The 57,671-nt window shown below is 72.5% G+C and carries 44 protein-coding genes and 2 pseudogenes (2 of these 46 cut by a window edge); 13 read left to right on the top strand and 33 right to left on the bottom strand.

The annotated features are described in order from the left end of the window. The 5 genes from LNW72_RS34770 to LNW72_RS34750 form a co-directional block, all read right to left on the bottom strand. Nucleotides 1-1,256, bottom strand: partial view of an ATP-binding cassette domain-containing protein gene (locus LNW72_RS34770; RefSeq protein WP_250979014.1) — the 5' portion only. Its footprint begins 1,036 nt before the window's first position; 1,256 of the gene's 2,292 nt are visible here — the first part of the coding sequence; the start codon lies at nt 1,254-1,256; the stop codon falls past the left edge of the window. After that, nucleotides 1,253-3,595, bottom strand: coding sequence for an ATP-binding cassette domain-containing protein (locus LNW72_RS34765; protein WP_250979013.1), 2,343 nt, complete (start codon nt 3,593-3,595; stop codon nt 1,253-1,255). Before LNW72_RS34765 ends, LNW72_RS34770 begins: the two co-directional genes overlap by 4 nt. Further along, nucleotides 3,592-4,452 (bottom strand): HlyD family efflux transporter periplasmic adaptor subunit, encoded by an 861-nt coding sequence (locus LNW72_RS34760; RefSeq protein ID WP_250979012.1) that lies wholly within the window; start codon nt 4,450-4,452, stop codon nt 3,592-3,594. Before LNW72_RS34760 ends, LNW72_RS34765 begins: the two co-directional genes overlap by 4 nt. Nucleotides 4,453-4,457: 5 nt before the next feature. Next, entirely contained in the window at nt 4,458-5,693 is a 1,236-nt protein-coding gene (locus tag LNW72_RS34755) for a cytochrome P450 (RefSeq protein WP_250979011.1), read from the bottom strand. 242 nt (nt 5,694-5,935) lie between these two features. Next, nucleotides 5,936-6,097, bottom strand: a complete 162-nt coding sequence (locus LNW72_RS34750) for a hypothetical protein (RefSeq protein ID WP_164292920.1) — start codon at nt 6,095-6,097, stop codon at nt 5,936-5,938. A 281-nt stretch (nt 6,098-6,378) separates the two neighbouring features. On the opposite strand from LNW72_RS34750, the gene LNW72_RS34745 reads away from it, so the two are divergent. Then, nucleotides 6,379-7,350, top strand: a complete 972-nt coding sequence (locus tag LNW72_RS34745; RefSeq protein ID WP_250979010.1) for an ABC transporter ATP-binding protein — start codon at nt 6,379-6,381, stop codon at nt 7,348-7,350. Then, complete coding sequence (locus LNW72_RS34740; protein ID WP_250979009.1) at nt 7,347-8,156, top strand: ABC transporter permease; 810 nt, start codon at nt 7,347-7,349, stop codon at nt 8,154-8,156. The genes LNW72_RS34745 and LNW72_RS34740 overlap by 4 nt, the downstream gene beginning before the upstream one ends. A 31-nt stretch (nt 8,157-8,187) precedes the next feature. Here the strand turns inward: LNW72_RS34740 and LNW72_RS34735 are convergent, their stop codons facing one another. From LNW72_RS34735 to LNW72_RS34720, 4 genes are all read right to left on the bottom strand, one after another. Then, nucleotides 8,188-9,201 (bottom strand): alpha/beta hydrolase family protein, encoded by a 1,014-nt coding sequence (locus LNW72_RS34735; protein ID WP_250979008.1) that lies wholly within the window; start codon nt 9,199-9,201, stop codon nt 8,188-8,190. Continuing rightward, nucleotides 9,201-13,643: a type I polyketide synthase gene (locus tag LNW72_RS41795; RefSeq protein ID WP_250979007.1), complete on the bottom strand. Its 4,443-nt coding sequence runs from the start codon at nt 13,641-13,643 to the stop codon at nt 9,201-9,203. Before LNW72_RS41795 ends, LNW72_RS34735 begins: the two co-directional genes overlap by 1 nt. Then, nucleotides 13,636-15,411, bottom strand: coding sequence for a fatty acyl-AMP ligase (locus LNW72_RS34725; protein WP_250979006.1), 1,776 nt, complete (start codon nt 15,409-15,411; stop codon nt 13,636-13,638). The genes LNW72_RS41795 and LNW72_RS34725 overlap by 8 nt, the downstream gene beginning before the upstream one ends. 98 nt (nt 15,412-15,509) lie before the next feature. After that, nucleotides 15,510-17,057: an acyl-CoA carboxylase subunit beta gene (locus LNW72_RS34720; protein WP_250979005.1), complete on the bottom strand. Its 1,548-nt coding sequence runs from the start codon at nt 17,055-17,057 to the stop codon at nt 15,510-15,512. A 228-nt stretch (nt 17,058-17,285) separates the two neighbouring features. Here LNW72_RS34720 and LNW72_RS34715 point away from each other — a divergent pair, with 228 nt between their 5' ends. From LNW72_RS34715 to LNW72_RS34705, 3 genes are all read left to right on the top strand, one after another. Continuing rightward, nucleotides 17,286-18,722, top strand: a complete 1,437-nt coding sequence (locus LNW72_RS34715; RefSeq protein WP_250979004.1) for an MFS transporter — start codon at nt 17,286-17,288, stop codon at nt 18,720-18,722. A gap of 106 nt (nt 18,723-18,828) precedes the next feature. Next, a complete protein-coding gene (locus LNW72_RS34710; RefSeq protein WP_250979003.1) occupies nt 18,829-20,019 on the top strand; it encodes a helix-turn-helix domain-containing protein in 1,191 nt (396 codons plus the stop codon). 178 nt (nt 20,020-20,197) lie between these two features. Beyond that, a complete protein-coding gene (locus LNW72_RS34705) occupies nt 20,198-20,947 on the top strand; it encodes a DUF4232 domain-containing protein (protein ID WP_250979002.1) in 750 nt (249 codons plus the stop codon). 48 nt (nt 20,948-20,995) lie between these two features. Here LNW72_RS34705 and LNW72_RS34700 read toward each other — a convergent pair whose 3' ends face one another. The 19 genes and pseudogenes from LNW72_RS34700 to LNW72_RS34610 form a co-directional block, all read right to left on the bottom strand. Beyond that, nucleotides 20,996-21,856 (bottom strand): ABC transporter permease, encoded by an 861-nt coding sequence (locus LNW72_RS34700; protein ID WP_250979001.1) that lies wholly within the window; start codon nt 21,854-21,856, stop codon nt 20,996-20,998. Further along, entirely contained in the window at nt 21,816-22,709 is an 894-nt protein-coding gene (locus LNW72_RS34695; RefSeq protein ID WP_250980428.1) for an ATP-binding cassette domain-containing protein, read from the bottom strand. Before LNW72_RS34695 ends, LNW72_RS34700 begins: the two co-directional genes overlap by 41 nt. 32 nt (nt 22,710-22,741) lie before the next feature. Continuing rightward, entirely contained in the window at nt 22,742-23,197 is a 456-nt protein-coding gene (locus tag LNW72_RS34690) for a MarR family transcriptional regulator (RefSeq protein WP_250979000.1), read from the bottom strand. Nucleotides 23,198-23,243: 46 nt separating this feature from the next. Further along, nucleotides 23,244-23,906, bottom strand: coding sequence for a class F sortase (locus tag LNW72_RS34685; RefSeq protein ID WP_250978999.1), 663 nt, complete (start codon nt 23,904-23,906; stop codon nt 23,244-23,246). Nucleotides 23,907-23,912: 6 nt separating this feature from the next. Then, a complete protein-coding gene (locus LNW72_RS34680; RefSeq protein ID WP_250978998.1) occupies nt 23,913-24,788 on the bottom strand; it encodes a DUF4397 domain-containing protein in 876 nt (291 codons plus the stop codon). Nucleotides 24,789-24,896: 108 nt separating this feature from the next. Then, complete coding sequence (locus LNW72_RS34675) at nt 24,897-25,772, bottom strand: hypothetical protein (RefSeq protein ID WP_250978997.1); 876 nt, start codon at nt 25,770-25,772, stop codon at nt 24,897-24,899. Nucleotides 25,773-26,458: 686 nt separating this feature from the next. After that, the gene (locus tag LNW72_RS34670; RefSeq protein ID WP_250978996.1) at nt 26,459-28,003 is read right to left on the bottom strand and encodes an ABC transporter substrate-binding protein; all 1,545 of its coding nucleotides are present in this window, start codon (nt 28,001-28,003) and stop codon (nt 26,459-26,461) included. Then, nucleotides 27,985-29,046: an ABC transporter ATP-binding protein gene (locus tag LNW72_RS34665; protein ID WP_250978995.1), complete on the bottom strand. Its 1,062-nt coding sequence runs from the start codon at nt 29,044-29,046 to the stop codon at nt 27,985-27,987. Before LNW72_RS34665 ends, LNW72_RS34670 begins: the two co-directional genes overlap by 19 nt. Further along, nucleotides 29,043-30,968: a dipeptide/oligopeptide/nickel ABC transporter permease/ATP-binding protein gene (locus tag LNW72_RS34660; protein ID WP_250978994.1), complete on the bottom strand. Its 1,926-nt coding sequence runs from the start codon at nt 30,966-30,968 to the stop codon at nt 29,043-29,045. The genes LNW72_RS34665 and LNW72_RS34660 overlap by 4 nt, the downstream gene beginning before the upstream one ends. Further along, nucleotides 30,965-31,912, bottom strand: a complete 948-nt coding sequence (locus tag LNW72_RS34655; protein WP_250978993.1) for an ABC transporter permease — start codon at nt 31,910-31,912, stop codon at nt 30,965-30,967. Before LNW72_RS34655 ends, LNW72_RS34660 begins: the two co-directional genes overlap by 4 nt. Nucleotides 31,913-32,259: 347 nt before the next feature. After that, nucleotides 32,260-33,087, bottom strand: coding sequence for a PaaX family transcriptional regulator C-terminal domain-containing protein (locus LNW72_RS34650; protein WP_250978992.1), 828 nt, complete (start codon nt 33,085-33,087; stop codon nt 32,260-32,262). A 131-nt stretch (nt 33,088-33,218) separates the two neighbouring features. Next, nucleotides 33,219-33,959, bottom strand: a complete 741-nt coding sequence (locus LNW72_RS34645; RefSeq protein WP_250980427.1) for an Asp/Glu racemase — start codon at nt 33,957-33,959, stop codon at nt 33,219-33,221. 98 nt (nt 33,960-34,057) lie between these two features. Next, the gene (locus tag LNW72_RS34640; protein WP_250978991.1) at nt 34,058-34,963 is read right to left on the bottom strand and encodes a fumarylacetoacetate hydrolase family protein; all 906 of its coding nucleotides are present in this window, start codon (nt 34,961-34,963) and stop codon (nt 34,058-34,060) included. Between the two features lie 239 nt (nt 34,964-35,202). After that, nucleotides 35,203-36,315 carry a cupin domain-containing protein gene (locus LNW72_RS34635; RefSeq protein ID WP_250978990.1) on the bottom strand — a complete coding sequence of 371 codons (1,113 nt, stop codon included), beginning with the start codon at nt 36,313-36,315 and terminating at the stop codon, nt 35,203-35,205. After that, nucleotides 36,312-37,355, bottom strand: coding sequence for a carbon-nitrogen hydrolase family protein (locus LNW72_RS34630; RefSeq protein ID WP_250978989.1), 1,044 nt, complete (start codon nt 37,353-37,355; stop codon nt 36,312-36,314). Before LNW72_RS34630 ends, LNW72_RS34635 begins: the two co-directional genes overlap by 4 nt. Nucleotides 37,356-37,419: 64 nt before the next feature. Continuing rightward, complete coding sequence (locus tag LNW72_RS34625; RefSeq protein ID WP_250978988.1) at nt 37,420-39,840, bottom strand: bifunctional salicylyl-CoA 5-hydroxylase/oxidoreductase; 2,421 nt, start codon at nt 39,838-39,840, stop codon at nt 37,420-37,422. Between the two features lie 121 nt (nt 39,841-39,961). Continuing rightward, a pseudogene (locus tag LNW72_RS34620) lies at nt 39,962-40,330 on the bottom strand (acyl-CoA thioesterase); the annotation flags it as partial. 78 nt (nt 40,331-40,408) lie between these two features. Continuing rightward, nucleotides 40,409-42,034: pseudogene (locus LNW72_RS34615) on the bottom strand (AMP-binding protein); the annotation flags it as partial. A gap of 178 nt (nt 42,035-42,212) precedes the next feature. Next, nucleotides 42,213-42,812, bottom strand: coding sequence for an ATP-binding protein (locus LNW72_RS34610; protein ID WP_250978987.1), 600 nt, complete (start codon nt 42,810-42,812; stop codon nt 42,213-42,215). 418 nt (nt 42,813-43,230) lie between these two features. Here LNW72_RS34610 and LNW72_RS34605 point away from each other — a divergent pair, with 418 nt between their 5' ends. Next, nucleotides 43,231-44,181: an alpha/beta hydrolase gene (locus tag LNW72_RS34605; RefSeq protein ID WP_250978986.1), complete on the top strand. Its 951-nt coding sequence runs from the start codon at nt 43,231-43,233 to the stop codon at nt 44,179-44,181. 178 nt (nt 44,182-44,359) lie between these two features. Further along, nucleotides 44,360-45,058 (top strand): phosphatase PAP2 family protein, encoded by a 699-nt coding sequence (locus tag LNW72_RS34600; RefSeq protein ID WP_250978985.1) that lies wholly within the window; start codon nt 44,360-44,362, stop codon nt 45,056-45,058. A gap of 13 nt (nt 45,059-45,071) precedes the next feature. On the opposite strand, the gene LNW72_RS34595 is transcribed toward LNW72_RS34600, so the two are convergent. From LNW72_RS34595 to LNW72_RS34575, 5 genes are all read right to left on the bottom strand, one after another. Further along, nucleotides 45,072-46,085, bottom strand: coding sequence for a LacI family DNA-binding transcriptional regulator (locus LNW72_RS34595; RefSeq protein WP_250978984.1), 1,014 nt, complete (start codon nt 46,083-46,085; stop codon nt 45,072-45,074). Between the two features lie 87 nt (nt 46,086-46,172). After that, nucleotides 46,173-47,705, bottom strand: coding sequence for a carboxylesterase/lipase family protein (locus LNW72_RS34590; RefSeq protein ID WP_250978983.1), 1,533 nt, complete (start codon nt 47,703-47,705; stop codon nt 46,173-46,175). Between the two features lie 201 nt (nt 47,706-47,906). Further along, nucleotides 47,907-48,926, bottom strand: a complete 1,020-nt coding sequence (locus tag LNW72_RS34585; RefSeq protein ID WP_250978982.1) for a TolB-like translocation protein — start codon at nt 48,924-48,926, stop codon at nt 47,907-47,909. Nucleotides 48,927-49,014: 88 nt separating this feature from the next. After that, on the bottom strand, nt 49,015-50,322 hold the full coding sequence (locus tag LNW72_RS34580; protein ID WP_250978981.1) for an MFS transporter: 1,308 nt from the start codon (nt 50,320-50,322) through the stop codon (nt 49,015-49,017). Between the two features lie 164 nt (nt 50,323-50,486). Then, nucleotides 50,487-51,404 carry a glycosyltransferase family 2 protein gene (locus LNW72_RS34575; RefSeq protein WP_250978980.1) on the bottom strand — a complete coding sequence of 306 codons (918 nt, stop codon included), beginning with the start codon at nt 51,402-51,404 and terminating at the stop codon, nt 50,487-50,489. A gap of 804 nt (nt 51,405-52,208) precedes the next feature. Between LNW72_RS34575 and LNW72_RS34570 the strand changes: the two genes are divergently transcribed. The 6 genes from LNW72_RS34570 to LNW72_RS34545 form a co-directional block, all read left to right on the top strand. Continuing rightward, entirely contained in the window at nt 52,209-53,309 is a 1,101-nt protein-coding gene (locus tag LNW72_RS34570) for a Gfo/Idh/MocA family protein (RefSeq protein WP_250978979.1), read from the top strand. Between the two features lie 52 nt (nt 53,310-53,361). After that, nucleotides 53,362-54,378 carry an NAD-dependent epimerase/dehydratase family protein gene (locus LNW72_RS34565; RefSeq protein WP_250978978.1) on the top strand — a complete coding sequence of 339 codons (1,017 nt, stop codon included), beginning with the start codon at nt 53,362-53,364 and terminating at the stop codon, nt 54,376-54,378. Continuing rightward, nucleotides 54,375-55,562: a DegT/DnrJ/EryC1/StrS family aminotransferase gene (locus LNW72_RS34560; RefSeq protein WP_250978977.1), complete on the top strand. Its 1,188-nt coding sequence runs from the start codon at nt 54,375-54,377 to the stop codon at nt 55,560-55,562. The genes LNW72_RS34565 and LNW72_RS34560 overlap by 4 nt, the downstream gene beginning before the upstream one ends. Continuing rightward, nucleotides 55,559-56,182 (top strand): acetyltransferase, encoded by a 624-nt coding sequence (locus tag LNW72_RS34555; RefSeq protein WP_250978976.1) that lies wholly within the window; start codon nt 55,559-55,561, stop codon nt 56,180-56,182. The genes LNW72_RS34560 and LNW72_RS34555 overlap by 4 nt, the downstream gene beginning before the upstream one ends. A gap of 175 nt (nt 56,183-56,357) precedes the next feature. Then, entirely contained in the window at nt 56,358-57,473 is a 1,116-nt protein-coding gene (locus LNW72_RS34550; protein WP_250978975.1) for a DegT/DnrJ/EryC1/StrS family aminotransferase, read from the top strand. Nucleotides 57,474-57,658: 185 nt separating this feature from the next. Continuing rightward, nucleotides 57,659-57,671: the 5' end (the start) of a DUF4082 domain-containing protein gene (locus LNW72_RS34545; protein WP_250978974.1), read on the top strand. It continues 3,281 nt past the right edge of the window; the window shows 13 of its 3,294 coding nt (coding positions 1-13); it begins with the start codon at nt 57,659-57,661; its stop codon lies off the right edge, out of view.

Genomic DNA, 57,671 nt, shown 5'->3' with positions numbered 1-57,671 from the left:
GCGAAGGGGCCGGCCCAGCGGGCGAAGGCCTGGATCTCGCGCCCCGCCGTCTGCAGCTTGTCGATGCCCAGCAGCAGCCCGTACAGCACTCCGTGCAGCCGGCCGTGCAGCGCGTACACCTCGGACTCGTACCGCTGCCTGCGCCGTCCCAGCAGGAGCAGGACGGTGACGGCGGCGACCGCAGCGAGCAGCAGCACACCGCCGAGCCGCAGATCCACGGTGAGCAGCAGCAGGAGTCCCGACAGCGAGAAGAACGCTCCCAGGACCGCGGAGACCAGCACTTCCGACAGCGCCTGCCGGGCCTCGGCGACCGCGTTGGCCCGGTGCACGAGGTCGCCGGTGGAGAAGTCCCGGAAGAACCGGGCGTCATGGGTGAGCAGCCGGTCCCACACGGCCGGTTCGAGCGCCGCCTGGATGCGTCCGGTCAGCCGGACGGCGGCGGTGTTGCGGACCAGCAGGAGCAGCAGTCCCGCCGCCGAGGCCGCGCCGAGCAGCAGCGCCAGCCAGCGCAGCGGGTGCCGGTCGGCGGCCAGCAGCCGCGGCATGAGCAGCCCGGCGCTCAGGGGTACGAGCAGCGTCAGGACGGCGGTGAGCAGCCCGGCGCCCGCGAGGACCACCAGGTCGCGACGGGTACCGGGGGCGCCGAGCGCGAAGCGCAGCAGCGAACCGGGGGTCGGAGTGCCGGGCGGCAGCGGCCGGTAGAGCAGCAGCGCCTGGCGCGAGCAGGCGGGTCCCGCCGGCCGGCGCCGCGCACGCCCGGCGTCCGGGGCCGCCGGGTCGCACACCAGATGGCCCCGGCCGCGCGGCACGAGGGCGAGCGGGCGGCCGTCGTCGGAGGCGAACGCGATCATCGCACCGGCGGTGCCGCCGGGATCACCATGAACGTGGTCGCCGTCCGAACTCTTCGCGCCCTTGGGCGCCTTGGCGGCAGGGAGGGTGACCTGCCGCCAGCGCACGCCCAGCCGCCGCAGCAGTGCGATCAGCGGGTCGCGGGCGGTGCGCACCGCGGCGGGCAGTTCGGCGGGCACCTCGATCCCCAGGGCTGGGCCGAGGGCCGCGAGCACGGCGAGCGCGTGGGCGGCCGGGTCCGGCGGCGGGACGGCCACCGCGCGGGCCTCCCTACTCGGGCGGCGGGCCGCCGGGCCGAGCCCGTCGAGGGCGGCCGCGAGGGTCGCGCGGTTGGCCGCCGCCGTCGCGTTCAGTGCGGCCGTCGCGTCGGCGGTCCGGGTGCGCTCCGCCTGCTGAGTGGGCGTCATGACTGCTCCTGAACAGGACGGTTCGGGGTCGGTGCGACGGGGGCGGTGGCGTCCGTGGAGTCCTGGCCACCGGCCTCGGACAGCAGCGTCCGGTATCGGCCGGGCACCGCGGCCAGTTCCGCCGGGGTGCCCTGCTGGACGATCCGGCCGCCCTCCAGGACGACCACCCGGTCGGCGGAGCGGACGGTGCTCAGCCGGTGGGCGAGCACCAGGCAGCCGGTACCGCGCCGCCGCAGGTGCGTGTTGACCAGGGCCTCGGTGCGGGCGTCCAGCGCGGAGGTCGCCTCGTCCAGGACCAGCAACGGAGGGTCGAGGGCCAGCGCTCGGGCCAGCTCCAGCCGCTGCCGCTCTCCGCCGGAGAGGTTCCGGGCGTCCTCCTCGATCCGGCCGGCGTCCAGGCCGCCGCGGCCGCGGACCAGATCGGCGGCCTCCGCGTCGGCGAGCGCCCGGTGCAGGGCCGTCTCGTCGGCCGCCGGGTTCCACAGCGTGAGGTTGTCGCGGATGGTCCCCTCGAAGAGCCGCAACCGCTGCTCCACATAGGCGACCTGGCTGGTCACGACGGCACGCGGCAGTGATTCGCGCGGCACACCGTCCAGCAGCACGTCGCCGGTCCAGGGCCGGAGCACTCCGGCGGCGAGCCGCGCCAGCGTGGACTTGCCGCTGCCGCTCGATCCGACGACCGCGACCCACTCCCCCGGCCGCACCGTCAGCGAGATGCCGTCCAGCGTGGCCGGCCGGTTGGGGTCGTACCCGAAGGACACGTCCCGCAGCTCCAGCAGGCCGCTGAGCGCGACGGGTCCGGCCGAGCCGTCCACCGGGTCCAGGACGGCCGTCAGATAGGGGTCGGGCTCGGAGAGCTCGACGTCGTCGAGGAGCGCGGACTGGGCTCGTGCCATCGTCAGCTCGGATCCCGTGCCGACGAGTTGGGTGACCGGCAGCAGGAACCCGTTGAGCAGCAGCAGGAAGGCGAGCAGGGTTCCGACGGTCACGCTGCCGCCGATCAGCAGCGCGGTCCCGGCCACCACGACGGCCGCGGTGCCCGCGGTGGTGAGCGCGGTCGGCAGCGAGAGCGGTACGAGGACGGCGGTGGCGACGTTCTGCGCGGTGTCCATGGCCCGCGCCTGCCAGCCCGACCAGGAGCGGAAGAACGAGTCCTCGGCCCCCTCCGCCTTCAGCGTCTCGATGGCGGAGATGCCGGCGAAGGCCACCCCGTCGCGCTTGTGCTGCTCGGAGTGGAGCTGGTGCAGCATGCCGCCGCGCCGCCGGTCGGCGAGTTTCAGGGCCGCGACATCGATGACCGCCACCACCACCGGCACGAGTGCCAGCCGGGGCTGGAGCCAGATCAGGGCGGCGAGGTGCGCGGCGGCGGTGGCGGCCGAGGCGGCGGCGCCGGCGGCGCGGTAGGAGAGCAGCGCCGAGAGCCCGTCGTTGATCTGGACCCTGGTCACCAGACCGCCGAGCTGCCTGCGGTGGAAGAACGAACCGGGCAGCCGCAGCATGCGCCACAGGAATCCGGTCGAGGTGCGGGCCGCCATCGAGGCCAGCACCCGGTTGACGACGCTCTGCTGCAGCCAGGTGCCGAGCAGCACCGCGGCGGCCGAACCGCCGGTGGCCAGGACGAGCGGGAGTGCCCAGGCGCCGGTTCCGCCGAGCGTCACCGAGGTGAGGTAGGCCCGCAGCAGGAACGCCGCGGCCATCGCGGGAACGGTGAGCAGCACCGCGACCAGCACGGCGACCAGCAGGGCGAACCCGTACGGCCGGACCCTCGCCAACAGCCCCCGCAGGAAAGGGAACCGGGCGCCGCCGCGTTCGAAGTCGGGCCCTGGTTCGAAGCCGACCGCGATGCCCGCGAAGGAGTCCCAGAATTCCGCCGGAGTCGCCGAATGGCTGCCCAGCGAGGGATCGTTGACGCGGACGCGGCCCCGCTTGATGCCTTCGAAGACCGCGAAGTGCGGTCCGGTGACGAGCACCATCGACGGCACCGGCACGGCGTCCAGGCCCAGCAGCCGGTCGTCGCCGCGCACCACCCGGCGGCCCCGCGCCACCAGGCCGTAGCGGCCGGCGGCGCGGGCCACCGCGGCGGCGCTCACCCCGTCGCGGGACACTCCGCAGGAACGGGACGCCTCGTGCAGGGTCGTCCGGCGGCCGAACGCGCCGAGGACGATCGCGAGACAGGCGGCGCCGCAGTCCTGTTCCTCCATCTGCGGGACGACGGGCGTCCGCAGATAGCGGCGCCGGCGGCCCGTGCGAACGGGGCTGCTCTTGGGTGGCGCCCCCGGGGCGGTAGCCGCCGGCTCCTGGTTCTTCCGCTCCTCGGCGGTCCGGGTGTCGAGGCTCATCGCCCGGCCCCCGTACCCAGGATGACCTGGTAGGGGCGGCGCGAGCCGAGATCGACGGAGACGTCCACGGAGACCGGGCCGTACGTCGCGGGCAGCGCGCCGGACGCGGCGTCCGGTACGGCGGTGATCGTCCAGACCGGGTCGGCGCCCGTTCCCAGGTCGCTCCCGCCGAGCGGCAGTACGCCGTCGAGCGAGTCGGCGCGGGCGGGATACGGGTCCACGGCCGTGATGCGGGCGCGCACCGCACCGGACGGCAGCGGCAGCAGTACGGACTGGCCGGGTCGCAGGCGTGCCAGGTCCCGGGCGGAACCGGTGTAGAGCCGCAACGTGGCCGGTTCGCCGGCCGGGTCGAGCGCGAGCAGCGCGGCCCCGGCCGTCAGGGTGCCACCGGGTGCTGTCAGCACCCCGGCGACCGTGCCGTCCGCGGGAGAGCGGAGCTCGGCGGTGCCGCCCGGGCCGGGTGCCGTGGTGCGCAGCAGCGCGAGCAGCTGCCCGCGGATGACCCGGTCCCCTGGGCGGACCCGCAGGTCGAGCACCGTACCGGCGACGTCGGCGCGGGCGAGCACCGGCGCGGTGCCGTGGGCCAGCACGCCGTGCAGGGAGAGGGTGTTCGGCAGTGACCCCCAGCCCACCCAGGCGCCGCCCGCCCCCAGGGCCAGTACCAGCGCGACGAGCGCGGAGCCGAGGCGGCTGCCGATGACCCGGACGGGGCGGTCGAGGCCCGGTTCGAGCTGTGCGGCGGCCGCCGCGGCGGCGATCGTCACCGCCTGGGCGGACGGGCCCGTTCGCTCCGCTGACGCGGGCGGTTCTCCGTCGGGGACGGCCGGGACGGTCTTGCTGGGGATCGTTGTCGTCATCGCCGTCACACCCCCGCGCCGAGGGCGGTGAGCTGCCTTACCTCGACGGGCAGTTCCCGCAGCCCGCCGAAGACGAACTGCTCGCTCCAGCGGGCGGTGCTCTCGTCCAGCGGGGTGCTCAACTCCCGCTCGGCGCCGGCCGCCGCGAGCAGGGCCAGGACCGTTCCGCCGGCCATCAGCGACAGCGGAGCGCCCAGGCAGTGGTGCGGCCCGTGTCCGAAGGCCAGGTGTCGGCGCTCCGCCCGGGCCGGGTCGAATCGGTCGGGATCGGGGAACCGGCGCGGGTCGCGGTTGGCGGCCGCGTACAGCAGCAGCACCACCCGCCCGGCGGGCAGCAGGGTGTCCCCGACCTGTACGTCGCCGCCCAGCCCGCGGGCGCTGGCCCGTACCGGGCTGCCCAGCCGCTGGCATTCGTCGAAGACGGCCTCGGCGGTGTGCGGTTCGGCGCGGATGCCGGCGGCCAGCGCGGGGTTCCCCAGCAACTGCCAGGCGGCGACCGCGAGTCCGGAGGTGAGGGTTTCCAGCCCGTTGGCGAACAGCATGACGACGAAGGCGAGCAGGTCCTCGTCGTCCAGTTGTCCCGCGTCCCTGGCCTGGACGAGGCGGCTGATGAGGTCGCCGCCGGGGCGCGCCGCGCGGGCGGCGCACAGCTCTTCGACCCAGTCGCGGAAGCCCTCGAACTCGGCGTCCAGGGCGGCGGTCTGTTCGGCGCCGGCGAACGGGTCCAGGAGTGACCTGGCGACCAGTCCGGCCCAGCCGGTCACCCGCTCGCGCTCTTCGGGCGGTACGTCGAGGATCGCGCACGACACCGCGACCGGCAGCGGCACGGCGAGGTCGGCGACCAGGTCGAAGGAGCCGCCGGCCAGCAGGGGCGCGAGCAGTTCCTCGGTGGTGGTCTCGATCCTGGCGCGGATCTCGGCGAGCCGGCGGGCGCTGAACGCGGCGGTCGCGAGGCGCTTCAGCCGGGTGTGGTCGGCGCCGTCCCGCATCGGCAGGGTACGGGCGAGCACCTGGGCGAGTGCGGAGGAACCGGGGCGGTCGAGCCCGATCGCGGCGGGGTCCACCGCGGTTCCGGGGTGCATCAGGACGCTGACGATCTCCTCGTAGCCGGAGATGACGTGGACGCGTCCCAGGTCCAGTACCGGGGCCTCGGTCAGCAGCCGCCGGTAGAGCCCGGCGGGGTCGCGTCGCGCGGCCGGGTCCTGGATGAACCGCGTGAGCTGGTGGCGGAGGCTTTCCATGCCCGGTTCTCCTTGTCGGTCCGTGAGTTGGTCGATGAATCGGTGTGTCGGTGTGTCGGTGTGTCGCCAGGGATGGAACCGGGTGCCGGACGAGGGGCGCCCCGGTGGGACCGTTCAGGTCCCACCGAGGCGCGGATTCCCGCGGCCGTGGCGGGCCGGCGGAGCGATGACGCCCGCCGGCCCGGCCTCAGTCGGCCGCTACTGCGTCAGACTCGGAGGCCTTGCCAACGCGGACCGTGAGGTCAGTTGGAGACCGAGCTGAAGGACGAGACCGGGCAGGCCGCGGAGAGCAGCGAGCTGACGCTGATGCCGCCGGAGACGGTGTCCAGCTCCTCGACCTCGATGTCGAACTGCTCGGTCTCGGCGACAGCGGCGGTCTCGGTGATGTCCTTGTTGTCAGCCATGGCCGACTCCTCTCGTTTCACGGCGCCGGACCCCGGTGGGCCGGTCTGCCGATTCCCTCATCCCCTTCGGCTTCCGGTTTTCCCGGCCGCTTCCGGCGATGAGAGAAATATGCACCCGAGGGCCGTCCGCACATCAGTGGGAAATGTCAGAAACACCGCCTGCAAAATGTCATACCGCTTTCTTATGACGTTTTACATGTTCAATGAACTCGCAGCTCAGGAAGGTAAAATGAATTCATTCCCTCTTGCAGACCCTCTCTGATACCGCGCACCATGTGCGCATGAAAGAGATTCCTGACGTCATAGAAGTAGTGGAATTGCGGCAGTCCTACGGGGACTACGAGGCAGTACGCGGAGCGTCTTTCACCGTCCGCCGCGGCGAGCTGTTCGCGCTGCTGGGAACGAACGGCGCCGGCAAGACCACGACCCTCGAGGTCGTCGAGGGCTACCGGCGGCCCACCGCGGGCTCCGTGCGGGTGCTGGGGCTGGATCCCTACGCGGACGGGCCCGCGCTCCGCCGCAGGACCGGGGTGATGCTCCAGGAGGGCGGGTTCTTCAAGGAGTTGACCGTCCGGGAGACGGTGGACGCCTGGCGCCGCTTCACCGGTCGGGCCCGCGCCACCGCCGACGTCCTCGGCCAGGTACGGCTGGAGACCAAGGCGGGCACCCGCGTCGGCCAGCTCTCGGGGGGTGAGCGCCGCCGGCTGGACCTCGCGCTCGCGGTGCTCAACGACCCCGAGCTGCTCTTCCTCGACGAACCCACCACGGGCATGGACCCCGAGGCCCGCCGCAACACCTGGCAGCTCGTCAGAGAACTGCGAGCGGCCGGCACCACCGTGGTGCTGACCACGCACTACCTGGAGGAGGCCCAGCAACTCGCGGACCGGGTCGCCATCATGGACGCCGGCCGCATCACCGCCACCGGCACCGTCGCCGAGGTCCTCTCGGGGCAGCGCAGCCGGATCACCTTCCCGCTGCCGTTCGCCACCACCGCCTCGGAGCTGCCGCGCCTTCCTGGCGCGGAGCTGGCCGTACGGGGTGACGCGGTGTCCTACGCCGTCGCCCGGACGGCGCCCGCGCTGGCCGTCCTGCACGAGTGGGCCGGCGCGCGCGGCGTCGAACTCGACGGCATCGAGGTACGGCACGCCTCGCTGGAGGACGTGTTCCTCGCCCTCGCGGGCGACCAGCGGACGGCGCCCGACGACCAGCGCACCGTCCGGCCCGACCACCACAGCAAGGCGGCCGCCCGATGACCTGGACCCGCTACGCCCACGGCCAACTCCTGCTGTCCTGGAAGGTCTTCTGGCGCAACCGCCGCTCCACCTTCATCGGGTTCCTGCTCCCCGTGCTGCTGGATCTGTTCGTCGCGGCGCCCCTGCGCGACAAGGAGATCGGCGGGGTGAGCGCGGCCGGTTACGTCACCGTCGGCTTCATCGGGCTGGCGCTCGTCACGTCCTTCGTCAATCTCCTCAACGCCGTCGTCGCCCGCCGCGACGATCTGGTGCTCAAGCGGCTGCGCGGTACGGAGGTGCCCCCCAGCGCCGTGTTCGCCGGGCAGATCGGTGCGAGCGGCATCGTCGTCCTGCTGCAGGCCGTGGTGCTGGGCACCATCTCGGTGGGTCTGTTCCACGCGCCGCTGCCCGCCGACCCGGCGCTGCTGCTGCTCACCCTGGTCGCGGGCTATCTGCTGTTCGCCCTGCTCGCCGTGGCGCTGTCCGGGCTGACGCCGAGCGCCGAGACGTCCCCGCTGGTCGCCACGCCGGTCCTCATGCTGTGCATGTTCGGCGCGGGCGTCGCCACACCTCTGTCGTCGCTCCCCTCCTGGCTGCAGGGACCGGCGCACGCCCTGCCGCTCACCCCGGTCGTGCAGGCTCTGCGGACCGCCTGGTTCGGCAAGAGCTTCGGTCAGGAGAGCTGGAACGGCGGCCCGCTGGCCGATCTCTCCTTCCTGCACACCTGGCAGTCCGCCGTCCCCGCGCTGCTGGTCACCGCTCTGTGGACGGCCGGCGTGCTGCTGGCCGCCCGGCGCCTCTTCCGCTGGGAGCCCCGGCGCGCCTGACCCGGGTCACAGCGCGCCGGGCGTCAGTCGTTTACAACCCGAGTGCCTGCGAGAGGAGCGGCCAGGACGTCTTGTACTCGTTGCGCCAGTAGGTCCAGCTGTGGGTGCCGCCGAGGTAGAAGTGGGTCTGGGCGGGGATGCCGAGCTGCTGCAGGCGGGCGGCGAAGCTCTGGGAGGCGGGCCACAGGGTGGTCTCCAGGGCCTCGGCGCTCAGCTCCCCGTTCCCGCCGACGACACCGGTGCCGGAGGAGAGGTAGAGGCTGGTGCCGGTCAGCTTCGATGCCAGGGCGTAGGGGTTCTGGGCGTTCCACAGCGGGCTCTGGAAGATCGGGGAGCCCCACAGCGCCCACGGGAGAAGCCCTTCACGGCCCACGATGGCCTCGACGATGATCGGCATGCCCGGCATCGTCGTGTGCAGGACACCGCTGTACGAGGCCGCCGCCTTGAACGTTCCCGGGTGCCGGGCGGCGAACGCGATCGCGCCCCAGCCCCCGGTGGACACCCCGCCGATGGCCCGTGTCGTCCCGGCCCGGTAGTGCTGCTGCAGCAGCTGCATCAACTCCGTGACCTGGAAGGTCTCGTAGTCGGGAGCGCCCGAGCCGAAGTTCCACCAGCTGCTGGGGATACCGGTGGGCCCCGACGACGGCATGGCGACGATGACTTCCTTGTCCGCGGTGAACTGCTCGATGTCGGTCTCGCGGGTCCACGAGGTGTAGTCGTCGTGCGCGCCCTGGAGCAGATAGAGCACCGGCCAGGTGCGGGTGGCCTGGGCGGACCAGTCGGCGGGCAGCAGCAGCCGGGTCGCGACGGTGCCGCGGATCGCCGGGGAGTTGATCTGCAGATCGACGGTGCGGCCGTCGATCCAGTTCTCGGAGACGATGCCGGCCCCGTCCAGGGCGGTGCGGGCCGGGACGGCGGCCGTCGTGGAGGCAGCGGCGGCGGGGGCGAGAGCGGTGGGGCCGAGGGTCAGCGCGGCGGTCGCCGCGAGCATGGCCGCTCCGGTGACGGCGGCGCGGGACGTACGGCGACGGCGCTGTGTGTGCATCAGATCCCTCTTGTCGTGGGTGGGTTGAGATCGCGGGTGAGCAGCGCGGCGAGGTCGTCGACCGCGGGCGGATCGAGCAGGGAGAGGTGGTCTCCCTCGATCGGCGTGACGGAGAGGTCGGTGCAGGTCCCGTCCCAGCCGAGCGCCTCGTCGGTACGGGTGTAGCGCGCGTCCTGGACGGTGTGCGGCGCACTCCGTGTGGCGCGGTAGAGCAGCGTCCGGCCGGCGTACGGGCGCGGGGTGTGCCGTTCCCCGCTGCGCAGGTCCAGATACGAGGTCCGCTGGTGTTCCAGCACGGCCGCGGGCAGATCCGCCGCCTGCTCCAGGGCCTTGACGACCAGCTCGATCTGTCCGGCGTCGTCGAGCGTCGCGAGTTCGTCGTAGGGCAGCGGCAGCGGGCTGCCGTAGGTGCGCTCGACGTACGCGGCGAAGTCCGCGAAGCGGCGGCGGGCCTCCTCCGGAGGCGACAACTCGGGTGCCGGGAGCGGCAGCACGCTGTCGATCAGGATCAGCGCGGGCACGGTTCCGTCGCCGTCGCCGACCAGCAGCCGTGCCGTCTCCTGGGCCACCACCCCGCCGTAGGACCAGCCGCCGAGCAGCCACGGCCCGCGCGGGCGGGTCTCGCGGACGACCCGCGTGTACGCCGCCGCCCGCTCGTGCACGGCGTCCGGTCCGGGCAGCCGCTCCAGTCCGTAGCAGGGCTGATCGTCGCCGAGTCGCTGGGCGAGGGCGCGGTAGACGGCGGTGGAGCCGCCCGCGGGATGGATCAGGAAGAGCGGCGGCCTGCTCCCGCCGGCCCGCAGGACGCGTAGCGGACCGCTGACCGGTGCCTCCAGACGCGGGCGCAGCAGACCGGCGACGGCGGCGACGGTGGAGGGCCCGGTCAGCAGGTCACTCGCCGGTACCTCCCAACCGGCGCGCTCCGACAGCTCCCGGGCCAGCTCCGCCAACCGCTCCCGGGGCAGCTCCCGCAGACCGAGGTCGTCCTCGGCGCCGGGCGGGCGGCCGCCGGCGACGCTCTGCCAGGCCCGGGAGACCAGCCGCTCGGCGGCGTCCCGGGGAAGCACACCCGTGAACGCATCCTCGGACGCCTGCTCCGTACCGTCCTCCGGGCCCGACGGCTCCAGCCACGCGGCGAGCTCGGCGACGGTGCCGTTGCGCAGCAGCACACGCGGTTCGACGACCGTGCCGAAGTCGCGCTGGACGGCGGCCAGGATGCGGGTGGCCATGAGGGAGTCGAGGCCGAGGTCGGTGAGCGGCGTGCCGGGGTCGATGTGTTCCGGCGCGTATCCCATGACCTGGGCGACATGCTCCCGCAGCCGGTCGATGACGGTCCGGGGCCGGTCCGCCGGCTGGGCGGTGCCGGGCGTCGGCAGCGGTACCGGATCGGGCTCCTGCCGCTGTGCCGCCAGCCGCCCCTTCACCCAGTAGGGACGGTGCCGCCAGCCCACGCTCGGTACGTCGACGATCCGGCCGCCCCCGTGCAGCGCCCCGGGGTCGACGGCCATGCCGCGGACCAGCTGCGCCGCCAGGCTGTGCCGGAACGAGAAGGCGTCGTCGGTGTTCCGGCGCAGGGTCGGGAACAGCGCGGCGTTCCCGGCACCCGAAACGGCACCCGAGGCGGCATCCGGAGTGGCACCCGAAGCGATATTCGAGGCGCTCAGCGTCTCGGCGAGCGGATGCAGTTGCGTGGGGTGTGGGGAGACCTCGACGAACAGCCGGTGCCCGTCCGCCGCCGCGGCGGCGACCGCCTGCGCGAAGCGCACGGGTCGGCGCAGTCCGGCCACCCAGTACCCGGTGTCGAAGACCGGCAGTTCGCGGGGCGAGTCCAGGACGGTGCTGTAGAAGGGAACGCCGGGCGGCAGGTGCGTCACCTCGCCGAGTTCTCCGGCCAGCGGGCCGAGCAGCGGGTCGACCTGCGGGGAGTGGCCGGCCGCGGCGACCCCCAGCGATCGGGCGAGCCCGCCGTCCCGCTCCACCCGTCGGATCAGCCCGCCGATGTCGTCCGCCGTGCCGGTGACGACGCTCTGGCCGGGCGAGGAGTGGACGGCGACCAGCAGACTGGGCCACGTTCCGGTGTGCGTCCGTACCTGCGCGGCGGAGAGTTCCACCACGGCCATCGCCCCGCCCGACAGCCCGTCCAGCAGTCGGGAGCGGGCCGCGATGACGCGGGCCCCGGTCCCGGCGTCGAGCGCACCGGCGACCACGGCGGCGGCGACCTCGCCCATCGAGTGGCCGATGACGGCAGCCGGTTCGATTCCGTAGGCGCGCCAGAGCCAGGCCAGGGCGACCTGGAGCCCGTACAGCACCGGTTGCACGACCGACGGGGACGACAGCTCCGCATCCGGTTCCAGTCGCGCGCGCAGCGAGAGGCCCGCGTGCTCGAGCAGCAGGGGTTCCAGCCGGTCCACCGCCTCGGCGAACGCGGGTTCCGCCGTGAGCAGCCGGCGGGCCATGCCCGGCCACTGGGAGCCGTAGCCGGAGAACACCCAGACGGGGCGGGCGGTTTCGGTGGCCGGGCCGCCGGTGACGACCGCCGGATGGGGCCGGCCCTCGGCGAGGCAGGCGAACGCCGCCGCGGCGTCCTCACGGCTGCCCGCGACCACGGCCGCGCGGTACCGGCCGCGGCCGGTGCGGCCGTGCAGCGTTCGGGCGACGTCCTCGATCCTGACCCCACGGGCCGCGGGCGACGCGAGCCAGCGGCTCAGCCCCGCCGCGTCCTCGCGCAGCCGCGCGGCGGAAAGGGCGTCCAGGACGGTGATGGCCGGCGCTCCCCCGGGCGCCGGCGCCTTCCTCAGCGCGGGCCGGTACTCCTCCAGCACGACGTGCGCGTTGGTGCCGCCGAACCCGAAGGCGGAGACGCCCGCGGTGGCCCGGCCCGAGTAACGCGGCCAGGGCTCCGGGGAGTCGACGACCCGCAGACCCAGCGCGTCGAAGTCGATGAGCGGGTTGGGGGTGCCGAAGTTGAGGTGCGGCGGGAGTTCGTCGTGGTGCAGCGCCAGCACCGTCTTGACCAGCCCGGTGATGCCGGCCGCGGCCTCCAGATGGCCGACGTTGGTCTTCGCCGAGCCGATGAGCAGCGGTTGGTCGGGTTCGCGGCCACGGCCCAGCACCGCCCCCAGGGCGTGCGCCTCGATCGGGTCGCCGAGCACGGTGCCGGTGCCGTGCGCCTCGACGTAGTCGAGTTCGGTGCCCGCACCGGCGTGGGCCTGCTCCAGCAGGGCTCGCTGGGCCTCGGGGTTGGGGGCCAGCAGCCCGTTGGAGCGGCCGTCGGAGTTGACGGCGGTCGACCGGATGACGGCGAGGACGCGGTTCCCGTCCCGCTCGGCGTCCGCCAGCCGCCGGAGGACGACGACCGCGCAGCCCTCGCCGCGCACCATGCCGTCGGCCGCGGCGTCGAAGGTCTTGCACCGTCCGTCGGGCGCGAGCGCCCCCGCGCGCTGGAAGGCCAGGGTCAGCGCGGGCGACAGCAGCAGGTTCACACCGCCGGCGAGGGCCGTGTCGGTCTCACCGGACACCAGGCTGCGGACGGCGTGGTGCACGGCGACCAGCGACGAGGAGCAGGCGGTGTCCAGGGCGAGGCTGGGACCGCGCAGGTCCAGCGCGTACGAGAGGCGGTTCGCGGCGATGCTCAGGGCGGCGCCCGGCGGGGTCCACGCGTCGACCGCGTCCAGGTCGGCGGTGGTGAGCTGGGCGTACTCGTTGCCGCTGATCCCGATGAACACGCCGGTGCGGGTCCCGGCCAGGCCCGGCGCGGGGACGGCGGCGTGGTCGAGGCTCTCCCGGGTCACTTCCAGCAGCAGCCGCTGCTGGGGGTCCATGAGGGTGGCCTCGTGCGGCGAGATGCCGAAGAACTCGGCGTCGAACCCCGCGACGTCGGACAGGAACGCGCCATGCCGGCTGATGCCCTCGGGCGGCGCGCCGTCGGGGACGAACGGGGCCCACCGCCCGTCGGGAAGCGTGCCCACGGCGTTGCCGCCGCCGCTGAGCAGCTCCCAGAAGCCGGCCGGGGAGGTGATGCCGCCCGGGAGCCGGCAGCCGATACCGACGACAGCGACGGCGACGGCGACCGCGCTCGGCGCGCCGCCCGTCGGCTGCGCCGGGGCGGCACGCGGACTCGGCGCCGGGAAACCGGCCTTCTCCTCGTCTCCGACCGAGTCTCCGACCGAGTCCCCTACCGCGGCTTCGACCACCGACAGCAGCCGACCCAGCGTCGGCGCCTCCCACAGCAGGGTCGCGGGCAGGTGAACGGCGGTGAGCGCGCGCAGTTCGGCGGTGAGGGCGATGGCGTCCCGTGACGTGATGCCGAGTTCCGCGAACGGCCGGTCGTCGTCTATGTCGGCCGGGTCGAGCCCGTACCACTCGGAGAGCCGCGAGACGATCGCGCGGCGGAGTTCCCCGGCGATGCCGGACTCCCCCGCGCCACCGGCGCCGTCACTCACCTGCCGCCGCCTCCCCCTCGTACTCGCCCGCCAGATACCGCTCGCGGCAGGCGGAGCGGGAGACCTTCCCGCTGGAGGTGCGCGGCACCGCGCCGGGCGGTACGAGGAGCAGCCGGGCCAGCCGTACCCCGTGCCGGGCGGAGATCCGGGCGCGGGCGGCGCGCTCCGCCGCCGCGCACAACTCGGCGGTGACGTCGAGGTCACGGGCGTGCTCGGCGACGGCGACCACCTCGTCGGGCCGGCCGTCGCCGGTCACGGTGAACAGGGCGAGCCGGTCGCGGCGTACGCAGTCCAGCGAGGACTGGACGGTCTCCTCCAGGTCCTGCGGGTAGTGGTTGCGGCCGTCCACGATCAGCAGGTCCTTCAGCCGTCCGGTGACCTGGAGCCGGCCCTCGTGCAGCGCCCCGAGGTCGCCGGTACGCAGCCAGTCGCCCCGTTCGCCGGGGATCCGGGAGGCGAAGGACGCCTGCGAGCGGCCGGTCCGCTTCCAGTAGCCCAGGCCGATGTTGGGGCCGCGCAGCCGGATCTCACCGATCCGGTCCTCGGGCAGCACCAGCCCCGTCACCGGGTCCGTGATGCGCAGCTCCTGCCCCACCGGGGTTCCGCAGCCGACGAGTACGGTCGCCAGGGCGTCGTCGTCCGCGCACGGCCGGATGTGCCCCGCCGCCAGTGCCTCGCGGTCGCAGACCAGCGTCCGGGGCAGGTCGGCGGGCGGTTCGGTGGTGACGAAGACGGTGGCCTCGGCCAGGCCGTACGAGGGGCAGTGCGCCTCCGGCGCCAGTCCGGTGTGGGCGAAGGCGCGCTGGAAGCGTTCCACGGTGCCCTGCCGTACGGGTTCGCTGCCGTTGATCATGACGCGGATGCGGTCGAGCCGCAGGGGCGCGGCCTGTTCCTCGTCGATGCGGGTGGCGCAGTAGTCGTAGGCGAAGTTGGGGGCGGCGCTGATGGTGCCGGGGTAAGCGCCGAGCAGCCGCAGCCAGCGCACGGGCCGTTCCAGGAAGGAGGCCGGGTCCATCAGGACCGAGGACATGCCGGCCAGTACGGGTGCGGCGATGCTCAGCACCAGGCCCATGTCGTGGAAGAGCGGCAGCCAGCCGACGCTGGTGCTGCCGTCCGCCGTCACGCCGAACGCGACGACGGCCTGCCGGGCGTTGGCGACGACGTTGCCGTGGCTGATCATCACGCCGGCGGGGACCCGGGTGGAGCCCGAGGTGTACTGGAGGTAGGCGATGTCGTCCAGCTCGGGTACCGGCAACGGCCGGTCCGGATCGGCGGACGGGTCGGTGAGCGGGCCCGCACCGGCCGGCCGGTCGATGCGGACGACCGGGAGGTGCGGGATCCCGTGCTCGGCGGCGAACGCCGCGATGGCGGGGGCGGTCGGGGTGTCGGTCAGGATGCAGGAGGGTTCACAGTCGTCGAGCACGGCGGCGAGCCGGCCCGCGTGCCCCGGCAGGTCGGGGCTGAACAGCGGGACGGCGATCACTCCCGCGTAGAGGCAGCCGAGGAAGGCCGCCACGTAGCCCAGGCCCTGGGGCAGCATCAGCGCGGCCCGCTCGCCGGGGCCCACGTCGGCCCGCAGCCGCCAGGCGATCGTGCGGGCCTGCTGGTCGAGCCGTTTCCAGGTCAGGCTGCGGTGCCGGCCCGGTGAGTCCGGGGTGGGGAAGTCGACGAAGGTGAAGGCCCGCTGGGCGCCGCGCTCGGTGGACCAGCGGCGCAGGGACTCGGTCAGCGGGGACTCGGTCGGCGGGAGAGGGCGCGCGGGGGGCATGGGACTCCAGAGGGGTGGCGGCGCGAGGGGGGCCGCTCTCGGAGGAGGTGGTTCCGTGGGACCGGTGGGGGGATCCGCGGTACCGGGGGACGGGTCGTTCAGAGGGGGATGTTGCCGTGCTGGCGCTGCGGTGCGGGCCGGTGTTTTCCGTGCAGCGACCGCAGTCCGCGGACGATTCGGCCGCGGGTCTCGTGCGGGAGGATGACGGCGTCGAGGTAGCCGCGCTCCGCGGCCAGGTACGGGGTGGCGTACTCGTTCTCGTACTCGGCGGTGAGCTGCTTGCGCAGCAGTTCCGGGTCCTCGGCGTCGCGCAGTTCCTTGCGGTGCAGGACGGCGACCGCGCCCTGCGCTCCCATGACGGCGATCTGCGCGGTCGGCCACGCCAGGTTGAGATCGGCGCCGAGGTGCTTGGACCCCATGACGGCGTAGCCGCCGCCGTAGGCCTTGCGGACGACGACGGTGATGGCGGGCACGGTGGCCTCGGCGTACGCGTACAGCAGCTTGGCGCCCCGGCGGACGATGCCCTCGTGCTCCAGCCGCACGCCGGAGAGGTAGCCGGGGACGTCGACGAAGGAGAGGATCGGGATGCCGAAGGCGTCGCAGAACCGCACGAACCTGGCGGCCTTCTCGGAGGCGTTGATGTCCAGGGCGCCGGCGGAGTGCAGCGGCTGGTTGGCGACGAGGCCCACCGATGAGCCCTCGACCCGGCCGAAGGCGCAGATGATGTTCGGTGCGAACAGTTCCTGGATCTCCAGCAGTTCGCCGTCGTCCACGACGCGCCGCAGGATCTCCCGCATGTCGTAGGCGTGCCCGGGGTTGGCGGGGACGATCTCGTCGAGTTCCCGGTCCGTCGCGGTGATGCCGGGGTCGGAGTGCTGCCGGTAGCGCGGTGGTGCCTCACGGTTGTTGGCGGGCAGGTAGGAGAGCAGCCCGCGCACGAAGTCGAAGGCGTCGGCCTCGTCGTGGGCGAGGTAGTGGGCGGTGCCGTTGACGGCGGAGCTGGTGCGGGCGCCGCCCAGTTCCTCGGCCGTGGTCTCCTCCCCCGTCACCGAGTGGATGACGTCGGGGCCGGTGACGAACATGTGGGAGATGTCCTGCACCATGACGGTGAAGTCGGTGAGCGCCGGTGAGTACGCGGCGCCGCCCGCGCACGGGCCGAGGATCATGGACAGTTGGGGGATCACCCCGGAGACCATGACGTTGCGGTGGACGAGTTCCGCGTAGTGGGCGAGGGCGACGACCCCCTCCTGGATGCGCGCGCCGCCCGAGTCGTTGAGGCCGATCACGGGGCAGCCGACCTTCAGCGCGTGGTCCATGATCTTGAGGACCTTCTCGCCGAAGGCCTCCCCCATGCTTCCGCCGAACACGGTGGCGTCCTGCGCGAACACCGCGACCGGTCGGTCGTCGACGGTGCCGTGGCCGGTGACGACCCCGTCGCCGTCGGGGCGGGAGGCGTCCATGCCGTAGGCGGTGCAGCGGTGCCGGACGAAGGCGTCGGTCTCGGTGAAGGAGCCGGGGTCGAGCAGCAGGTCGATGCGCTCCCGTGCGGTGAGCCGGCCGCGGCTGTGCTGGCGCTCCACGGCCGCTGGTGAGCCTCCTCGCAGAACCTGGGCGCGACGGGACTCGAACTCGGCGAAACGGGTCATGCGCGGCTCTCCTTCCCGGAGGGGGGATCCGGAATTCTGGAGCGTCATGGGGGCAACAGGTTCCGCTTCCGGCTGCCGGGCCACTAGAGCGGGGGGTGACAGCCACCCGTCCGCCTTCTGTCACTCCGATGACAAGCCGAACGGCGGGTGCGGTGGTTAGGGTCGGACGGCCCCGAGCACAGGACCCGCCAGGTCCGGTTGCCCCTGACCCCGGGAGAGGAGCCGCCGGTGGACCGGGGCAGGACGCTGCCGATCATGCTGGGGATCGCGGTGACCGGGTTCATCACGACGCTGGACAACACCGTCGTCAACGTCGCGCTGCCCTCCGTACAGCGGGCGTTGGGCCTCGATCTGCCGGATCTGGAGTGGGTGGGCACCAGTTACGTTCTGAGCTTCGGCGCGCTGCTGCTGGCGGGCGGCCGGCTCGCCGACCTGCTGTCCTGCCGCCCGGTGCTGATCACGGGGCTGACGGTCTTCACGGCCGCCTCGGTGGCGGGCGGCCTCGCGGCGAACGGCCCGACACTGATCGCGGCCAGGACCGTGCAGGGCGCCGGGGCCGCGCTGGTGATCCCCGCGACGCTGGCGGTGATCACCGGCCACCTGCCCGCGGCGCGCCGTTCGCTCGCGGTCGGGCTGTGGACCGCGGCGCTGGCGGTCGCACTGGCCCTGGGGCCGGTGCTCGGCGGTTTCATCACCGAGCGCTGGGGCTGGCGTTGGGTGTTCTTCCTGAACGTGCCCTTCGGCGTCCTGGGCCTGCTGCTGGCCGGCGCGGTACCGGCGGCCGTACGCCGCCCGGGCCCGTCCGCGCTGCGCCGACTCGACGGGCCCGGGGTCGTGTTGTCGAGTGCGGCGCTGTATCTGCTGGCCTACGGACTGCTGGAGGGCGGGGCGCACGGCTTCACCCGGTGGCCGGTGCCCCAGTGTCTGTTCGCAGCGGCGCTGACGGGCCGGCTGTTCGTGGCCCTGGAGATCCGCAGGGCGGCGCCGCTGCTCGAACTGGGCCTCTTCCGTGACCGTCTCCTCAGCGGCGGCACGGCCGCGCAGGTGCTCTGGGGCATCGGCGTCAACGGCGTGTTCTTCTTCACCACGCTGTATCTGCAGCAGGTGCTCGGGTTCTCCGCGACCAGGGCCGGTCTCGCCTTCCTGCCGCTCGCGCTCGCGCTGCTGGCCCTGACGCCGTTCGCGGAACGGCTCTGCGCGGCCTGGGGCGCGCACCGGGTGATCGCGGCCGGTCTGGTGCTGGTGGCGTGGGGGCTGGTGCAGGTGTCCGCGACCGGTCTGCGGACGAGCTGGCTCGGCCTGCAGCCGGGGCTTTTGCTGATCGGCGCGGGCTCCGCCCTCACCACGCCACTGACGGTCCGCTCCCTCGCCTCGGTGCCGGCCTCCCACAACGGCATGGCGTCCGGGGTGGTCAGCGCGGCCCGGGAGATCTCCGGGGTCTTCGGCATCGCCCTGGTCGGCGTCGTCCTGACGCACACCCGGAGCGCGGAACTCGCCGCCGGTTCCGATCCGCGTACCGCGTTCCTCCACGGCTACGCGTCGGGCCTGCGACTCGCGGCCGGCTGTGTGCTGTGCGGCGCCCTGGTGACGTTCCTCGCCCTCCGCCGGCGGACACCGGCTGTGCCGGAAGGCCACCTCAACGGGGACTCGTTGTCACTCAAGTGACAAGACATCATAATCTGATGCTCCGTCAGGCACCGTGGCGGGCAGCGACGTCCGGGGAGTACCGTCGCAAGCAATCGAACCAATAAGCGGAAGGAACTCCGCCACGGTGCGACAGACCCAAGAACTGGCAGATGAGCCGTTCAGCCGGATCCCCCCGGAGCTCGCCCACCATCTCCGGCCCTTCCTCGACGCGATCCGGAAGGAGGTGGTCGCAGCCATCCAGGCCGAGATTCCCGAGTACGACCGCCCGACGAACGACACCTACACGAAAACCATCCACACCGGCGTGGAATTAGGTCTGAACCTCCTGCTGGACCGCCTCTCCACCCCGGGCATCAGCGCGCAGGAAGTCATCAACATCTACCGCGGTATCGGCCGCGGGGAGGCCAGGGAGGGCCGCAGCCTCGACTCCTTCCAGGGCGCGCTCCGCATCGGCGCCCGGATCTCCTGGCGCCGCATCGTCAGCCTCGCCGACGCCGACATCCTGCCGCGTGAGGTCCTCGGCCTGCTGGGCGAGGCCGCGCTGGTCCATATCGACGAGATCGCCACGGCCACCTCCGCCGGGTACGCCGAGGCCCAGTTACATCTGGCGGGTGAGCTGCAACGCCGCCGGCTGCGGCTGTTCGACATGCTGATCGCCGAACAGCCCCCCACCGAGGAGGCCATCCGCGATCTCGCCCACGCCGCCCACTGGCCGGTCCCCACCTCCCTCGCCGTGGTCGTCGTGGACCACCACTGGGAACGCGACACCCTCTACCCGATCCTGCCGCCGGACTTCCTGGCCCGCTTCGACCAGCGGCCCGGCTGCATCGTCGTCCCCGACCCGGGCGGTCCCGGGCGCACCCGCGCCGTCGACTCCGCGCTGCACGGCCACCGCGCCGCACTCGGCCCCACCGTCCAACTGACCGAGGGCGCCCGGTCGCTGCGCTGGGCGATGGACGCGCTGACCCTGGCACGGCGCGACGTCCTGCCGGGCGACGAGGTCGTGCGCTGCTCCGAGAACCTCGCCACCATGCTGCTCTTCCAGGACGAGGCCCTGGTGGACGCCCTCGCCGAACGCCATCTCGGCCCGCTGGAACGGATGCGCCCGCCGTACCGGGCCCGCCTCGCCGACACCCTGCTCTGCTGGCTGCAGTGCAGCCGCAACGCCAACGAGGTGGCCGCCCGGCTCGGCATCCACCCGCAGACCGTCCGCTACCGGCTGCGCCAGCTCGACGAACTCTTCGGCGACCGGCTCCAGGACCCCGACGCCCGCTTCGAGATGGAACTGGCCCTGCGCGTGCAGCAGCTGCGCTGAGCGTTCCGCGTCGCCGGTCCGGTGCGGAACAGCCGCTTCCGGCTGACCTGCGGCTCGACCCGGTACGGCGATCCCGCGGCCGGTGGCGGTCCGCTGGAACCGCGGCCCGGGTTCCGCGCGTGAACGCACAGAGATCGTCGCGCCACCGCACGCAGAGAGTCGGGTACCCATGACCGCCATGCTGAATCGCCTGCCCCGCCACGGGGCCGCGATACTCGCCATCGCCGCCCTGAGCACCGGCGCCGTCGCGTGCCAGAGCTCGGCGGACGGCGCGCGATCCAGCGGACGCCCCAACCACGCCCCGAGCACCCCGGCCCCCGCCCCCACCAAGGGCGCCCCGAAGGCGACGCCCTCGGCCGGCAGCGGCGGCGCGACCGACAGCGCCAAGAGCGGCGGCAACGAGACGGCCAGCGGATCCTCGTCGTCCGACGACGGCCCGTCGAACGCCGATACGTCCACCTCCGGTACGTCCACGGTCGTCGATCTCGCGTCCATCGTCCGGTGTCACACCGGTGACCTCAAGGCGGGCTTCGCCGCCGGCGGCGGTGCGGCCCCGGACATGAACTCGACCGCCCAGACCCGGGCCTCCGTCTATTTCACCAACATCAGCCGCCACACCTGTTCGCTCATCGGCTTCCCCGGCGTCGACATCGTCGGCGACCGCGCGACCGACGGCACCTGGTCGCTGACCCGCTCCTCGACGACGCCCACCAAGATCCTGCTCAAGCCCTCGGACACCACGAACTTCTCCATCACCATCCTCCCCACGACCGCCCCCGCCGCCGAGTCCTTCCAGCCGGCCCTGGTCCGCATCACGCCACCGGACGAGAAGACCCAGTTCGCGCTGAAGTGGCCCTGGGGCGGCTCGATCGTCCGCCAGGACGGCGCCACCCACCCGGGCACGTTCGTGAACCCCGTGGGCTCCTGACCCCTCGCTGCCGCCCGGGCGCTGAACGCGCCGCTTCAGTCGTCCGGGTCAACGGGCGAGGCGGCCCAGGAGGGACGAGGCCGCCGCGATGCCCAGGGCCGCGGCGACGATCAGGACGCCGTAGTCGAGGAGCAGGTGGGACGGGGTGCCGAGGAGGAGCCCGCGGAGCGCGTCGACCTGGTAGCTGAGGGGGTTGACCTTGCTGATCACCTGGAGCCAGCCCGGCATGATCGCCACCGGGTAGAGGGCGCTGGAGCCGAAGAAGAGCGGCATCGTGATGGCCTGGCCGATGCCCATCAGCCGGTCGCGGGTGAGCACGATGCCCGCGATGGTCATCGACAGGCAGGAGAAGAAGGCCGAGCCGAGGACCACCGCCACGGCCACCCCGAGCAGGCGCAGCGGGTTCCAGGTCATCGCCACCCCGAGCAGGGCGGCGATGACGATCACCACGACCGCCTGGATCAGCGCCTTCACCCCGGCCGCGAACGCCTTGCCGGTGATGAGGGCGGATCGCGGGGTCGGGGTGACGAGCAGTTTGGTGAGGATCCCGGCGTCGCGTTCCCAGATGATCATGATCCCGTAGAAGATGGCGATGAACATCGCGGACTGCGCGATGATGCCGGGCGCCAGGTAGTCGATGTACGGGATGCCGCCGGTCGGGATGGCCTTGATCCGGGTGAACGTCTCACCGAAGATCAGCAGCCACAGGGCGGGCTGGATGGCCCGGGTGTACAGCTCGGTGCGGTCGTGGCGCAGCTTCTGCAGTTCGACCACGCACATCGCGCCGACCCTGGCGGGCAGCACCCGCCAGCCGGTGCGGGCGCGCGGTGGGACCAGCAGCAGGTCCAGCCGGCCGGGGAGCGCGCTCTCAGCCGACACGGGACGCGGTGCGGCGGGTGCTGCGGACATCGCGGAAGTCTCCTCCCTGCTCGTCGAGGCCGCTGCCGGCGACGTCCCGGAAGACGTCCTCCAGCGTCGGCGCCGCGTCGTCGTCGCCGGATGCCCGGCGGCGGTCCCTCAGATCGGACCTGAGCTCGTCGGCCGTGCCGAGCGCGCGGATCCGGCCGCGGTGCATGAGAGCGACGCGGTCGCAGTACTGGTCGGCCTCGTCCATGTAGTGCGTGGTCACCAGGACGGTCATGCCCGTGGCGGCCCGTACCGCGTTGATGTGCTCCCACACGCTGGTGCGGGCGATCGGGTCGAGGCCGATCGTCGGCTCGTCGAGCATCAGCAGCCGCGGCGCGCTGACCAGCGCCTGGGCGAGTTCGAGGCGGCGGATCATGCCACCGGAGTACGTCTTGGCCAGCCGGTCGGCCGCGTCGGTGAGGTCGACCGCCTCCAGCGCCTGCCCGACGCGGGCGGCCCGTTCGCGGCGGGACACGTCGAAGACCCGGGCGAAGAGCGCCACGTTCTCACGGCCCGTCAGCCCGGAGTCGGCGGACAGCTGTTGGGGTACGTAGCCCAGCAGCCGACGCACCGCCATCCGCTCCTTGGCGACGTCGTGCCCGAAGACCCGCACCATGCCGCCCGGTACCGGCAGCAGGGTGGTGATGCAGCGGATGGCGGTGGTCTTGCCGGCCCCGTTCGGGCCGAGCAGCCCGAAGACCTCACCGGCGCGGACCGACAGGTCGAGGCCGTCGACGGCCTTCGTCTCGCCGAAGGCGTACTCCAGCCCGCTACAGGTGACGGCGTCGGGTTCGGCGGGACCGGGAGCGTGCGCCGCCCGATCCACGACCGCCCGATCCACGGCCTCCTGATCCATGGCCCCCTGGCCGGCGGTTCCGGAATCGACGGTCATGTCCCCTCCGCTTCCTCGTGCAGGTTCTGGGCGAGTCTGCGCAGCGCCGGCAGCGCCGCCTCCAGTGCCGCCCGGTCGGCCGCGTCGAGCCGCGCCACCTGCTCGCGCACCAGCGCGTCGCGCCGGGACTTCCAGTCGCGCAGCCGCGTTCTGGCCGCGGGAGTGATCTGCAGCAGTGCCGAGCGGCGGTCGTCCGGGTCGGTCTCGCGCAGCAGATAGCCGTCCCGGACCAGCTGGTTGACGAGTGTGGAGACCGAATTGCCCGCGAGGTAGAGCTCCTTGGCCGCGGCCGACACCCGGATGCCGGGACGGGCCGCGACCAGTTGCAGGAGTTCGACCTGCGCGCCGCGCAGCCGTGGGACGGTCAGCCCGCCGCGCAGCCGGCGCCGGATCAGCCGCTGCACACCGGCCAGCGCGTCCGCGAGGGCGTCGGGGAACTCCGCTGCGGTCATAGCGCAATTTTAGCTCGTAGTCAGAGCTATTTTCCAGAGGGCGTGGCTACGGGGTGCCGGCGAGGCGGGCGAAGACCACGATGTCGTCGGGATAGTGATGGCCGTCGAAGGCCCCGCCGCAGGTGATGAGCCGGAGCTGCGCATCCGGCTGCGGCCCGTACACCTCGGCGGTGGGGAACCGGTCCTTCGCGAACCGCCGGACCGCGGTCACCCGGAAGCGGACGCTGCCGCCGTCGCCGAGACCCACGGTGATCACGTCGCCCGGCCGCAGCGACGACAGCCGGGCGAACACGGCGGGCCCGTCGACGGAGTCGACATGGCCCACCACGACCGCGGGGCCCACCTGGCCGGGGACGGGGCCGCCGTCGAACCAGCCCGCCCGCTCCGGCCGCACCGGAACCTGGAGCGTTCCGGTGGGCGACAGTCCGAGGGTCTCCAGGGCGGTGCGCAGCTGGATGGCCGGGATGGACAGCGAGCTGGGGTGCGGCGCGACGGCCGGCGACGGTCCCGGCGGCGTCGTGCCGACCGGGTCGGGACCGGGCGCCGGGACAGCCATCCGGACCGCCCGGTCACCGCCGGCCGGCGCGTCGGCGCGCATCAGGTGCGGGCCGAGGCCCACCGCGCCGCCGACCGCCGACGCCGCTCCGAGCAGCGCCAGCGAACCGAGCGCGATCCGGTGCGGCGGGCGGGGCCTGGCATGGCGTCCCATCAGGGCTCAGGACCGCCGCAGGCGCCGCGCGGCGAAGAGGAGCGCGCCGAGGCCCAGGACCAGGGCGGCGGCCCAGCCGGCCACCGCGGGCAGGCCGGAGGACGAACCGCCCGCGCCCGTCGCCGTGGCGGCTGGCTTGCTGAGACCGCCGAGCCCCGCTTCGACGCCGCCGCCCGGCTGGGTGGCGGGCCCGCTGGAGTCGGTCAGGTCGAGCAGCTTCGGTGCGGCGCCCGACGAGGAGAGCACCACCAGGGTGTGGGTGCTGCGGCCCGCGAGCTGCAGCGTCCGGCTGGTGCTGGCCGAACCCGCGGTGACCTTCACGGCGGTGGCTCCGGCGCGCACCGTGCTGTACGGGGTCGAGGTGGGGAAGCGCAGCCGGCTCGGTCCGTTGTCCGCGACCTGGACGGCGACGGAGGGCTGGCTCAGCGACGCCTGGATCACCCGTATCCCGGCCCGGTCCTGCGGCGCGGAGAGCTGGTCGTCGAGAGTCCGCAGTTCGAGTGCGCTACCCGGGCCGAGGCCGGCCACCGTGTAGGCCTTCCCCTGCTCGACCCGCACGGTGGCGGAGATGACCGGAGCGACGGACGCCGCCGCACCCGCCACCCGCATCGCGACCGTGTACTGCCCGCCGGCCACGGTCTCGTACGGCGAGGCGTCACCGTACGCGACGTTCTTCAGCACCAGCGCGGCCTTCGAGCCGCCGAACGGATACAGATAGACGTCCACGGCCGGAGCGCCCGGCGAGAAGTGGGCGAGCCGCAGCCAGCCGCCCGGCTGGGCGGGGGCCGCGTTCGCGGTCGCGGCGGCGGGACCGGCCAGCACGGCAGTGCACAGTGCGGCCGAGAGCAGGACGGCCGCGGGTCTGCGGACGGGAAGCGTCATACGAGGGGGCCCTTCTGGCATACGACGGTCGGATGTGGTGGTCGGACGCGCGTCGTCGAAGACGCGTCGTCGGAGGCGAGTCGTCGAGTACGCGTCGCCGGATGAGGTTCACGGAGCCGCGCCGTTCCGCGGATTGACCGGCGCCGGCTGGGAGTAGAGCAGGGTGAGCACCGCCGGTGACCCCGCCTGCGCCGCGCGGCTCGCGGTCCGCAGCGGGCGGTACGGCGGCTGTTGGGCCGCGACGAGGGCCCGCAGGGTGGTCGCCGGTTCGGCGGACCCCATGGCGGAGACCGTGTCGATGGTGGAGATCTCCACCCCGTTGCGGGGGACGCCGGCGCCGGCTCCGGGCGCGGCCGGCCCGAAGGACTCGACGGTCAGGGTGTGTCCGCTGCTCAGCGTCGCGAGCAGCGCGCAGATCCGCATGTCCACCAGTCCCTGCTCCAGCGGGACGCGGGCCGCGGCGGCGAAGGTGATGCGGCTGTTCGCCGCGAGCGCCCGGCCCGCGAGTCCGCGGTCGGCGAGGTCGGCGGCCATCGCCCGTTCGTAGGAGGCCCGTCCGGCGTGGGCCACCGGCTGGATCGTGACCGTCTGGGCGCCCGAGCCGAACGCGGCGAGCGGCTGAGCGGCGGTCAGCGCCCCGACGGCGGGACCCAGCCGGGTCTGCAGCGTCGAGGTGAGGACCGCGACGTCCGCGCTCTGCAGCTCCAGCGCGCTGTCCTTCACCCACACCGTCGAGGAGGCGGGGAAGCCGAGCGCGGCGAGCGATCCGCACATGGCGGCGTCGCAGGCGACCACATGGCCGGGGCCGACGTTCCGGATGATCCACCGGGCCGTCTCGGCCCGGACGCCGGACGACGGTCCGGTGTCGGCGGGGCCGGACGGCTTGCCCGCGACGGGTACCGAGAGCGGCCGCGCATGGTCCGGCTGGCGGTTCACCGTGGCGAGCACGACGCCTGCGGCGATCAGCGCGACGGCGGTCGTCATCGCGGCCCCGACGAGGAACCGGCGGCCCGCCGAACTGTCCCCGGAATCCGAGGTGAAGGGACGTTGCCCCGGCAGCCGTAATCGTTTCCGCAGGGCGGATCGAAGACCCGGCCGGCGGGCCCGTCCGCACCGCCCTTCGTCCTCGCCGGGCATCCGTACCGGTGTGGGCGAGGCGGGCGGCGGGGCCGCCAGGATCACTTCGTCGGGCCACGCGGAGGCGCCGTTGTCACGGCGTGCCGGTTCGGACCCCGGAGCCGTGCCCGGTGGCCGCGCCCGCCCGGCCGGCCGACGCGGTTCGAAGAAGTCCTGTGGCATGGCACTCGTTTGAGGGAGGGCGGCCGGGCTGGCTACCGCAGAGCTGATCCGACGGCTGTTCCGTTGGGCGCCGTACGTGCGCCGCCAGTTCGCCCCGGCGTGTTCGGGAGGGCACCTGCTGTCACTGCAAGCAGGTTCGAATATCAGCACAGTTGGCCGTTGCTGGCAAGGGTTGTCGCCTACCTCTCGGTCACCGGACCGCCACGCTGCGCCGACCTGCGCACGGGAGCGCGAACTGATCAGAGACGATCAGGTGTGCGCCGCCCGCCGGGCCCCACGGCGAAGCGCGCCTCCCGTCTCCCGCCGGCCGGAACGGGCAGGCGGGAGACGGGAGGCGCGGGGCGGAAAGGGCGAGGAGGCCGGGGCGGGTACTACTTCGGCGCGGTGGCCCAGGCGAGGTCGGGAAGGTAGCTGGGCGCCACCGCGAACCCCTTCAGCTTCTTGCTGTTGAAGGCGTAGATCCCGTCGGTCCGCAGCACCGAGACGAACCACGCCTGGTCGACGACCCTGCGCATGACGTTCTGGTAGAGCGCCGGCTGCTGCTCCTGGGGGGCGGCCGCGGCGGTGGCCAGCATGGCGGTCAGTGCGGGATCCTGCGAGGCGAACGGATTGAACGCGGTGGGGTGCGGCAGCATCCAGTCCAGCAACAGCGTGTAGGTGGAGGCGCCGCCGTAGCCGAACCCGAGCGCGGGGAACTTCTTGGAGGTGGCGTTGCCCAGCCACTGGCCGATGCTGGTGTCCGTGGTGACGGTGGCGGTGACGCCGATCTGCTTCCACTGCTGGACGACGGCCTGGGTGACCAGGTCGATGCCGAAGAAGTTCTGCGTCTCCATGTGCAGCGGGAACCCGTTCGGGTACCCCGCGGCGGCGAGCAGCTGCTTGGCCTTCGCCGGGTCGTAGGAGTAGTGGTTGTCGTAGTCGGCGGCGAAACCGTCCAGGCCGGGGAGGGATATCTGGTCGGTGGCGTGACCGTACTGCTGGAAGAGGGCCTTGGTGATGCTCTCGCGGTCCACCGCGTAGTTGAGGGCCTGCCGGACCCGGACGTCCTTGAGGGGCTTGGAGAGGACTCCGTCACGGTCGACGAGGTCGATGCCGAGGAAGGCGTTGGGCGAACGGATCACGCTGAGGCCGCCCGAGGTGGCGGTGTCGACCTGGTTGGCGGTGATGCCCAGGACGTCGGCCTGCCCGGTCTTCACGGCCTGGAGGGCCGAGTTGGGGTTGGCGACGATCTTGATGATCACCTTCTTCCAGTGGATCTTCGTCTTGTCCCAGTAGTTGGGGTTGGGGGTGTACGTGTAGTGGTCGCCGGTGGCCGTGTGGGCGGTGTCCAGGACATACGGGCCCGCGCCGAAGGACTGGGTGCCCATCTTCCCGGCGTTCGCCAGGCCCGCGGGGCTGATCACCGAGCCGACGAGCAGGATCTGGTTGAGCAGCTGGGGCACGTTGGGGTGCGGGCTGGAGCAGTGGATCCGCACGGTGAGCGGGCCGGTGGCGGTGACGGAGTCGATCGCCGAGGTCCAGGAGACGTTGAGCCCGTTCTTACGGGTGTAGTTCAGTGATGCCGCGACGGTCTGGGCGGTCATGGCCGTGCCGTCGGCGAACTTCACCCCGTCGCGCAGGGTGAAGTCGAACTCCCGGTTGCCGGTGCCGACATACCCCCACTTGGTGGCGAGCGCGGGACCGGTCTTCCCGTCCTGCCCCTGCCGCAGAACGGTGTCGTAGGCCAGGTTGACGAACCAGTTGTCGGAACCGACGTTGGCCTTCGCCGGGTCGAGGCTCGCCGGGGCGCTCGGGGAGATGACGGTCAGGGTGTCGCCCTGGCCGCCGGAGTCCTTCGACGACCCGCCACACGCGGTGGCCGCGGCGGCGAGCACCACCAAGGTCGCCAGCCCGCTGATCATTCGTTGCCTGAACACGGCACTTCCTCTCCTGTGATTCCTGAATGTGCTGGAACGGTCAGCGGATGCAGGTCCGCGGCGCGATGGCAGGCGGCGGTCCGCCCGCCGCCCGACGCTTCGCCGCCGGGGACGGGCAGCAGCTCGGGGCGCAGGCTGTGGCAGATGTCGATCGCGTGCGGGCAGCGGTGCGCGAAGGCACAGCCGGTGGCCGCGGGCGGCTGGGTGGACAGGACGGTGGCGCCGGCCGCCTCCTTGTCGGCCCTGCGGGCCCGTTGCACCCGGGGATCGGGTTCGGGGACCGCCGCGAGCAGCGCCTGGGTGTAGGGGTGCACGGGATCGGCGTAGACGGCGTCGGCGGGCCCGGACTCCATGACCTGGCCTCGGTAGAGGACGACGATGCGGTGTGAGAGGTGCCGGACGACGGGGAGGTCGTGGGCGATGAACAGATAGCTGAGGGAGAGTTCGCTCTGCAGATCGGCCAGCAGGTTCATCACCTGGGCCTGGATGGACAGGTCGAGTGCGCTGACCGGTTCGTCGCAGATCACCAGGCGCGGCGAGAGCATCAGCGCGCGGGCGATGGCGATCCGCTGCCGCTGCCCGCCGGAGAACTGCCCGGGGTACCGGCTCGCGGTGTCGGCGGGCATCCCGACCCGCGCCAGCATCTCCGTGACCCGCTCCGCGGTCTCCGCCGCGCCGATCTTCCGGTGCACCAGCAGCGGTTCGGCGAGTGTCCGGCCGATGGTGCGGGCCGGATTGAGCGACGAGTACGGGTCCTGGAAGACCACTTGCAGCCGGGCGCTGAGCTCCCGCCGGACTCCGGGCCGGGCGCTGGTGATGTCGGTGCCCTCGAAGTGGATCCGGCCCGAGCGGACCGGGTTGAGCCCGAGCACGGCCCGGCCGATGGTCGACTTGCCCGAGCCGGACTCGCCGACCAGGCCGACGGTCTCTCCCGCCGCGATGCTCAGGGACACCGAGTCCACGGCACGGAACGGCGGGGTACGCCGGCCCTGGCGGAACTCGACGGTCAGGTCCTGGATGTCGAGGATGGTCTGCGGAGTCATCTGGGGGTGCCCTCCACGAGGAGCTGCTGGGAATGGACGCACCGCGTGAGGCGGTCGGGTACGGGCCGGGTGAGGGCGACCGGCGCCGCCGCGCACGCGTCGGTGACGAGCGAGCACCGGGCCGCGAACCGGCAGCCCTGCGGCCAGTCGCGGGGGGCCGGCACCGTGCCGGGGATCGTCGGCAGCGGCTCTCCGCCGCCGGCCAGGTGCGGGTTGGCCGCCAGCAGGCCCGCGGTGTACGGATGGAGCGGCAGGGTGAACATCGACTCGACGTCCGCCTGCTCCACGACCTGCCCCGCGTACATCACGACCGACCGGTGGCAGAGGTCCGCCACCACCCCCCAGTCGTGGGTGACGATGAGCACGGCCATCCCCGTCCCGGCCTGCAGCCCGCGCAGCAGCGTCAGGATCTCGGCCTGGACGGTCACGTCCAGCGCGGTGGTCGGCTCGTCGGCGATCAGCAGCTTCGGGTCGCCCGCCAGGGCGAGCGCGATGGCGACGCGCTGGGCCATCCCGCCGGACAGCTGGTGCGGATAGCGGCCGGCCACCGCCTCCGGGTCGGGGATGTTCACCATGGTGAGCAGCTCGATCACCCGGCGGTGGGCCGCGGCGCGGGTCGTCCGCCGGTCCGTGCGGCTGTGCCGCCGTACGGCCTCGGCGAGTTGACGGCCGACCGGGAAGGTCGGGTCGAGGGCCACCATCGGTTCCTGGGACACATAGGCGATCCCGGAGCCACGGACCCGGGCCAGCTCGGCCGGGGATCCGGCCAGGTCGACCCCGTCGAACACCACCTGGCCGGCGGCGACCCGGCCGCCGCCGGGCACCAGGCCCAGGACGCCCAGCGCCGTCACCGACTTACCGCACCCGGACTCACCGACGACGCCGAGCGTCTCCCCCGCCATGACGTCGAAGGACACTCCCTGGACGACGGGGATGCCGCCGATCTCGACGGACAGGTTCCGGACCGACAGCAGCGCCCGCGCGTCCGGTTCGCCGCCGCCCTCCACCGGGGGCCCGGTGGCCTCGGGGGCCCTCGCCGCCGGCACCGTGCGGCCCTGCGGCGCCGCCATCTTGGAGACCGACCAGCCCTCGATGGCCGCGTCGCGGATCGCGTCCCCCAGCAGACCCAGCGCGATCACGGTGATGACCAGCGGAATGCCCGCGGGGACCAGCATCCAGGGATCACGGTCGATGGCCTGCGAGGCGTCGGCGACGAGGCCGCCCCAGGACGGGTTGGGCGGCTGTGCCCCGAGGCCCAGAAAGCCCAGCCCCGCCTGGATGGTGACGACGATCGCGGAGAACAGCGCCGCCTGGACGATGACCATGCTGGTCATCCGCGGCAGCACGTGCCGGCGCAGGATCTGGGAGCGCGTCAGCCCCGCGACCTTCGCGGCGGCGACGTACAACTCCTCGCGGATGCCGAGGGTCTGCGATCGGAGGATCCGGATCAGGCCCGGACTGCCGAGCACCCCGAAAGTGATCATCGCCGCGTGCAGATTGCCGGGGAACACCGACAGGACGACCAGCACGATGATGATGCCCGGGAGCGCGAACATCAGGTCCGCGGTACGGGTGACCAGCCAGTCCACCCAGCCGCCGAGATACCCCGAGGCCAGCCCCAGGACGGTGCCGATCACCAGGTAGACCAGCAGCGACTCGGCCACCGCCAGCAGCGTGGAGCGGCCGCCGAACAGCAGCCGGCTCAGCAGGTCTCGGCCCAGGTTGTCGGTGCCGAGCAGATGGCCGCCCGACGGGCCGGCCAGTACATGGCCGAGATCCTGGTCCAGCGGCCCGCGCGGGGCGGTGAACGAGGCCCCGGCGGTGGCCACGGTCAGCAGCACCAGCCAGCCGATGGCGGCCGCGCCCGACGGGCGGCGCACGACCCGGGCCAGCAGGCCCGGTCTCTTCGCGGCGGTGTTCATGCGGCACGCACCCGCGGGTCGAGGCGGCCGTAGGCCAGGTCCACCAGCAGGTTGACCAGGACCACCAGCACCGTGATGTACAAGACGGCTCCTTGGATGAGGGGGATGTCGTGCTGGATGGTGGCCTGTTGCGTCAGGCTGCCGAGGCCCGGCATGGCGAACACCGTCTCAACGAAGACGGCGGCGGAGAGCAGGCTGACCAGCACCACGCCCAGGACGGTCACCACCGGCAGCGCCGCGTTGCGCAGCACGTGCCGGTAGAGGATCGAGCGCGGTGAGAAGCCGTTGGCCTGCATCACCCGGATGAAGTCGCGGGTGGAGGTGTCCAGCACCGAGTCACGGGTCTGCTTGGCGATGATCGCCACCGCGCCCACCGACAGCGACATCACCGGAAGTACCAGCGAGCGCGCCCACTGCGCCGGGTCGTCGGCGAACGGTACGTAGCCCGTCACCGGGAACCAGCGCAGCTGCACCGCCAGCACCGCGATCAGGACCAGCGCGAGCCAGAACGCCGGGACGGCCAGGCCGATGAGCGACAGCCCGTCCACGATCCTGACCAGGAAGCCGCCGCGCCGCGCGCTCAGCAGGCCCAGCGCCACGCCCAGGATCCCGGACACCACGGTTCCCGCGACGATCAGGGAGAGCGATACCGGCAGCCGGTTGTTCAGCACCGACGTGACCGGCTCGCCGCTGAACAGCGAGGAGCCGAGGTCGCCGTGGAACACCCGCACCAGCCAGTGCCAGTACTGCACCGGCAGCGGTTCGTCCAGGCCCAGTTGGCCGCGGACGGTCCGGTACTGCTCCTCGGTCGCGTGCTGCCCGACGATCGTCCGCGCCGGGTCCCCCGGCACCAGTGACACCAGCACGAACGTCAGGGCCGAGACCATGAACAGCAGCGGAGTCGACGACAGCAGCCGCCGGATCACCAGCCGGAATATTGCCATGCTCACCTCATCGGAAGTTGTACGAAGGGAGGATCTGGGGAGCGCTGAGGGCGCCTCGGCGGCGATGGCGAGAGAGATCCTGGATGCCGGGTCGCGGAACGGAGGGCGGTGGCGGGTTGCGCCGAATCCCCCGGCCGGGCCACCGCCACAGGCGGTGCGACTACACGGCGGGCATGGCCGCTTGCGCGGCTCCAGCGAAGATTATCGAGCTGATTTAGCTACAGCCAGAAGAAGAACATACGAAATTTACACGTGTCAATAGAGTGCACCGCACTACTGAAGATGGCGGGTTACACGTGATACCACAGGGTGGATTAACGGGGATTTCGCCCCGCGGGAAGCCCGGTCTACGGCGCTTCGGAACCCGTCACCTTGCGCACATGGCGAAGGCTCGGTTCGGCGAGCAGCTCGTGCAGCTGCTGGAAGACCCGGCGGGCCTCCACCGCGTTCCAGTCACCGGGAAGCAGCTCGGCGGGCAGGCCTGGGTCGAGATACGGAAGCCGGCGCCACTGCGTCAGCATCGGCACATAGGCGCGGAAGGCCTCGGTGGAATCGATGGCGGACTGCTCCGCCAGCCGGGCCGCGATGGGCGCGTACGTGCCGGTGAACGCCTCGTACTGCGCCTCGATGGCCGGGAAGTCCCACCAGGAGCTGACGGCGGTCCGCAGATCGCTGAACGCGGCGTAGTCGGCCGTGAAGAGATGGACGTAGTCGCTCAGCCCGAGGCGTTCGAGCGTGTTGCGCGCGTCCTCCAGCAGCCGGCCGGGCGCCAGCCACACGCCGGCCGCGGTGTTCCCGAAGCCCAGCCAGGTCAGCCGGGTGCGCAGCTGGTAGCGGTGGGCGCGCTCGGACTCGGGAACGGAGAAGACGGCCATCACCCAGCCGTCGCTGAGGTTCGCCGGTTCCAGGCTGCCGAAGATCCGCCGGTCGCCCTCGTCGAAGATCGCGTGCACGGCGGGGCTGAGCCGGTATCCGGTCGCCCCCTGCCGCTCGGGTTCGAGAATGCCGCGCTTCTTGAGCCGGGAGATCGCCGACCGCACCGCGGGGCCGTCCACGTCCAGTTCCGCCATCAGGACGATCAGGTCGGCGATGGAGATCCATCCGCCGAGATGCCGGACGAAGGCCCCGTAGACCGTGTTGATCAGGGAGCTGGGCCGGGTCGAGCTGTCCGACATGATCGCCTTCCGTCGTGTGCGGAGGCGATCCTACCGAGCCGTACGCCCTCGGCCCGTCCCCAGGGCACGTCGGGCCGGCCCGGCCGGTCCGGGAAGCGGGCCGGCGGGCACCCTGCGGCATCCCCCGGCGGTCACCCGGCGGCCACCTCCTGCCCGAGGATGGGCACCTCGGCATAGCCGCCGGACAGCAGATGTCCCGCTCCCGGCGCGACCGCCGGCAGGTCCAGCGCGCGGAGCAGCTGGTGGGCGGTGCACACCGCCGCGGACACCACGGGCTTGCCGAGCAGCTGCTCGGCCTGGTCGATGGCGCCCAGCGAGGGCATCTGCACGCACGCGGAGAGCACGACGGCGTCGGCCTCCTCGTAGTCCAGCGCCCGCGCGATGTCCGGCAGCAGGGCCGGGTCGTGGGCCGCGACGTCGAGGTTGTCGGGGATCTCCAGCGCCTCGTAGTCGAGCACCTCGAAGCCCTCGTGGGTCAGGTACTCGACGACGGTCTGCGTGAGCGGGCGCATATAGGGGGCGACGAGCGCGATCTTCTTGGCGCCGAGGGTGCGCAGCCCGTGCACGAGGGCGCCGGCGCTGGTGACCACCGGGGCCGCTCCGCCGTTCTCGGCGGTGCGCGCGTGCAGCCGGCTCTCGGAGACGCGGTGGTAGCCCAGGCCCATGCTCATGATGGCCACCAGACAGGCATAACCGAGCACGTCCACCCGGGCGTCGGAGAGCTCCAGGGCGCACCGGTCGGAGTCGGCGTCCATGGCCCTGAGCTGTTCCGGCGTGACGTGGGTCATCCGCATCCGGCTGGAGTGGAAGGTGAACCGTTCCGGTGCGACGGTCTCCCGGGCGCGCAGGATGGCGGGCACTTCGGTTTCCATCGTGACGTTCGAACTCGGCACGATCTGGCCGATCCGGTAGCTGCGGTGGGACAAGGCGGTGCGCTCCTTCGGTGCGGGGGTTGGCTGGTGAGGGTGGGTCAGCGGGCGTCGATCACCGGGTTCGAGAGCGTGCCGATGCCCTCGATCGTGGCCTCGACCAGGTCACCGGGCTGGAGGAACTCCGGCGGGACCATGCCGGCGCCGACGCCCGACGGGGAGCCGGTCGCGATGACGTCGCCGGGTTCCAGGGTCATGCCCGAGGTGATGTCCGCGATGAGCCGGGCGATCGGGAAGAGCATGTGCCGGGTGTTCGACTTCTGCTTGATCACGTCGTTGACCCGCAGCGACAGGTCCAGCGCCATCGGGTCCCCCACCGCGTCGGCGGTGACCACGGCCGGGCCGAACGGCGCGTAGGAGTCCTGGCCCTTGGAGAAGAACCACTGGCCGGAGCGGCGCTGGTCGCGGGCGCTGATGTCGTTGATGATGCTGTAGCCGAAGATGTGGTCCCAGGCGTCCGCCTCCGAGACGCGGAAGGCGGTGCGGCCGATGACGACGGCGAGTTCGCACTCCCAGTCCAGCTGGGTCGTCAGGTCCGCGTTGTGCAGGATCGGCCGGCCGGGGCCGGTGATCGCGGTGGCGGGCTTCCCGAACAGCACGGGCCGGTCGGGCAGTTCCTTCGCCGTGTCCAGCGTGCGGCTGGACTCCGCGACGTGCTCGACGTAGTTCAGTCCGACGCCGACGACCTTGCCCGGCCGCAGCGGTGCGCGGAGTTCGACGTCGGCGAGGGGGTGCACCGCGCCGGCCGGCCAGCCGGCCGGGTCGCCGCTCAGCAGCTCCCGGGCCGCGTCCAGGGCGGCGGATCCCGACCGGATGAAGGAGAGCAGGTCTGCGGGGAGCTCGGTCCCGGCGTGCCCGGCCAGTGCGGCGAGGTCGACCACCCGGTCGTCGAGCTGGGCGCCCAGCCGGTCGGGCGCGTCGTTGTGGGTGTACGTGATCAGGCGCATGGCTGCTCCTTGCGAGGGTGGGACGGGGTACGTCGGGGTCGGGCGGGCCGGGGGTGAACCGGCGGTGTCCCCATCAGGAGGACACCGCCGGTCCTGGCCGGGGACGGTGTCGGCGCGACAGGAGTGTCCCCGGAGGCTCCGGCGCCGGAGCCGGTGTCAGGGCCGGCGGATCCGGCGGCGCGGGCCGTTCTGGGTGGCGGGCCCGTCGGGTGACGGGCGGGCCTGAGTGCCGAGTAGGCCTAAGTGACGGGCTGGTGGCCGTCGTTCGCGGTGTACGCCTCTTCGCGGTAGAAGCCGAGCGAGCGCATCACCGGGAAGTCGTTGAACGAGAACAGGCAGGCGTCCTCGGACTGGTCGAGGTTCTCGTGCTCGTGCCAGGCCCAGGACGGCACGCAGAAGATGTCGCCCTGCTTCCACGCGAACCGCTGCCCGGCGATCACCGAGACTCCGTGGCCCTTGGCGGCCGTGTAGATGACGGATCCGGTGTGCCGGTGGGCCCGGGTCGCCTGGCCGGGGCGCAGCAGCTGCATATGGGCGCTCATGGTGGGCATCACGGATCCGCCGGTGAGCGGGTCGGTGTACTCCATGATCACGCCGTCGTACGGGGAGCCCGCCGTGGCCTTCGCCAGGTCGCGCAGCGCCGCGTAGGTCGGCTCCCAGGGGTAGGCCAGCAGCGGCGAGTACGGCCTCGTCCACTTCTCCACGCCGTAGGGCAGAAGGTTGCCGCCGTAGGTGAGAACGGAGGAGTTGATCACCTTTCCCGGCGTCTGGTAGAGGTCGGGGTGGACCTCGTAGAAGCCCGCGTCCAGGGCGTTGACCAGGGGGATGTCCAGGCCGTCCTGCCAGATGACGGGCGCGTCGTCGGAGTCGTTGCCGTGCTCGTGCCAGGTGCCGTTGGGAGTGATGGCGAAGTCGCGTGCGCCGACCTTCAGCTTCTGCCCGTCCACGATCGTCCAGGCGCCGGTGCCCTCCTGGACGAAGCGCAGCGCGGCGGCCTGGTGCCGGTGGGCGGTCATCGCCTCGCCGGGTCCCATGATCTGCAGCCCGGTGTAGAGCAGTCCCGCGGCGGCGCTGACGTCCCTGCGGCCGGGATTGACGAGCATGACGACCCGCCGCCCGGCGTCGTCGGCCTTGACGAGGTCGAGCGCCTTGTGGACCAGCGGCCGCAGTTCCTCGTAACGCCACAACACGGGCACGGACTTCGGCTGCGGGAACCACGGCTCGATCTCGTTGGCGACGGTCCACAGGGCGCCGGCCTCGAGGCCGGCGAGCTCGCCGTAGTACGCCGTCAGCTCGGGGGTGTCGGACACGCGGGCGCGCCCCAGCATGGTGTCGTCGTTCTCGGCGGTCATATCTCCTCCTTGAGGTCCTTGAGTCCCTTGAGTTCCGCGATGTCCATGGCGTCCGGGCCGGGAGCCGCCGGTGCGGGGTCGGTCGCGAAGGTCACCGGCCGGCGTGGACGGTTGTCGACGTGGAGCTGGAAGACGTCGAAGCGGTTGTAGTGGCCGGTGATGTCGTGCATCTGCTTGGGCTGGATGCACTTGCCGAGGTCGATCTCGGCGTAGACGATGCCCTCGTCGTCGATCAGCGGTTCGGTGACCGGGCGGCCGTCGGGGCCGAAGATCCCGGACAGCGCGCTGCGCGGGCGGGCGAGCATCCGGCGCACCTCCTGGTCGTCGCCGGCGATGGTGTCCACGATCTCCGGGGAGATCGTGGAACAGGCCACGACGGAGAAGACCTTGCCCTCGAAGGAGTGCGCGGCGGTGCGGACCGCGATGGCGTCCGCCATGTCGTAGTCCTCGGGGGCCACCGGCAGGGCGATGTAGCTGGAGGCGTGGACGAGTTCGCCCTGCGCCAGCAGCGTGAAGCGGGCCAGCGTGTTGGTGTTCTCGCCGCAGGCCAGGACGCCGAGCGGGCCGATCGGAGTCCGGTGCACCTGCAGGGAGCTGCCGTCGCCGCCGGTCCAGGTCAGCTTCTCCGCCCAGGTCGGCACCAGCTTGCGGTGCACGCCGAGCAGTTCGCCCTCGGTGCCGATGGTCAGCATCGTGTTGTAGAGGACGCCGAGGCTGTGCGCCCCGCGCTCGTTGACGCCGATGACGAGGACGACGCCGTACTGGCGGGCCGCGGCGCGCAGCGCGTCCACCTCCGGTCCCGGGATGTCGACCGACGAACGGTAGAGGCGCTCGAACCACGGGGAGCCCTGGACCGGGTTCATCGTCCAGTTCCAGTACGGATATCCGGGAAGGAACACCTCGGGGAAGACGATCAGCGAGGCGCCGTTGCCGGCCGCCTCCCCGATGAGGGCGATCGCTTTGTCGACGGTCGCGGCGGCGTCCAGGTACACCGGGGACGCCTGGACCGCGGCGGCGGTGAAACGGGGCAGGTTCAGCATCCGGTCCTCCTTGCTTCTGCGGTGGTGGGCCCGGTCAGCGGCGCCCGGTTGGTGGTCGGCACGGTCAGCGGCCGCTCGTCGCGCCGGACAGGTCCGCGTCCGGCAGTCCGGCCGCCGGGCGCGGGAGCCAGCGCTGGTGCACGGGCACGGGCGCTTCGCGCAGCAGCTGGAGCCGGGGCGGCACCCGGTCGGTGCGGGCGCCGGGCGGCTTGCCGCTGCCCGCCTTCCACGAGTGCGGCCACGTCGCCCCCGGCCCGGTGTAGTCCTGGGCCGCGGCGGCGTGCAGGGTCCACAGCGGGTCGTGGAGCTGGGCCCGGCCGACGGCGCACAGGTCGGCGCGGCCCGCCAGGATGATCGAGTTGACGTCGTCGTAGGTGGAGATGGCGCCCACGGCGATGGTCGGGATCCCGGTGGCGTTGCGCACCAGGTCGGCGAACGGCGTCTGGTAGCTGCGCCCGTAGCGCGGCCGCTCATGGGCGACGACCTCACCGGTGGAGACATCGAGCGCGTCCGCCCCGGCGTCCGCGAGAGCCCGGCAGATCTCCACCACGTCGGCTTCGCTGGTGCCGCCCTCGGCCCAGTCCGCCGCGGAGATCCGGATGACCAGCGCCTTCCCCGCGGGCCATACGGCGCGCACCGCCCGCAGCACCTCCAGGGGGAAGCGCAGCCGTCCTTCCAGCGTGCCGCCGTAGGCGTCGGTGCGGAGGTTGGTCAGCGGGGAGAGGAAGCCGGACATCAGATGGCCGTGTCCGTACTGCAGCTCCAGGACGTCGAATCCGGCCCGGTGGGCGCGTTCCGCGGCGGCGGTGAAGTCCCGGGCGATCTCGTCCATGTCCGTACGGGTGGCCTCGCGCGGCACCGGGCCCGCCTCGTTCCAGGGCAGGGCCGAGGCGGCGATGGTCGGCCAGCCGTCGTCGCCGAGGGGTCCCGAACCGCCGTCGGGGCGGGGCGTGGTGGTCGCGGCACGGCGTCCGGCGTGGGTGAGCTGGATGCCCAGGCAGGTGTCCGACTGCTGGTGGACGAAGTCGGTGATCCGCCGCCAGGCGGCCTCCTGCCCGTCGGTGTACAGCCCCGGGCAGCCGGGGGTGGCGCGCCCCTGCGGGTTGACGGCCGTCATCCCCGCGAAGACCAGGGCCGAGCCGCCGAGTGCCCGGGTGCTCAGGTGCACGAGGTCGAAGTCCCCCGGCACACCGTCGCGTGCGGTGTACAGCGCCGTGGGCGGCACGACCACCCGGTTGCGCAGGTGCAGTCCGCCGAGTTGGAACGGCCGGAACATCGGCGGCACGGACACCGCTCCCGGCCGCACCGCCGCGGTCAGCGGTTCCTCCGTCTCGGCGAGCCAGGAGTCGACCGCCGCGGTGAACTCCCCGTCGCGCACCCGGAGGTTGTCGTAAGTGACGCGGCGGCTGCGGGTGAGCAGGTTGAACGCGAACTGGTGCGGGTCCTGGCCGGTGTACCGGCCGACGTTCTCGAACCACTCCAGGCTGGCCTGGGCCGCGCGCTGGGTGGATTCGACCACCGGCCGGCGCTCCGCCTCGTAGGCGCTCAGCGCCGCGGGGACGTCCGGGTGCTCATGGAGGCAGGCGGCGAGGGCGAGCGCGTCCTCCATCGCCAGCTTGGTGCCGGAGCCGATCGAGAAGTGCGCGGTGTGCGCCGCGTCGCCCAGCAGGACGACGTTGCCGTGCTGCCAGGAGCGGTTGCGCACGGTGGTGAACCGCAGCCACTTGGAGTTGTTGGGCAGGAGCCGGTGCCCGTCGAGGTGGTCCGCGAGGAGCTCCTCGCAGAGCCGGATGCTCTCCTCGTCGCTGGTGCCGGGCGGCAGGTCACGGGCCGCGAACGTGTCGAAGCCCGCGCGCCGCCAGGCCGCCTCGTCGATCTCGACGATGAAGGTGCTGCGCTTCCCGTCGAACGGATAGGCATGGACCTGCAGGGTGCCGAAGTCCGCCTCGGCGACGATGAAGGTGAACGCCTCGAAGACCCGGTCGGTGCCCAGCCACATGTAGCGGGACCCGCGCTCGTCGAGATCAGGCCCGAAGCGGTCGGCGAAGTGCTCCCGGGTCGCCGACCGCACCCCGTCGGAGGCCACCACGAGGTCGTACTCCGCGGCGAGTTCGGCCGCCGGCGGCGCCTGGGTGCTGTAGCGGACGTCGACGCCGAGTGCGGCGCAGCGCTGCTGCAGGATCTGCAGCAGGCGCTTGCGCCCCAGGGCGGCGAAGCCGTGGCCGCCGGAGGTGAGGACCTGGCCGCCGTAACAGACGTCGATGTCGCTCCAGCGGGCGAACTCCTCCGACATGGCGGCGAAGATCTCGGGGTCGGCCTGCGCGATGCCGTCGAGCGTCTCGTCCGAGAACACGACGCCGAAGCCGAACGTGTCGTCAGCGGCGTTGCGCTCCCAGACGGTGACGTCCCATCGCGGTGAGAGCTGCTTGGCCAGGGCTGCGAAGTACAGCCCGCCGGGCCCTCCTCCGATGACTGCTACGCGCACGGGTCCTCCTCGTGGTTCTGCGACATAAGATATGCCGCATTTTCTGCGATCGTCAATATTGCAACATGGCGGGGGCGCCGCCAGGGCCGTGACCGGTGCGGTCCCGCCCCGCTCGCGCCGGTCAGGCGAAGAGCTCGGGAGCCTGTGCGCCCGCCGTCGACAGCAGCCGGCGGACGTCGTCGGGCCAGGGCTCGGAGCCCTTGGCGCGCGCGGCGGAGTGGACGATCGTCATACGCCCGGTGGCGGCGACCCCGTCCCCGTCCGCCGTCCCGCCCTCGCTCTCACCGCGGACGGTGAAGGCGTAATGCAGCGAACTGGTACCCACCTTGGTGATCCGCAGCTCGGTGCGGACGGCCTGGCCGAACCACAGCCGCTCCCGGTAGTCCGCCTCGAAGTGGACCCGGGGGATGCTGCCGAAGAGATGGCCGAGGCCGAGCCTGCGCAGCAGGACCGCTTCGGCCGCCTCGACCCAGCGCACCACCGTGGAGTGGTGGTAGTGCCCGGCCGCGTCCGTGTCCGGCCACTCGACCCGCCGTTCGACGGTCACGCTGGGCAGGGCCGGCTCACCGCCCGCCGCACCGTCCACCGCCATCCTGCGCAGTTCACCGCGGCGCAGCTTCCCGTTGCTGGTGCGCGGCAGCGCGGTGACGAACTCGATGGCGCGGGGGTACTTGTAGGGCGCGATGGTCCGCTTGACGTGGTCCTGCAGCGCCTTGACGGTGTCCGCGCCGGCCTCGACCCCGGGCCGCAGGACGACATAGGCCGTGACGACCATGCCCCGTCTGCCGTCCGGGGCGCCCACCACGCCGCACTCCTCGACGTCGGGATGGACGACGAGCGCCTTCTCCACCTCGGGACCCGCGATGTTGTAGCCGGACGAGACGATCATGTCGTCGCTGCGGGCCACGTACCAGAAGTAGCCGTCGGCGTCCCGGATGTACGTGTCGCCGGTGATGTTCCAGCCGTCCCTGACGTACTCCGACTGCCGTGGGTCCGACAGGTAACGGCAGCCGGTGGGGCCCTTGACGGCGAGCAGACCGGGCTGCCCGTCGGGGACCGCCGCCCCCGTCTCGTCGACGACGGCCGCCCGGTAGCCCGGGACCGGCTTGCCCGTCGCGCCGGGGCGTATGTCGCCGTCGGCGGCGGAGATGAACACGTGCAGCATCTCGGTCGCGCCGATGCCGTCGATGATGTGCAGTCCGGTGGTGGCGCGGAACTCCTCCCAGACGCTCGCGGGCAGCGCCTCGCCCGCGGAGACGCATCTGCGGACGCCGGCCAGCCGGTCCGCGACGCCTGCCGCCATGATCGCGCGGTAGGCGGTGGGTGCGGTGAAGAGCACCGTGACGCCGTGTTCGGCCACCAGGTCGGCCAGTTGGGTCGGTGTGGCCTGCTCGATCAGCAGGGTCGCCGCACCGACGTGCAGCGGGAACACCACCAGTCCGCCCAGCCCGAAGGTGAACGCCAGCGGGGGCGTTCCGGTGAACACGTCGTCCCGCCGGGGCTGGAGGACATGCCGGGAGAACGTGTCGGCGTTGGCCAGCACGTCCCGGTGGAAGTGCATGGTCGCCTTGGGGCGCCCCGTCGTGCCGGAGGTGAAGGCGATCAGCGCCACATCGTCCGCGGCGGTGTCGACGTTCACGAACGAGCCGCTCTTCGTCTCGCTGCGGGCCGCCAGGTCGTCCGGCCCGGTACCCCCGTAGGGGACGACGGTCAGGCCTGCGGCGGCGGCCGCGTCGAGCTCTTCGAGATAGCGGTGATCGCACAGGGCGGCGACCGGGCGGCTGATGTCGTGCAGTTCGGCGAGTTCCGCGGCGCGCAGCAGCGGCATGGTGGTGACGGCGACGCCGCCGGCCTTCAGGACGCCGAACCAGGACGCGACCAGCCACGGATTGTTCGGGCCGCGCAGCAGCACGCGGTTCCCGGGCTGGAGGCCCAGGTCTTCGGTGAGCACCTGCGCCACCTGGTTGGCGCGCCGCAGGAGGTCCCCGTACGTCCATCGCCCGGTCGGAGTGAGCAGGCACGGCCGGTCGGGACCCCAGCGGGCGACGGCGTCGTCGAGCAGCGACTGCGCGCAGTTGAGCCGGGTCGGGTACGCCAACTCCGGTAGGTCGAAGCTGAGTTCGGGCCACTGGGCGAACGGTGGCAGCCGGTCGCGACAGAAGGTATCGGCATGCGCGGACGGAGAGAGCTCCATGGGGCGGCACCTCAATCTCGGGGCAGCGGGGAGAGTGGAGCCAGTATCTCGCCAAAATAACGACAGTCAATGATTCGCTATAAAGGTTCTCGTTAAGAACAGGTTTCGTCACGGACGGTGACGGAAGCGGTACCTCGCGACGGGCCAGGGCGACCACCTGGAGCGGCCGGGGTGACCGTCACCGCGCGACGGGCACCCGCACCCGGACGGTTTTCCCGGCGCCACCGCCCGCGCCCCGCCCGCCGTACGGGAGCACCTCCACCCAGCCGCTCGCCTCGTCGACCAGCAGGTTCACCATCAGCAGACCGCGCCCGCACTCCGCGTCCGGATCGACGTCCGCCCCGACGCGGGGCGGGCACGGGTCCCCGTCACTCACGTCCAGCCACAGCTGACCACCGCCGACGGCCGCGGTGACGCGCAGCCGCTCGGTGGACGGCCCGGCGTGCTGCACGGAGTTGGCGGCCAGTTCGGTGACGACCAGCAGAAGGGCGTCGATGACGTCGGAATGGATGCGCCAGTCCAGCAGGACGCGGTGCAGCCGCCGGCGGATCCGCGGGACGGCCGCCACCTCGGGCGCCAGCACCCAGTGGACGAGCGCGCGGCCCGGAGGAGGCGGCGCGGACGGCGGGCGCCGCGACCGCCCGGCGCCGGCGGGCGCCGGCGGGACCGGGGGCGCGGACGACGCGGACGGCGCCGACGAAGTGGGCCGCATCGGCGGAATGGGCTCCGTCGGCGGGATGGACGGAGCGGAGACGGTGAACGCGGTGACGGTGAGCATCGCGGGACTCCCGGGGCGGGATGCGAGGCGAGGGGGGACGGACGCCTGTGTCGCTCGTGCAACCTCCGCCGGCTCCTGCGCCGCCTCTCGGATTCAACTGGACCGAAATTCTGGGGGCAGCGCCCGTACGGATCGGTGTTACACGTGTAACATGCTAGGCAGCCCTCCGCGCCGAGCGCAAGGCATTTCGGGCAAAAGTTGCAGGATGTTGGATTTCACCGGCGCCGTGAACCGCCGCGCACTCCCGTGCGCCGCGCCCTCATGGACTTCGTGGACGTCGTGGACGTGGACGTCGTGGACGTCGTGGACGTCGTGGACCTCACCGCCGTGCGCGGCCGTCCGCGGTGGTCTCCGCCGAGCACACGGCCGTGCGCCGCCGCGGACACATGTCGATCGACCTGGATGGAAAGGGACCGGAATGACGCAGTCACCGCCAGCCCAACTCGACCTGGGGTGGCCCCCGCCGCCCTTCCTGGCCCCCGTTCCGCCCGTGGTGGGCGACGACGGCGTGACCCGGTTCGAGGGCGTCACCTACGCGACCTCGCCGGGGTACCGGCCGCGGCTGCTCGACGTCCAGGTGCCCGCGAGTGCGACGCCCCCGCCCGTCGTCCTCTGGATCCACGGCGGAGGCTGGATGGAGGGCGACCGGCGCTACCCGCCGCCCACCGTGCCCGTCGAGCTGCTGCACGGCTCGGTCCTCGGCGCCGGCTTCGCCCTCGTCTCCATCGACTACCGGCACAGCCTGGAGGCGCCGTTCCCGGCGCAGCTGCACGACGTCAAGGCGGCGATCCGCTACATCCGCCGCTTCGCCGGCAGCTTCGGCATCGACACCGACCGGATCGCCGTGTGGGGCGAGTCGGCCGGCGGTCATCTGGCGGCCCTGGCCGGGCTCACCACCGCCGACGGGCCCGGTGGTGCCGCGATGGAGGGCACCGAGGGCGTCCTCGGTGAGCCGACGGCGGTACAGGCCGTCGTCGACTGGTACGGGGTCCACGAGATCGCCTCGCTGCTCGCCCACCCGATGCCGCCGTCACCGCCCGGCGCGGCCGAGTACCCCAACCCGTTCGCGGCGCTGCTCGGCGGCACCGAGGACGAGCGGACCGACCTGGCGCGGGCCGCCAGCCCCGTCACCTATGTCGGCGCGGGCGCCCCGCCCTTCCTGCTGATCCACGGGACCAAGGACGGCCTGGTGCCTTACAGCCAGAGCGAGCTCCTCGCCGCGGAACTGCGCACCGCGGGCTGCGAGGTCACCCTCACGCCGGTGGACGGCGCCGACCACATCTTCCTGGGCTCCCCGGACATCGTCTCGATCGTCGGCGACAGCGTCGCCTTCATCGCCGGCCGGTTGAACGGCCCGTCCCAGCCCTGACCCGGGAAGAACGCTTCCGCGAGCGGCGGCCGGACCTCCGGCCGCCGCTCGCGGCACGCCTCCCCGGTCCTTCGTCCACAGCGCATCCGTATCCGTTCATCCGTATCCGTTCATCCGTATCCGTTCATCCGTTTCCCCGTCCGTCCGCCCCCGCGGACCGGGCCGCGAGAGGCACCACGTGACCGACACATCGACCGCCGTTCCCGAGCTCCCGACCGCCGCCGGGGACCGCCGGCCTTCCGCCGCTCCCCCGCGACCACGCGTGCTGCCCCTCGCGCTGGTCTGCGTGCTGGCCACCGCGCTGATCGGGTTCGCGACACGCGCCGACGTCCGGCACCCCTTCTTCCAGGGGCTGGACGAGCGGTGGCTGGGCTGGATGGGAGGACCGCACCGAGGTCTCTACGAGGCGGTCGCCACGGTTCTGAACTGGTTCGGCGGACCGCTCGGCGTGGTGGTCCCGCTGGCGCTCCTGGTGGCGCTGCTCGTCCTGAGGCGCTGGTGGTCCGTGCTGTATCTGCTCACCACCTACCTCGCGGCGAACATGCTCGTCGTCCAGGTCCTCAAGCACGTGGTGGACCGGCCGCGGCCCGCCCACCCGCTGGTCAGGGTCGACCACGGCTCGTTCCCGTCCGGCCACGCCGCCGGCGCCGCGACCCTCGTGGTGATCGTCGGCGTCGTGCTGATCCCGCTCGCCCGGCGCCGTGCCTGGTGGCTGGGCGGCGGGGTGTTCGTCGCGCTGATGATGTGGAGCCGCACCTGGCTGCACGCGCACTGGCTCAGCGACACGGTCGCGGGCGCGCTGGCCGGTGCGGGTACGTCGCTGCTGCTCTGGTGGGCCTTCGCCCCGCTGCTCGCCCGGGAGCGGCGCGACGGCTGAACCGGGCGTGACGCTACGAGGACGCCCGGTGGATGAGGGTGACGTCCACCGGGTCGACGGGCTCCGCCGTTCCGTGCTCGATCAGCTGCTGCAGGGTCTCGGCGATGACGCCCGGCCCCGGCAGGTTGAGGCGGATGGAAGTGAGCGGCGGGCGCTGCAGCGAGGCCAGCACCAGATCGTCGGCGCCGACCACCGCCACGTCGTCCGGGACGCTGATGCCCGCGTTCTGGAAGGCGTGCATCAGCAGCGCCGCGTACTCGTCGTTGTACGTGAAGACCGCGTCCAGACCCAGCCCCGGCCAGCGTTCCGCCAGCCGCGCTACGGAGTCCTGGGTGTACGCCACCTCCACCGCGGTCACCGTCGCCGTGCTCGACGCCGCGATCCGCTGCGCTCCGGCCAGCCTGGGTTCGGAGAAGGCGCTGAGCCCGCGCTCCTGCGGCATCAGCACGGCGATCCTGCGCCGCCCCCGCGCGACGAGGTGTTCGGCGGCGGCGGCGCCGATGTCCGCGTGGTCGAACGCGATGGTGTGCGCGCCGGCCAGCGGGCGGGCGGCGAACGCCAGCAGCCCGCGGATTCCGGCCCGTTGCAGAAGATCGGCCGCTTCCGGGGTGAAGGAGTCCTCGGAGAGCGCGAAGACCGCCGCCGGCCGCAGCTCGGCCCAGGCACGGGCGGCGGTGACGGCGTCCGGGAACCGGCCGGCGTGGAGCACGACGGTGTAGCCGCGCCGGTCGAGTTCGCTGTGCAGATCGTCCACCCAGTCGCTGACCAGCCGGCCGATCGCGGAGACCGATGACGGCATCAGCACCAGGTTGCTGCGTCCGGCACGCAGCGAACGCGCGGCGGCGTGCGCGACGTAGCCCAGCTGATCGGCGGCCGTCAGCACCCGGGCGCGGGTGCTCTCGCTGACCCGGTGCGCCTGCGTGTCGTTGAGCACGAAGGACACCGTGGCCCGGGACACCCCGGCAAGGCGCGCCACATCCGCGCTGGTGATCGTCCGTGGCGGCTGAGCGGGAGCGTCCTTGGCCATGACTTCCTTGATCAATTCACCGGTGGGGCGCTCATGGGCACACCGGCCCATGAGCACACTGGTTCAGAGATCAGGTTACACGCGTTATCAGTCGCGCGCGGAGCTGTGCAGTCTGCGCGAGTCCCCCGCGAGGTCTTCGGTGGCCTTGGTCACCGAGTCGAACCGCATCGTCGTACGGGACTGCCCGTCGTAGCGCTCCCAGGCCGGCAGTGCCGGGTGGTTCGGGTCGCCGGTGCGGATGAAGGAGATCCACGCCTGGTGCATGGCCGAGGCGAGGCCGTCCCGGACCCCCGGCCGGATCCCCTCCAGGAAGGGCGCGTGCGACCACTGGTCGAAGTTGTTGAACGTGAAGGGCAGTTCCAGGCAGTGGGCGGCGCCGAGCCGGCCGTCGTGCGCGGGCGTCGGGAAGTCGAACTGGTAGACCCAGACCGGACGGCCCTGGGCGGCCCGGCGCTCGGCCAGTTCCACACTCGGTACGCGGAACAGCTCGTCGGAGATCAGATCCATCAGCACGTCCACGGGCCGTGCGCCCGGCCGTACCGACTCGTAGGCCGCGTACGCCTCCGCCGCCCGGTCACCGAAGGTGTCCGCGGCCCTCTCGACGACCTGGTCCCGGGTGGCGGCGGCGTACCGCTCGTCGAGCCCGAACCCGAAGTTGGCCTCTTCCCTGGTCCAGCCGATCAGCACGTCGATGTCGGACCCGGCGCCCTCGAGCAGCGTCTCGACCGGATGCCGGGCCAGCGTCGCCTCGTCGATGACGGGCAGGAACGGTGTGGGCCAGTAGCCCCAGCGCATGGTGCGCCCGAACAGTTCCCCGCCCGCCTCGATGAGCCGCGGCCAGGGCACGGCCCGCAGCTCGTCGATCTCCTTGGCGCCGAGGATCTCCTGGTAGACGGCGGTGCGCTCGGCGGATTCCGCGCGGGTGGGGATGTGCAGCCCGAACGGCGGACTCTGCAGGATGGCGCGCCGGAACAGCGTCCGGGCCTCCGGGTGGCCGGCGAGCGCCGCCGTGGAGACGGCGCCGCCGGACTGGCCCGCGACGGTGATGTTGCCGGGGTCGCCGCCGAACCCGGCGATGTTCTCGTGGACCCAGCGCAGCGCGGCGACCTGGTCGGTGAGCCAGAAGTTGGCGGGCTCCGCGTCGGCGTCCGCGCCGAAGGCGAGGTAGCCCAGCGGGCCGATCCGGTAGTTGATGGTCACCACGACGAGGTCGCCGTTGCGCGCGAACGTCTCACCGGAGTAGTGGGGCATCGAGCCGGATCCCGAGACGAAGCCGCCACCGTGGATCCAGACCAGCACCGGCCGGCCCGCCGTGTCGGCGGACGGGGTCCAGACGTTGAGCGTCAGACAGTCCTCGTCGAAGGGCGGGAAGCCATGGCCGCCGAGGACCGGGTCGCCGCCCTCCAGGAACATCTGCGGGGCGCTGGGTCCGTGGGCCGTGGCGTCCCGCGTCCCGCTCCAGCCCGGGTGCGGCCGTGCCGGGCGCCACCGCAGGTCGCCGACGGGCGGCTCGGCGTACGGCACCCCCTTGAACACCGCGACCCCGCCCTCCGTACGGCCGCGCAGCGTGCCCGCGGGCAGCTCCACCACGGGCGAATCCTGGTCTCCGGCACCAACCATCAGAGGCTTCCTTCCCTGGCGGCCGGCGATCGCCGGCCGAGGCTCCGCAGCCGTGGCCCGGGACGCGAAGAGACACGTGTCACTTTACGCCGCGAAGGCGCCGCACACCCGGCCGATCTGCTCCCCTGAGGCTATGCCGCCATTTCGACGATCGTCAACCATCCTGCATATCGTGAGGGGCGCCGCGGTGCTCCGCCGTGGTTACAGAGGTGCCGGGGAGGAAGCGCCGGGGATCAGCAGGCGGGGCTTCCCGGTGCCGTCGGCGGGAACGCTCCACAGGTCGGTGCTGCCGACCGCGCCATCGGTGGGAAGGGCGTAGGCGACCGTCCTGTCGTCGAGCCAGGTCGCCTGGTCGTCCACGCTGTGGTGCTCGGCGAGCGGCGTCTCGCGGAGCGTCTTCAGATCGAGGACGTACTCGCGCCAGAGCGCGGCACCGCGCAGCGCGCGCTTCTTGTAGGCGATGCGGGTGCCGTCCGGGGAGAGCGAAGGGCACTCGACGTTCTGCGTCACGGTGGTGACCGTGCGCCGGGACACGGATCCCTTGACGAGATAGGTGCGGCCGCCGGTACCGAGCGTGGCGTAGAACGTCTCGTCGTCCGCCGCGAAGGTGACTCCCCAGAAGTTCACGTCCACGGCGTGGTAGTTCCTGCCGTCCAGCAGGATGGTGAACTCCTCCAGGTTGGGCGTGAGCTGCCAGGTCCGGGTGTCCAGGATCGCGGTGCGGGTGGAGAAGAACGCGGCGCCGTAGGACTCACCGCCGACGAAGACGGTCCAGGCGGCCAGATGACCGCTGGGCGAGACCCGCGCGCGGCTGGGAGTGCCCGCGAGCGGGATGCTGCGCACCGTCTTCAGGTCCGCGTCCAGGATCAGCGCCCGGTTGTTCTGCGCGAGCGCGCCGGGAGTGGACTGGAGGCAGACGCCGGTGCCCGCGGCGGCGTAGAAGCGCTGGCACTTGACGCCGGAGGCGGTCCGTCCCGCCGCGGGATCGGTGGCCGGCACCGTGGCGAGATCGGTGAGGTGCGGACCCCGGGCGCCGTTGAGGAACGCGAGCTTGCCCGACTGCGTCAGCGCCACCTTGCCCGCACTGACCGACGGGCCGCCCGCCTGGGGCTTGTTCTTCTCGTCCGCCCGGGAGGCGGCGTGCAGCACGAACCCGATTCCCAGGCCCGCGAGGAGCAGCACCGCCGTGACGAGTATGAGCAGGCGGCGCTTCGGCGTCATCGGGATCCTTGCGGGTGTCGGGACAGGAGGGGCGGCGGAGCAACAGCGGGGCTCACGGCGGCGGACGGCGCCGGTACGGGCTCCGACGTCATGATCGGCCACCGGACGGCCGCAGCACCACACCCGCGACGACGGCGCAGCACAGCAGACCCACCGCGGATCCGGCCAGCGCTGGACCGTCCCCCCAGACGGTCCAGGCCGCGCCGAAGACGATCGAGCAGCAGAACCGGGCCAGTGCCTGGCCGGTGCCGACCAGCGCGAGGCCGCTGGCCCGCAGTTGCTCGGGGACGATGGCGGAGACCGCGGCAGGCAGCACACCGTCGGTCGCGGCGTAGAACATGCCGTGCAGCGTGAGCACGAGATAGGGCAGCGCCGGCAGGTCGGGGGCCCAGAGCAGCAGCGTGTACGCGACGAGCAGCAGCGCGTGCCCCACGAGGAACACGACACGCCGCCCGACCCGGTCGGCCAGGGTGCCGACGGGCACCGCCAGCAGGAGGAACACCGCCGCGGTGCCGAGCGGCATCAGCGGGAACCACTGCTCGCTGATGCCGGTACGGCGCTGCAGCAGCAGATAGACGAAGGCGTCGCTGACGGTGGTGAGTCCGAGCAGGGCCGCGCAGGCGGCGAGCCCGCGCAGCCGCGGCAGGCGCAGGAGTCGCAGCGCCTCACGAAGGTCGACGGGCCGCTTCTCCGCGACCTCGGCCCCTGGGTCTCCGCTCGCGGCCTCGTCCGGTGCGCCGGGCGCGGCCCGCCCGGCGCGCACCTTCCCCGGGACGAACAGCACCAGCACCAGCACGCCGAGTACGGCCACACAGGCGCTGACGCCGAAGACCGCGTCGTACCCGTCGGTCGCCGCGCGCAGGATCAGGAACGCGGCGACGGGTCCGAGTACCGCGCCGGTGGTGTCCATCGCCCGGTGCACCCCGAAGGCCCGGCCCTGGAACTCCGCCGGCGTGGACAGGGAGATCATCGCGTCGCGCGGTGCGGTGCGCAGTCCCTTGCCGGTGCGTTCCAGCGCGAGCACGATGCCCAGCGGCCCCAGGCTGTGGACCAGGAGCAGCAGCGGTTTGCACACCGCGGACAGTCCGTAGCCGAGCCCGGCTATGAGTTTGTGGTTGCGCACCCGGTCGGCGAGGTGGCCGCCGGCCAGCTGGACCAGCGCGCTCACACCGTTGTAGACGCCGTCGAGCGTGCCGAATCCCAGCGGGCTGAGGCCGAGCCCCACGACGAGGTACAGCGGCAGGACGGCGGTGACCATCTCCGAGGAGATGTCGGTGATGAGGCTGACCGCGCCCAGCGCGAACACCACCGAGGAGACCCCCGGGAGCCGGCGTCCACGCGTCCGACCCGGCGCGGTGGTTCCCTCGCTGGGGGCTGCGCGGTCCGCGAGATACATGCTCAGGAGCTCCAGTTGCCGGTGGTGGCGGAATCGGCGGAGGAGTTGGCGGCGCAGCCGAGGCCGTCCATGGACTCGAACGTGCGAATGACACCTTAATGGCTGTATGTGATGGCGGAGGTGCTTCCCGGAGAACGAGGTATTGAACCGGCGTTAACGGCAGGTCAGCCCTGTCGGCTGCTCTCGTCCCGCAGCCAGGTCCCGAAGTCCTGCGACCTGATGGCCTTCCGTGATCCCCGACGGGCCACGACGGCGGCCGCGACGAAGACCACGACGCCGAGGACCAGCTTCGGCTCGGCCCGGAGGATCGCCCGCAGATCCGCCTTGCTCGTCCGCGCCGACGGTTGGCCCGCCGTCCCGGCCGCCGTCTCCCCGTCCTGGCCTGGATGGTCCTGGCCGCCCGGTTCCAGCCCGTTCCGCTCCTGCCGCTGGTAGTGCTCCAGTTGGGCGGACGAAGTCGCCGCCCGGATCCGCCGCTTGATCAGGTCGGACCAGGTACGCGGCGGGTGGACGACGACCCGGGCGGTGCCGACCACGAGCCGTTCGTCCGGGGCGAAGGCGAGCGAGGCGGCCAGATCGTCGGCCATCAGCGGCGGCAGCGCCGCGATCCGGGCGTGCCCTGCCTCGGACACCGCGATGACGCCCCGGCCGAACAGCCCCTCGCGCACCGCGGGCAGCCGCTGCCACACCTGGTAGTACGCCCGGACCCGCCACGCGCAGCCGGCCAGCGGCACCTCGCGCTCGGGAGCGGTGGCCAGGATCGCCGAGGAGCCGTCCAGCGGGTGGGTCAGCGCCCGGACGTCCGAGGTCGCGATCACCACATCGGCGTCCACATAGAGCCGGGGGAAGCCGCGGGCGTGCTCGTCGCCGACCCGCAGCGCCTCGTGTTTGGAGGGCTCGGGTATCTCGACCACCCGGACGCCGGCGCCCCTGCGGCCCGCGACCTGCGCGGTGTCGTCCGTACAGCCGTTGCAGACCACCACGATGTCGATCTCGTCGGCGGAGGACTCGGCGAGAAGGGAGTCGAGGAGCCGGCCGATGACCCGGCTCTCGTTGTGGGCCGGGATCACGATGCTCGTCACCCGGGCAGTATGACCCCCATAACGAGACCGTTGCTGAGTGTTTCGTCCAACTGTCCCCCCGGCTGAGTCCGGTGGTCTAGATTGAGCGTCGGCGGACCGGTTTGGGCGGGGAAAGTGACCCCGGACGGACAGGTTCCGGCAAGGCTGTGGCCAATCCAGGGAAACTTGGGGGAGATTGGGTGCAGCAGAGGCTCCACCGGGCTCGGATGTGCATCACCGGGCTCGTCAGCACCGCACGCGCGTCAGGGTTTCGTCGTGGGGACGACACGGCGGCGCTCGTCACAACAGATCAGCACGGACTCCGGCTGCGGGGGGACACATTGCAGCGGGCCGTCCGTCATCGTCCGGTCAGGTGTAAGACCCACGTACTCATGCTCGACCACCGGTGCCCGCACCGCTCTCCCGCCACTCGGGTTCGTGGCGGGGACGGCCGCGGCGTGCGGGCGGCCGTGCGGAGTACGTAGAGCACCGTGGTGGGGGGAGCATGACCGTTGAGCAGGTCACGCATGAGTCGCAGGTTGTGGAACGCGGGAGTCCGGAAATCCGCCGACGCTGTTCGGCACGGAAGCACCGGGACATCCCGCTGGTCGCGGACGGCCTCGCCGCCGCGGTCGCCGCGCCGGGCGGGCGTATGCCCCGCTATCGGCTGACAGCACGCCGGGCACCGGGCCGCGCCGGGAGCAGACCGCTCCGCGCCGGACCGCCGCCCGGCGCCGGCGATGTGTCCGCGGATCCCACGCACCCCACCCACACCCTCGAACTGTCGATGCGTCAGCCAACGTGCACGAAGGGACGACGAACACTGTGACGGACACTGTGAAGGGCGCTGTGAAGGACACCGGCGCTCCGGGGCGGGGACCGGCCGAACCACTGGGTGTCGCCGTGGTCGGTGCCGGCTACTGGGGGCCCAACCTGGTCCGCAACTTCCAGTCCAGCCCGCAGTTCCGGCTGCGCTGGCTCTGCGACCTCGACGTGGAGCGGGCCCAGCGGGTGCTCGGCGGGTACTCCACGGTCCAGGCGACCGCGGACTACGCGGCGGTCCTCGCCGACCCGGCCGTGGACGCCGTCGCCGTGGCCACGCCCGCCGGCACGCACCTGGAGGTCGCGCTGGCGGCGCTGCGGGCGGGCAAGCACGTGCTCGTCGAGAAGCCGCTGGCCGCCACGTACGCGGACGGCCTGCGGCTGGTGAACGAGGCCGAGGAACGCGGTCTGACCCTGATGTGCGACCACACCTACTGCTACACGCCCGCGGTGGGTCACATACGGGACCAGGTCCGCTCCGGGGAACTCGGTGAGATCCACTTCGTCGACTCGGTCCGGATCAACCTCGGGCTCGTCCAGAAGGACATCGACGTGATGTGGGACCTCGCTCCCCACGACCTGTCGATCCTCGACTTCATCCTCCCCGACCATGTCGAGCCGGTCGCGGTCGCCGCGCACGGAGCCGACCCGATAGGCGCCGGCCAGGCCTGTGTCGCCTATCTGACGCTGCAGCTCAACACGGGCGCCATCGCGCACGTGCACGTCAACTGGCTCTCCCCCACCAAGGTGCGGACCACCATGGTCGGCGGCTCGAAGCGCACCCTGATCTGGGACGACCTCAACCCCGCGCAGCGCGTGGCGATCTTCGACCGCGGTGTCGAGCTGTCCACTCCCCAGGAGATCGGCGCGGACGAGCGCCGGGACATGCTGATCTCCTACCGGTCCGGTGACATGGTGGCGCCCGCGATCGGTGAGAAGGAGGCGCTGCGCAGCATGGTCGACGAGTTCGCCGCGTCGATCCGCGAGCGCCGGGCCCCGCTGACCGACGGCCGGGCCGGCCTCCGCGTGCTGGACATCCTCGAGGCGGCCTCCCGGAGCCTGGAGTTCCGCGGTGCGGTCGTCGGGCTGCGCGCCGGCCGGTGAGAGTTCGGGCAGTTCCACGGCACACGATGACCGATTCAGTGGGGGAAGAGCGTTGAGCACCGTACGAGGCAAGAAGATTCTGGTCACCGGTGGGGCGGGGACCATCGGTTCCAACCTGGTCGACCTGCTGGTCGACAACGGGGCACGCGAGATCGTGGTGCTCGACAACTTCGTGCGCGGGCGGATGGCCAACCTGGCCCAGGCCCTGCCGAGCGGTGTCGTGCAGGTCGTCGAGGGCGACATCCGCGACGTGGCGACCGTACGCAAGGTCACCGAGGGCGCCGATCTGGTGTTCCATCTGGCGGCGATCCGCATCACCCAGTGCGCGGAGGAACCCCGGCTGGCGAACGAGGTCATGGTCGACGGCACGTTCAACGTGCTGGAGTCGGCGGCCGCGGCGGGGGTGGGCAAGGTGATCGCCTCCTCCTCGGCCTCGGTCTACGGCCTGGCCGAGGCCTTCCCGACCACCGAGCGCCACCACGCGTACAACAACGACACGTTCTACGGCGCGGCGAAGGCCTTCAACGAGGGCGTGCTGCGCAGCTTCCACGCGATGTACGGGCTGGACTACGTCGCGCTGCGCTACTTCAACGTGTACGGGCCCCGGATGGACATCCACGGCCTGTACACCGAGGTGCTCATCCGCTGGATGGAGCGGATCGTCGGCGGCGAGCCGCCGCTGATCCTCGGCGACGGCACCCAGACCATGGACTTCGTCCACGTCCGGGACATCGCCAGGGCCAACCTGCTGGCCGCCGAGTCGGACATCACCGACGAGGTGTTCAACGTCGCGAGCGGTACCGAGACGAGCCTGCGCGACCTCGCGCTGGCCCTGCTCGACGCGATGGGCGCCGATCTGGAACCCGAACACGGTCCCGCCCGCTCGGTGAACGGGGTCACCCGCCGCCTCGCGGACACCACCCAGGCCGCGGAGCGGCTCGGCTTCACGGCGCAGATCGATCTGCGCTCGGGGCTGCGGGACCTGGTCGACTGGTGGCAGTCGGAGCGCGCCGCCGACGCCAAGGCCGCGGCCGCCGGCACCGCGGCCGCCGCCCAGGTCGCGCGATGAGCGCCCCGGTGGGTGCCGCCCCGGTGGATGCCGCGCCGGTGGATCCCGCACTCGCCCGTATCCCGGTGATGATGCCGTGGCTGGGCGAGGAGGAGGCCCAGGCGGCCGCCGACGCGGTCCTGTCCGGCTGGGTCGCCCAGGGACCCCGGGTCGCGGAGTTCGAGCGCGCCTTCGCGGAGCGGGTGGGCGCCGGGCACGCCATCGCGGTGAGCTCCTGCACCGCTGCCCTGCACCTGGCGCTGGTCGCGCTCGGCCTGGGCCCCGGTGACGAGGTCGTCGTTCCCTCGCTGTCCTTCATCGCCACGGCCAACGCCGTGCGCTACGTCGGTGCCGAGCCGGTCTTCGCGGATGTCGAGGAGGCCACCGGCAATCTGACGGCGGCCACCGTCGACGCGGTCAGGACCCCGCGCACCAAGGCGGTCCTCGCCGTCCACCAGGGCGGCGTGCCGGCGGATGTGCACGCCCTGCGGTCCGCCTGCGCCGGCTGGGACGTCGCGCTGGTCGAGGACGCGGCCTGCGCGATCGGCTCGACCGTGGGCGGCAAGTCCGTCGGCGACGGCGCGCTGCTCGCGGCCTGGTCCTTCCACCCCCGCAAGGTGATCACCACCGGCGAGGGCGGCATGCTGACCACGGACGACGCCCAGTGGGCCGAGCGGCTGCGCCGGTTGCGCGAGCACGGGATGAACGCGTCGGCCGCGCAGCGGCACGCGAGCAGCAAACCGATCCTGGAGAGCTATCTCGAGGTCGGCTACAACTACCGGATGACCGACATCCAGGCCGCGGTCGGCCTGGTCCAGCTCGGCAAACTGGACGAGATCGTCGCCCGTCGGCGCGCCCTGGCGGCCCGCTACGAGGCGCTGCTGCAGGACGTTCCCGGGCTGTCCGCGGTGCGCGACCCCGCGTACGGGCAGGGCAACTTCCAGTCCTACTGGGTGCTGCCGGCCGAGGACTTCCCGGTGGGCCGGGACGCGTTGCTCGCCGCGCTCTCCGACGCGGGGGTCTCGGCCCGGCGCGGCATCATGGCCTCGCATCTGGAACCCGCGTACGAGGGGCATCCGTCGGCGCCGCTGCCGGTCACCGAGCGGATCAGCCGTGACTCGCTCATCCTGCCGCTGTTCCACACCATGACCGAGGCCCAGCAGGACCGGGTGGTGGCCGTGCTCCGTGAGCAGGCGGGCGGATGAGCGGCCCCGCGAGACCCGACCCCGTCAGATCCGGGTCCGGCACCCCGGATCTCGTGATCGTCGGCGCGGGCGGCTTCGCCCGTGAGACGGCGCAGGCGGTACGGGACGTCAGCGCGGACGACGTGGCCCGGGGCCGCGCCCCGCGCTGGCGGCTGACCGGCCACCTGGACGACGATCCCGCGCTGCACGGCCGGGACGTGGACGGCGTGCCGGTGCTGGGCGGGTGCGAGCTGGTGCACGAACTGCCCGGCGCGCTGGTGGTGATCTGCGTCGGCAGTCCGCGGGACTACGCCGTACGGGCACGCCTGGTGCGGCGGCTCGGGCTGCCCGCGGACCGCTACGCCACCGTGGTGCACCCCACCGCGGCGGTGTCGGGCTCCTCGGTCGTCGGACCGGGCTCGGTCCTCCTGGCGCACAGTGTCCTGACGGCCGCCGTGCTGGTCGGCGCGCATGTGGCGGTGATGCCGCACGCGGTCCTCACCCATGACGACGTCGTCGGGGACTTCGTGACGATCGCCTCGGGGGTCCGGCTCGGCGGGGGTACGCGGCTGGAGCGGGGGCCTATGTGGGCTCGGGGGCCCTGGTCCGCGAGTACACGACGGTCGGCGCGTGGTCGCTGATCGGGATGGGAAGCACGGTGCTCGGCGATGTACCGCCGGGCGAGGTCTGGATCGGCAGCCCGGCACGCCGGCTGCGCGAGGCGGTGGTCCCGGCGCTCGACGAGCTACGGGCCGAGGGTGCCGAGGGTAAGGACGCCGGCTCGGGGCCGGCGCCACGGATGGGGAGTCCAGTCACATGAACCAGATACCGCTTGTCGACCTCAAGGCGGCGCATGCCGAAGTCGCCGACGAAGTGCGCCAGGGATTCGAACGGGTCCTGGCCAACACCGCCTTCATCGGCGGTGACGAGGTCAGGGAGTTCGAGCGCGAGTACGCCGAATTCGCCGGCGTCGCGCACTGTGTCGGTGTCGCCAACGGCACCGACGCCCTCGAACTGGCCCTGCGCGCGAGCGGGGTCGGCGTCGGTGACGAGGTGGTGCTGCCCGCGAACACCTTCATCGCCACGGCCGGCGCGATCGCCAGGATCGGTGCGAAGCCGGTGCTGGTCGACTGCCTTCCCGAGAGCTTCCTGATGGACGGCCAAGCCGCCCTGGACGCGGTCGGGGCGGCCACCCGCGCGGTGGTCCCGGTCCATCTGTACGGGCAGTCCGCCGAGGTGGCCGAACTGGCCGCGGCCGTGCCAGCGCACGTCCGGATCGTCGAGGACGCGGCACAGAGCCAGGGCGCCACCCGGGACGGCAGGGCCCCGGGCAGCGGTGGCATCGCCGCCACCAGCTTCTACCCGGGCAAGAACCTCGGCGCCTACGGTGACGCGGGCGCGGTGCTGACCGACGACGCGGAGCGGGCCGACCTGGTGCGGGCGCTCGCGAACCACGGCGGTGTCGCCAAGTACCGCCATGACGTGGCCGGTTTCAACAGCCGGCTGGACGGGCTGCAGGCCGTCGTCCTGCGGGCCAAGCTGGCCCGGCTCGCCGACGGGAACGCGGCCCGGCGGGCCGCGGCGGCCCGGTACGACGCGCTGCTCGGCGATCTGGCGGCCGCCGGGCGCGTGGTGCTGCCGACGACGGTCGACGGCAATGTGCACGTGTGGCACCTGTACGTCGTACGGGTCGCCGGAGCGGACCGCGACGACGTCGTGGGCAAGCTCAACGCGGAGGGCATCGGCGCGGGGGTGCACTACCCGGCCGCGGTCCATCTCACCCCGGCCTTCGGCCATCTCGGCCACCGTCGCGGCGACTTCCCGAACGCCGAGGAGGCGGCGGACCGGATCCTCTCGCTGCCGCTCTTCCCGCAGATCACCGCCGATCAACAGCAACGGGTCGTGGACACTCTCACCGACGCCCTGCGCTGACGTTCTTCCGCACTCGCAGTTCGCTGTCGCCTGTCACCGCCGTGTGATCAGACACCGTTTCCCGTCTCACCCGCTCTAGCCTCGTCCCGCCTCACCGAGCCGGGTCACTGCACTGCCGCTGAGAGGTACAGATGTACAGAAGGAGCAGATTGCTCCGGGGCGGACTTTTCGCCCTGGCCACAGCCTTGATAACAGCCG

This window comes from Streptomyces sp. RKAG293 (genome assembly GCF_023701745.1).
GTDB lineage: Bacteria > Actinomycetota > Actinomycetes > Streptomycetales > Streptomycetaceae > Actinacidiphila.
Note: the sequence above shows the minus strand (reverse complement) of the source record. Positions and strands in the feature narration are given on the sequence as shown.

Coding starts and splice junctions, on each gene's coding strand:
- LNW72_RS34560 (WP_250978977.1), top strand. CDS start 54,375: ATGAGCGCCCCGGTGGGTGCCGCCCCGGTGGATGCCGCGCCGGTGGAT.
- LNW72_RS34680 (WP_250978998.1), bottom strand. CDS start 24,788: ATGACGCTTCCCGTCCGCAGACCCGCGGCCGTCCTGCTCTCGGCCGCA.
- LNW72_RS34690 (WP_250979000.1), bottom strand. CDS start 23,197: ATGACCGCAGCGGAGTTCCCCGACGCCCTCGCGGACGCGCTGGCCGGT.
- LNW72_RS34665 (WP_250978995.1), bottom strand. CDS start 29,046: ATGACTCCGCAGACCATCCTCGACATCCAGGACCTGACCGTCGAGTTC.
- LNW72_RS34580 (WP_250978981.1), bottom strand. CDS start 50,322: ATGTATCTCGCGGACCGCGCAGCCCCCAGCGAGGGAACCACCGCGCCG.
- LNW72_RS34550 (WP_250978975.1), top strand. CDS start 56,358: ATGAACCAGATACCGCTTGTCGACCTCAAGGCGGCGCATGCCGAAGTC.
- LNW72_RS34735 (WP_250979008.1), bottom strand. CDS start 9,201: ATGCACACACAGCGCCGTCGCCGTACGTCCCGCGCCGCCGTCACCGGA.
- LNW72_RS34755 (WP_250979011.1), bottom strand. CDS start 5,693: ATGGAAAGCCTCCGCCACCAGCTCACGCGGTTCATCCAGGACCCGGCC.
- LNW72_RS34650 (WP_250978992.1), bottom strand. CDS start 33,087: ATGTCGGACAGCTCGACCCGGCCCAGCTCCCTGATCAACACGGTCTAC.
- LNW72_RS34725 (WP_250979006.1), bottom strand. CDS start 15,411: ATGCCCCCCGCGCGCCCTCTCCCGCCGACCGAGTCCCCGCTGACCGAG.
- LNW72_RS34760 (WP_250979012.1), bottom strand. CDS start 4,452: ATGACGACAACGATCCCCAGCAAGACCGTCCCGGCCGTCCCCGACGGA.
- LNW72_RS34740 (WP_250979009.1), top strand. CDS start 7,347: ATGACCTGGACCCGCTACGCCCACGGCCAACTCCTGCTGTCCTGGAAG.
- LNW72_RS34640 (WP_250978991.1), bottom strand. CDS start 34,963: ATGCGCCTGATCACGTACACCCACAACGACGCGCCCGACCGGCTGGGC.
- LNW72_RS34685 (WP_250978999.1), bottom strand. CDS start 23,906: ATGGGACGCCATGCCAGGCCCCGCCCGCCGCACCGGATCGCGCTCGGT.
- LNW72_RS34555 (WP_250978976.1), top strand. CDS start 55,559: ATGAGCGGCCCCGCGAGACCCGACCCCGTCAGATCCGGGTCCGGCACC.
- LNW72_RS34675 (WP_250978997.1), bottom strand. CDS start 25,772: ATGACGACCGCCGTCGCGCTGATCGCCGCAGGCGTCGTGCTCGCCACG.
- LNW72_RS34720 (WP_250979005.1), bottom strand. CDS start 17,057: ATGACCCGTTTCGCCGAGTTCGAGTCCCGTCGCGCCCAGGTTCTGCGA.
- LNW72_RS34745 (WP_250979010.1), top strand. CDS start 6,379: ATGAAAGAGATTCCTGACGTCATAGAAGTAGTGGAATTGCGGCAGTCC.
- LNW72_RS34765 (WP_250979013.1), bottom strand. CDS start 3,595: ATGAGCCTCGACACCCGGACCGCCGAGGAGCGGAAGAACCAGGAGCCG.
- LNW72_RS34750 (WP_164292920.1), bottom strand. CDS start 6,097: ATGGCTGACAACAAGGACATCACCGAGACCGCCGCTGTCGCCGAGACC.
- LNW72_RS34590 (WP_250978983.1), bottom strand. CDS start 47,705: ATGGTTGGTGCCGGAGACCAGGATTCGCCCGTGGTGGAGCTGCCCGCG.
- LNW72_RS34610 (WP_250978987.1), bottom strand. CDS start 42,812: ATGCTCACCGTCACCGCGTTCACCGTCTCCGCTCCGTCCATCCCGCCG.
- LNW72_RS34585 (WP_250978982.1), bottom strand. CDS start 48,926: ATGACGCCGAAGCGCCGCCTGCTCATACTCGTCACGGCGGTGCTGCTC.
- LNW72_RS34695 (WP_250980428.1), bottom strand. CDS start 22,709: ATGGATCAGGAGGCCGTGGATCGGGCGGTCGTGGATCGGGCGGCGCAC.
- LNW72_RS34705 (WP_250979002.1), top strand. CDS start 20,198: ATGCTGAATCGCCTGCCCCGCCACGGGGCCGCGATACTCGCCATCGCC.
- LNW72_RS34655 (WP_250978993.1), bottom strand. CDS start 31,912: ATGGCAATATTCCGGCTGGTGATCCGGCGGCTGCTGTCGTCGACTCCG.
- LNW72_RS34660 (WP_250978994.1), bottom strand. CDS start 30,968: ATGAACACCGCCGCGAAGAGACCGGGCCTGCTGGCCCGGGTCGTGCGC.
- LNW72_RS34605 (WP_250978986.1), top strand. CDS start 43,231: ATGACGCAGTCACCGCCAGCCCAACTCGACCTGGGGTGGCCCCCGCCG.
- LNW72_RS34635 (WP_250978990.1), bottom strand. CDS start 36,315: ATGACCGCCGAGAACGACGACACCATGCTGGGGCGCGCCCGCGTGTCC.
- LNW72_RS34630 (WP_250978989.1), bottom strand. CDS start 37,355: ATGCTGAACCTGCCCCGTTTCACCGCCGCCGCGGTCCAGGCGTCCCCG.
- LNW72_RS34595 (WP_250978984.1), bottom strand. CDS start 46,085: ATGGCCAAGGACGCTCCCGCTCAGCCGCCACGGACGATCACCAGCGCG.
- LNW72_RS34700 (WP_250979001.1), bottom strand. CDS start 21,856: ATGTCCGCAGCACCCGCCGCACCGCGTCCCGTGTCGGCTGAGAGCGCG.
- LNW72_RS34645 (WP_250980427.1), bottom strand. CDS start 33,959: ATGGAAACCGAAGTGCCCGCCATCCTGCGCGCCCGGGAGACCGTCGCA.